The organism is Sporosarcina sp. NCCP-2222 (genome assembly GCF_023168145.1).
GTDB lineage: Bacteria > Bacillota > Bacilli > Bacillales_A > Planococcaceae > Sporosarcina.
This window is the reverse complement of sequence record NZ_BQYK01000004.1, coordinates 92,372-150,042: the sequence shown is the minus strand read 5'-3', so window position 1 is coordinate 150,042 and position 57,671 is coordinate 92,372. Positions and strand designations below refer to the sequence as shown.

Sequence of the window (57,671 nt, the reverse complement as noted above, 5' to 3'; positions counted from 1 at the left end):
ATGTCTTTTCTTTCATAAAGAAGTCCCAATTTGTAACAAGGCTGGCGTGGTTGGCTCACTTGTACGATGGCTTCCCCGATTTGAAAGGAATCTCCAATGCAAACGTCTATCTCCGTTAAACCTTCTAATGTCAGATTCTCACCAAAAGCGCCGTAGGGAAGAGCCCTGCCCAATTGTTCTTCCCAGTAGGAATAATGCTCAGCCGGATAGGCGCAAACTGCTTTGTCAATGCCGCCATGATGAATTAAATCACCTTGCCCATCTCCATTAAAATTTACAGTAGTTAAGTATACAGGTTTGCTAATCGGCTTTTTAAGTATGCCTGTTGTCGCTCGTTTATTTCCGAATGGAAGTTCAATCGGTTTTCCAACGTTTAAAGACCGGATTGCCACTTTCCTCATGGCATTCACCTCGTTTCATTTATCATGTAAAGTTTTCCATTTCGAGTATAATCAAAGGAGGGGGGATGGAAATGGAATTGAGGCAGCTCGAATATTTCATTGCGGTATGTGAAGAGCTCCACTTTACTCGTGCCGCTGAAAAGCTTGGATTGACCCAACCTTCGTTAAGCCAGCAGATCAGCTTGCTGGAACATGAAGTAGGGATAAAATTATTCGACCGGATCGGCAGGCGGATTGCCATCACCGAATCAGGCTCTATCTTGTTGGAACATGCCTACCGTGTTTTCCATGAGTTATCCCAAGCGAAGGCGGCCATCGGAGAATTGCACGGGTTGGAGAGAGGAGCATTGAAGGTCGGTGCTTTACTGACCGTTGTCAATACCCTGTTACCTCAGGTTCTCATCGACTTTCATCAATTGTACCCCAAAATTGAAATAGCCGTCTCCGGAATGCGAGTAGACGAGATCAAGAAATCTATACTTCATAATGCCATAGATATCGGCATTGTTTATTTACCCTTCGAACACCCAGAAATTGAGACTATCTCATTACGGAAAGAGGAACTGGTCCTTGCAATGTCCGTACATCACCCACTGGCCGGGCAGCCTATCGTTCCGTTACATGTGCTTAAAGACACAGCCGCCATCTTATTGCCGGAGACGTATTTTATCCGCCGGTATCTAAATGAACTTTGCCGACAGGAAGGGTTTTTGCCTGTTCCAGCGATAGAGCTGACAACACTCGAGTCGATCCTCTTGATGGTCCAAAGGGAAATGGGTGTGACCGTTTTGGCAAAATCCTATCTACATTCTCTTTGCCACGGAGATCTTTCTATTGCCAAGATTGATCATCCTACAATGGAAATGGAAATTGGCATAGCGTACCGGAGAAACAAACATCTTTGCTCGGCAAGCAGGGAATTCATTAAAATGCTACAAGGAAAATGAGGCGTCACAAGGACGCCTCTTAGTCATCCCTTTACTTCTTCCAAACTTGCACCGTAATTAATGTGATAGACGCTTCCATCAATAATCAGCGCAGGAACTGACTTGACTCCTGCCCTTTCGGCTTCTTCAATCCGTCCCCGCTCGGTACCTAGATGTACAATTTCAGGATCAATTTTAGACGAATCCAGATAAGTGACCAACACTTTCTCCGCATCCACACAAACCGGGCATCCGGCATGATAGAAAACTGCCTTTGACATAATGAACCACTCCTATCCTATTGATGCAGCGCTGCTAGCTTTATTATAGGATCATGAGAGAATAGGGAACAATAGCAAATCCCCTATCCTAATGATAGGAGATTCCTATGATTCAACTGATTGTAGTTTTTTCATTCTCCATCCAGTCGATCATTTGATGTAGAAGCTTTTTTTCCATCTCTCCGCGTAAGTATAAGGGATGCCAGACCCCGAGCAGTTCGATTGCTTTCTTTAACAGCAGAACAGCGTTTTGTATATCTCCTTGTATGTAAGACAAAAACGCATTTCTTTTCGTATCTGTAACAGCATCCAGTTTTCCGATGGATTCTAGAGCGTTTTCAATGCCGGGATAGCTTGCAAGCCGGCCGGTGAAAAAAAGAGCTGTGGCGTACGAGATATCGGCTATATCAGCGTACAGGTCATCCGTCTTTCCTGCACGGGTAAAGGCTGTCTGGAGTCCAACCGATGCAGCTTTTTCAGCATGTTCCGGAAGGTGAAAGTAATTGATTGTATGCAAAAAACTTGTGGCGGACGGATCCTTCCCAGAGGTGATTAATTGTTCAACCGTATCAATCAATGCCGGATTCCACTGTTTTACATCCGTATTTCGCGATTCTTCCAACAAAATTTGATGGCCCAACAAGAGGGCAGATTCATGCAAAGGCTCCGTTTTCAATTTCTTGATGACCAAACCGTCAGTAAACACAGATTTGACTGTCGCCGGTTGTAAATTCGAAGCACCGAGCAGGAAATTTAAGAGACCGAAGATGAGAAGAAAGGGATGGTGCCAGACGCTAAATGCCAGCACGATGGAAAGAATGCTGATTCCTATGTTCATGAGCGGCCCGCCATAAATATAACGAATTAATCGGCGTCGCATATCTTCAAGTTCCAACTTCTCAGAAAACCCCATCATTGCCCGTCCAACGTATCCTAAGGAGGAGGGGATCCAGTGGAAAAGGAATTTGCCTCCATGCTGCTCCAAAACAATGGGACCAACACTAATATTTAATAATTTCATTCCTTGTGAAAGTCCAAACAGCGCATGCCCTGCTTCGTGAATAAGAACAGTCAGGGCGAAACTGACGAGAGCATACAAGACCATGCTGACAATCATGCCTATAGACCATGCTTCTGGATATAAAATAAAATACAGGACCGCCAATAAACCAATGACGGCCCCAAGTAAAGCTGAACCTACCTGTTTCATATTGTCACCTCTAGCTGAAAAATGTCTTATAAATGAAGATGAGCACGACGCCTGCCAAGAATCCGATCAGTATCCGTCCAACTTGTTTCATATCAAATCCCCCCTTAATCAACCATTCGCTTTCTATAAACAACAGCAGTAAGCATAAACATCACAACAACCCATGCTGCAATGACGGCCAGCTGCAGCCATACATCCCCAAACCCGGCTCCGGCTTCGACTTTGATCCCGATTTCAAGGAGCTGGATATTAGGCAAATAAGTCGCCGCTTTTAAAATCGGATACTGTTCTGCAAGTGAAGTAATGAATGTCCCGAATGAGAAGATGACCATAACAGGCAATACAATGACAGATGCCTCCATTACTGACTTAGCAAACAGGCCAAGCAAGGTACCAAGAGCAATATAAAATAGGGCGGACAATAGGATGGCAATCGCCACAACTGCAATATTCGCCGGTTTATATTCCGCCAAAAACATACTCAACAAAATAGTGAAAAGTGTTAACACCAAGGATAATAAGCTTTTGCCCGTCAAAATTTCAGTCGTGCTGGCGGGAGATAACATCAATCCGCGCAAGGTGTTCTTTTCTTTCTCCTCTGCAATAAGACAGCTTTGTACAAAAGCCGCTACCATCGCAAAAGTAAGATTAATCAGCATATAATGGGACTCAATTGCTGTCACGCCAATTCGGCCATAAATGGCTGCCAGAACGGGTGACAAGAAAATCACAATAGACACTGCAAAGTTCCGTGAAAAATCTTTATAATCTTTCATAAATATTGCGTTTACCCGTTTCCAAGAAAATGTCATGCTAGTTTCCTCCCTGTCACTTGTACAAAAATGTCACCGAGTGTTGGCTCGTTTGAGTGGATTGTCTCTACTTCATTGGCTTGCATGTAATCATAAAGCTGCTGTGCTCCTTCAGCACCGGCGGGCAGTATGATTTTTTCCTCGCTTTTCAGCTCGACTGTAATGGTCGAGTCGGAAAACCTTTTCTTTAACTTGCCAGGTGCATCCAGTAATTGAATCCGACCCTTGTTTAAAAAAGCGACTCGATCGCAAAGTGTCTCCGCTTCTTGCATGTCATGAGTCGTCAGGAATATTGTCGTGCCTTTCTTATTCAAGGCACGCAATCCTTCATATATATGGAGTGTGTTCACCGGATCAAGAGCTGATGTCGGCTCATCTAGGAATAACAGCTCCGGTTCATGCAAAAGGGCGCGGGCTAACGTGACTCGCTGCGTCATTCCTTTTGATAAAGTAGAGATCCGTTTCTTCTCATCTTCCTGCAAATTGACAGCCGCGAGAACTTCGCCAATTTTTGCGTATGGAACATCGTACAAATCGCAATAAAGTTTTAAATTATCATAGATGGAAAGTCTTCCATACAGGCCGCTGTTATCCGTTAAAACACCAAACCGTTTACGATAGGCGGGCTGTTTCAACTTCGAGACAGACTCTCCAAAAACAAGCGCTTCACCACCTGTTGGCACCAATTGCCCGGTCAATATTTTAATAGTTGTTGTTTTCCCTGAGCCGCTCGGGCCGAGAAAACCGAAAATCTCGCCTCGTCTCACTTGGAAATCAACACTCTCAATGGCTTTTTGATTAGAGAAGATTTTCTCAAGGTTTTTCACTTCGATAATGTTTTCCATTTTCATCCTCCTGGGAATTGTTCTTCATTTCGTATCTGCAATCTTAGATTACTAGGAAATGAAGAGGCGAGCAGTATATTCCCGATGAAAAGAGTAACCGAGCTGGTCAATGGAGCAATGGAACCGTGAATGGAGTCTCGAAAACTAAAAACTTATTCAGTAAACAGCGCCAATTTACTAGTTTAAATTGCTGCTAGAGACAGGACATGCCAGAAAACGATTGGACAAGCGAAAAAAGCCGAAATATTTCCGGGGAAATAATCGGTTTTTCCACATTATTTGAGTCCGAGCATCTCTTTGAGTTCGACCATTTTCGATTTGGAAAGTGGGATTGTCGATTTGGAGATATCCTCTAGGACAAGACTGTAACTATTTCTTGTCCATGTGACAACTTCCCGTACTTTTTGTAGATTGACGATATAGGAACGGTGACATCGAAAGAAGCCAAACGGCAATAAACGTTCTTCCAGCTCTGTCAGTGTAAAGACACAAGGGAAGGATTCTCCCTTAATATGTAAAAAAGTTTGTCCTTCATTACTTTCTATATAATCAATCTCCGGCGGGTTAAAAAGGACAATTTTTTCATTTACCTTAGTCGGTATTTTTTCAAATCGGACAGGTTGAGTGCTCGCAAGCGTACCCGTGGAATCAGCTGTCTCTTCGTCCTCATCCGCTTTCATTTGAATCGAACGCAATCCGTTATCATCTAATTGAAAGACGGTATCGGCCGACGTCACAGCACTTTCTAAATTTCCTGTTAGGATAAAGACGACTTTGCCAGCTTCCCGAAGGTGTTGGAGGATGGACAAGAAAATCCGTTTTGATTCCAAATCCATATTTTGATCGGGCTCTTCCAACACAAAGATGGCAGGATCTTGAATGAGCAAACAAGCGAGTTGCACACGTTTCTTCTCTGAAAAGGATAGCTGATTAATTTTGACTGAACGCTTCCCATCCAGCTGAACCAACCGCAAGATGTCATCGGCTGAGGTTTTAGAGCTATGAAGTCTTTTCGTGAACTGTAACATCTCTGCAATAGAAAGACGCTCATACAAGCCATGATGTAAAAAGAGAAAGCCAGCGCTGTTTGGCTGTTTTGGATTCTCGTCAAGACGAATTTCTCCGTGGGAAAGCAGTGTTTTTCCTAGCAACAGGTGAATCAGCTGTTCCCTGACATTTACGCTTGAATAGACAGCAACAACTTGCCCTTTGTTAACCGTTAAATTGAATGAAGGGAAAATCAAGGAATCATGAATGCGTTTTTCTGCATTTACAAACTCAAGTGTCATCAAGGTGCCTCATTTCGTTTCAATCTTATATAGAGAGTATAACAGCAATTCTGATAGACTCGAATAGGTAATCAGAAGATTTTGGTTAGGAAGGGCAAGAGTGGATGTTCATACATAACTTCTCTCGGGCGTCAGTTGCGAGAATAATGGAGTGGAACATTTCATAGGACCCAGGCGTTCCTAATGAAGGATCAAAAAATGCCAAATTAGCTTTTGTAGGGAGATTAGGACAACATGGACGAATTAACAAAACAATACATGGTCGGCTTGCGCAATGTGGCGAGCGATTTAAAACGCTTTTCCATGGTTTATAAATTTGCGCTGGATGAAATGAATACGAAAATTAATATATTGAAGGAAGAGTTTCTTCATATTCATGATTATAATCCCATCGAACACTGCAGTTCCCGCTTGAAATCACCGGAAAGCATTTTGAAAAAGGTCCACCGGAAAGGAATCGAGTTTTCGTTAGAGGCGATCAAAGACAATATTAAGGACATTGCCGGCATTCGAATCACCTGTCCTTTCGTATCGGATGTATTTAAAATCAGCGAAATGATTGGGAATCAGAAGGATGTAGAAATGGTTGAGGTAAAAGATTATATTACAAATCCTAAGTCGAACGGGTACCAAAGCCTACATCTTATCGTGAAAATCCCCGTATTCATGTCAGACCGGGTCGAAGACGTGTATGTGGAACTGCAAATCCGGACAATTGCCATGGACTTCTGGGCAAGTTTGGAACACCGGATATTCTATAAATACGATAAGGATATTCCTCAGCGAATCAAAAATGATTTGAAAGAAGCGGCACTGGCCGCCTCAGCATTAGACGCCAAGATGGAGAATATTAATAAAGAAGTCGTGATGATCAAAAAGAAGAACAATGAAGAGGCAATTTTTGAGGATACATTAAATGTGCCTCAGCCGATTATCGAATTGCTGTTCAAGGATGTTTTTGAATCTTCCCTCGGACTGCCGAATCAACTATCGGAACTGCCAGTATCGAGCAAATAAGAAAAGGGTGGAATCCAGTAGATTCCACCCTTTTTCTTAGATGTCTTACACGCCAAAAAGCGAGGATAACCGCCAAATTAACCTTCCTAGACGCCAAATACGAAGATCTTGCGCCATATAAACGGGTTATCCGCCAAAAACCAAAGATTTACGCCAAATTAGAGCACGGGCGCGCCAAATCCGCATGTTTCTGCGCCAAATGACTATCGCACGTTTCTGAATCAGAAGACCGAATAAGCGACCAGTCCCCCCGAAATTTCTCCTAAATTTCTTTCCTCTGAAAATAAAGCAATCCTGCCAAGAAAAATACGGCGAAGCTGCCAATAATAACAATAAATAACGTTTCTGCTGATGCATTCAAAGCACCGAAGCTTTCGCTCGAGTCGGGCATCATCAATAAGAAAGGCTGCGCCCACGGATAGTAAGGGCCGAACCGCTCCGAATTGACGATCAGCATGTTTGGAATCGTAAAGATGACATTAATGGCAAGCGGAGCTGCAAAACTGGACCACGCGACAGAAACAAAAAGTTGCAGCGCGAGCAATGGCATACAGGCCAGCCAGCCGCCGGCGATACTTGAACCGATTACATTCCATGGGATATCCGCTGGAAATCCTTTTATCCAACCAATGACGAGTAATGCCATGACGAACAGCAACTGGGTCAGGCCAATCAATAGGGCGACTAACAGCATTTTCACGACATAGACATTTCCCCGGTGAACAGGCAGGGTAAGGAGTTGCTTCCAGCCGCCGCCCGCATGTTCATACCGGCAGACGAAGCTGGCAAAAACACCAGTCAAAAGGGGAAGGAAAAGAATCGCATGGCCGATAGCCATCATGCCCATTGTCGTAACCCATTGCATTCCTTCAAATTGCGGCACTTCATTGAACTCCAATAGGCCGATGAAAAATGAAAGCAGCGGACTGACAAAAATTAATAGCCAGATCGATGACTTTCGAAGTTTATAAAACTCAGACTTAAATAAAGCTATCACTCATTTCACATCCCTTCGTGAAAAATCGATAAGACTGAGCAAATTAATGCCGAGTCCTGTGACAATTCCCAATAGGACGGAGTAAATCGGTTTCTCCCATTCATTAACGAGCCAAGGCCATTTCAAAGGCATCCAGTCCGGGAAACCTGTCGCATACATCGAGACGATTGTGCCTAAAATGCCTGTCGTTAAAGGAATGGCCTGGTTCTTCATGGAGATAGCGAGCCATGTTTGAAGCGCTAAAAAAGGCATGGCAGCGAGGAACGGAAAGAAGCACATTTTAAGTAAATACAGAATCGGAATATTTGCCCCGAACTTGAGAGAAATGCCTAATATGATGGTTCCGACGACCAGCAATAGACAGGCCATGAACAGAAGAACAAAGGACAGCAGCGCTTTACCGGCAAATACCTTCATTTTAGAAACCGGCAGGGATAGCAGCTGTTTCCATGCGTTTGTCTGGTGCTCTATATTGGCAATCATGGATGTGAGAATGGTTAGCCCAATCAATATGGTCGGTACGGAAAGCATCGTCACTTCTCCGATGAGCCCTCCCCATAAATCTTCTTTATACTGGCTGGTCAGCCAGTCATACCGGAGGCCAAAGTTGACGGCCTGGAGACCCACAACGCCCAGGGGTCCAAGCACCACGAGAAAGAGAATTAGCTTCCGTTTGATTTTAATAAATTCAGAGAGCATAATTCGTGTCATAGAAGCCCGCCCTCCTTGCCTGTCAGCTCAAGGAAGATTTCCTCCAATGATTTCTTCTGTTCTTCCACACGATAAATCGAGAAATCATGCTCTACAAGTGATTTCACAATAGCCGCCACCTGATCATCCGTTCCGCGATCAATATAAATATTGTTTTGAACTAAATCAGTCGTGTACCCGTTCGATAAGAGCGTTTTCCATGCAGCTTCCACGTCATTCACGGTCAATTTGATGCTGCTGGATGCCTGCTCACGCAGTTTTTGGATGGAGTCCTGAAAAATAATACGACCTTTCGTAATGATGCCGACTTGTGTCGCCATTTGATCAACTTCCGACAGCAAGTGACTGGACACAACAATCGTGATACCGTGTTCCTTTGGCATGCTTTTGATCAGCTCACGCATTTCCAAAATACCGGACGGGTCCAGGCCGTTCGTCGGTTCATCGAGAATGAGCAGTTCCGGATTGCCGAGCAGGGCAGTTGCGATGCCGAGGCGCTGCTTCATGCCTAAAGAAAACCCTTTAACCGGGCGCTTTGCATCTTTTGTCAGCCGAACGATCGAAAGGACTTCGTCAATCCGTGATTTCGGTACATCCAGCAACACGCGGACCGCTTCCAAATTTTCACGGGCAGTTAAATGTCCATAATAGGATGGGTACTCGACGAGAGAACCGACTTTCCGAAGAATGGCCAGTTTTTCCTTGCGAATATCTTTTCCGAACATGTGAATGGATCCCTTTGAAGGGCGGGCTAGTCCTAACAGCATGCGGATTGTTGTCGTTTTTCCTGCGCCGTTCGGTCCTAAAAACCCGTAAATTTCTCCTTTTTTCACCTTCAGGTCAACATGATTCACAACGCGCGTTGCCCCAAACTTCTTCGTTAAATTTTTCGTTTCAATAATGAATTCACTCATGTGTATCACCTCACTATCCAGCTTACCGAGGGTAGGTTAAATCGAAGAGGTGAGGAAGTTTAAATTTCGTTTAAAAAATAAAATCGGCTACACTTGTGTAAAGTGTAGCCGGTGTAAGGATTTTTTTAGTCTTCCATGTGACTTCTGATTTTCTTTGGTATCATAACCACTTCGGTAGTTAAATCTTTTGATCCAAAGGAGGCATCAATACATTCATCCCAATAGGCGAGGTGCTGCTTATCAATCCAATGCTCTGATTCTTCCACGTCTTGGCCGCCCTCACCACGTACGGAATACCAATATAAGTATTCTTCTCCGTTCAACGTCTCGCGAAAGATCGTTTCCACGTACATCTTTTCACCTTCCAACGTAACAAGTACCTCATCCATATTGTCATTTAGAAACGCCAGCCATTCATCCACACGATCTGATTTTCCTTCTATTACGCGGTATCTAGTAAGTTCAATGTTCATTAGTATAACTCCTTTGTCTCTGACGGATTGTCATTGTCGTTCCTTGCGTAGTTGTTTGGATGTCCCACGCCAAGTTCATCTCCTTTATCATCAAGGAAACGATGGAAAGCCCGATGCCGACTCCTTGAAAGGACGACTTGGATTTCATCCCGGGACCATGATCTTCAATAACAAGTGTTTCTTCTTGAATCCGTATGGCAATGAAGCGGCCATCTGCTGCATGCCTATGAATATTTTGCAGCAAGTTATCGAGAATTCGGCCGAGCCATTGAGGATCTGCCTGCCAGAAAATTTGCCGGTCGGGTATATCCAATTCCATCGTAAACTGCAAATTCTCAAAAACCGGGTACCATGCGGCGAATGAAGTACGGACGAGCCGAACGATATCAATTTGTTCAGGATGGAACGGGTACTTGCCTGTCGTCAATAGTGTATAGGAAACAAGATTGTCGATGAGTCCGTCCATATACTTGATTTTTTCATCAAGTAATTTAACCGATTCCATTCCTTTTTCGCTCAATTGCTCTTGTTGCAGCCGGTAGGCGTGACCGCGGATGGTTGTCAGCGGTGTCCGCAGGTCGTGCGATAAGTTGGCAATCAATTCTTTGCGCAATTCCTCTTCCTCGATTTGACGAAGCCGGCCTTCCTCTACTTCCTGAACCATCCGGTTGAAGGACAATTCTAGACGACCAATTTCATCCTCGCGTGAGACGGCTACCGGGGAAGGAATACCGCTTTGATCCGATATGGACATCGCTTCTTGCAAATGAAGAAGCCGTTTGCGGATACGGTAGAAGAACAAAGTGGAAATAAGAATGAAGACACCAAAAACAGTTAACAACGCAATCGGAAAGAGAAAATTGTATTGTGCTCTTAATTTATCACTTGGACTTTCCATATCAGAACGGGGCAATTGGAAGACGATAAAACCGTTTATCCCTTGATCTCCAAGGAAAGCGACCGTGGTGAACGGGTCTGTTGTCAGTCCTCTATGATCTTTCATGAACTGAATGGCGTCCGTTGCACTCCATTGTTCTCGTACCGAAAGATTCGCAGGGAACATCACGCGTGTCATCCCTTGTGCATCGACCCAATATAGATTCGCATCTGTATAGACTTCGTTCAATTGGCCGAATTTGTCCCGGATCTCTTTTTCAGTTGCCTGTTCAAGGCCTTTCGCCGTGCGATGCCACATTTCCTCAAGATCTGTTCCGTTATATAAACGATCGACTGACTCTTCCTTGTACAGCGTATTGTAAAAAACAATGGATAATCCGACCATGGAAACAGGTAAAATCATCGTGGCGAATAAAATGATTAAGACATACTGGACCAATAATGATCGTTTCAGCCGTTTCATTGCTTCACCCGATACCCGATGCCCCGAATTGTTTCAATGATTGTGGGCTGGCTCGGGTCTTTTTCAATTTTCTCCCGTAAATAACGGATATGGACCTGGAGTGTTTTATCTCCCTCCTGATAGGACTCCTGCCAAATGCCTTCGTACAATTGCTCTTTCGTCAGTATCTGATTCGGGTGTCGCAGGAGATATGTGAAAATCTGATGCTGCTTGGCAGTCAATAATATTTCTTCACCTGCTATCGTTTCAATCCGGTTTTCTTTCAAATTAATTCGCAAATGACCTAACTCTATTTCTTCAACAGAATCCTTTCCGCTCCTCCGCAACAACACATCAATCCGCGCCGCCAGCTCATCGGGATGAAAAGGCTTCGTCAAATAATCATCTGCAAATTGAAGACCGGCCAATTTATCGTCAACGGCAGTACGCGCAGACAGCATCAAAATCGGTATATCCCCTTGTTTCCGTTTTAATCGCTGGCCAATGGTGAAGCCGTCCAGACCCGGAAGCATTACATCTAAAATGACTAGATCTGCTTTTGCCAGAGATTTATCCGCACCTTCGCCTGACAGTAGCCAATGCACCGAAAACCCACGTGACTCCAAATCATCCTTTACGAATCTTCCAATCTCCCGATCATCTTCGATATATAAAATCGTTCGCATAGCCTTCCCTCGCAATCTGATATAGCTCTATCCTAGCTGATAGATTGGCGAAATGTAAATCATGGAAAAAAGGAGTTGAGCAGTTTAAGACGAAAAGAACGGCAAGGGGTTGATGGAGTTGAAGAAAAATAAGTCGGAGGAAAAAGAGACTCTCGTTCACAAGGAGAGGGCAAGGAATCCTGTCGGAAATGCAAAAGACAGTCTGGATCAAGGTAGCCGGGGGCTTCGGGAAATGAGTTGGAAAGCGACCGGCGTTTTAATTATTGGAGTGATTCTTGTTTACTTAGTAATTATGCTGTTGCGGTGAAGGATGGCGTGGCGCAGCTGTCGTCTAAACGCTTTTGGCAAAAATAGAAAATCGGTTGTACAACAAACATACGAGCGGTTCGGCACAATAATCGAGCGGTCGCCGGAATATACGAGCACTCGCCGATGTGATACGAGCGGTTGCTAAATTATACGAGCAGTTTCTGGAATATACGAGTGGTTCGAACAAGATATGAGAGGTTAGAGCAAGTTTACGCGCGGTTGCGAAATGCAACAGTCGCCGTCAGGCAGCGGTTCGCAGCAATCACAAAGCAATAAACATATTTAACCGTTTCCAACAAGACTAACGCCACAGTCCAACATTTAATGAAAACATATCATCCTGTCATGACGAAAGTACCTTCTGAAATAGGGTGTTCCCTAATAGGTTCAAAGGAATTTCTGCCGTATGATGGGAATAGTAGAAGAATTGTCTTTGTCATTAAGAAGAGAGTATTCCCTTGACTTGCGTTTTGCAGCTCTGTCGTATGATTAATTAAGAATTATGTGATATTTTAGTAAAGAACAGTGCGCGTTACAGGAAATGAGCAAGTTGGTGGAGTGTCTCATTGAATTATGCAGAACGGGATTATATTCTTGAAAGAAAGCATATCTAATTATATGGAAAAGAGGCGGCTTCGCTCATTTTCCGTCAGGAGTCGTAGCCATGAAAGAGGAACTATTTAATGTCCAGCGTGAAATCGAAAAGATTCAGAACGAATTTGATTTCGATTATGTGGGTGTAGCGTTCGTTCAATCGGCGGATCGGCGGTTTGAATTGCGTTGGAAATATGTGACGGGGAATCAAAGTGACCGGCATCAGCGGCTCGCTTTGCAGTCCGGAAAAGGAATTGCCGGGCTCGTTTTTAAAACAGGGAAGCCGATGTTCATTTCGAATGCGGATGAGGAACTTGGCGGGGAAGACCTCTATAATTATCCAATTGTTGTGGCGGAAGGACTCAAAAGTTTTGGTGCCATCCCGCTTTATAAGTATAACCGGGTGAGGGGTGTGCTGTTAGCGGGTTACCGGACAGACGGGAGACTGAAGGCCGAGGTTTTTCGGGAATTCCAGGAATGGATGGGTCCGCAATTTGGTCCTTTTTACAGCAAGGAGATGGTATGTGAATGAATGGGATTAGTGGAATGCAGTTGTCGGAGCTGTTGATGAAGCTGTATGGAAACTCAGCCGAGGCGATCTTTTTTTTCGATCGAGACGGCAATGTGCTGGGGATGAATGATGCAGCAGCAGATATTTTAGAGGAAGATGTTTATCGGCAATTGATGGCTGGCCAGTCGGGGGCAATTTGCCAAACGTGCAAAGGTTATATGAGTGCCGATGAATTGCAGACGTGTGCCTCTTGCTATATGTCAAAGCCGGATGAGGATATCAGCTCGTTCCAAGTGTATTTTGATACGAAAGGGAAGGGGATTATCCCGTATTCGGCGAGCATTCAAACTATAGATCAGGAGAATGGCATCCGGGCCTTTCTGCTTCGGGATATGACGCACCAGTTTCAAACGCAGGAGGAACTGAATCAGAAGCGGATGATGAAACGTGTCATTAAAGCGCAGGAGAATGAACGAAAGCGGCTTTCCCGTGAACTGCACGATAGTGTGGCACAGGAAATGCTCAGTTCACTAGTCGATTTACGTGTTTTGAAATATATGAACATCAGTGAAGAAGCGTTGAAGAAATTGCAACAGACGGAAGGCTCGCTTATGAGGCTGTTGGATGATATCCGGCATTTGTCCGTTGAGCTCCGTCCTGCGACGCTCGATGATCTTGGCTTGAAGGCAGCGTTCCGGACGCATTTCAAATGGATTGAGAAGAATTATGGTTTGGCGATCCACTTCGATACCGACCTGGAATCGGAACGCTACGGTGGAGAAGTGGAAACCGTTTTCTATCGGGTCTGTCAGGAAGCAGTATTCAACGCGCTGAAGTATGCGGATGTGGAGGAAATCACCGTCGAGCTTCACGAACAGGATGACACACTCCAATTGTTTGTGAAGGACGAGGGCAAAGGGTTTGATTTATATGAAATTGAACCGAAAGGAACAGGTCTTGGCCTGTTTGGAATGAAGGAACGCGCGGAACTGGTGGATGGCGATTTTACGGTAGAATCGGTAGTCGGAAAAGGGACGTCAATTCGCTTACGGGTGCCGGTAAAGAGGAGGGATGACGCTTGAAAATTGTCATAGCCGACGATCACGCGGTCGTGCGCAGCGGTTTCATGTATATCTTGAATTTCCAGAAGGATATGGAAGTTGTGGCTACGGCGGCAGATGGTCTGGAAGCGTATGAAATGGTGGCCAAGCATCACCCGGACATCCTGTTGATGGATTTAAGCATGCCGCCTGGAGAAAGCGGGTTGATTGCCACTGGGAAAATCAAAGAAGATTTCCCTGAAACAAAAATTATCATTCTGACAATGTATGATGATGAAGAGTATTTATTTCATGTCTTAAAGAATGGGGCGTCCGGTTATGTATTGAAAAATTCGCCCGATGAAGAGCTGCTCAAGGCGATCCGGACTGTGCATGACGGCGGTACATATATCCATCCATCCATGGCGACTTCGCTCGTGCGGCAGTTTGTTCAAAAGGATTCCCAAGAGGAAGAAACTGATCCTTATAAAATCCTTTCAAGACGGGAAATCGAAATACTGCCTCTCGTCGCCAAAGGATATGGGAATAAAGAAATTGCGGAAAAGCTGTTTATCTCGGTGAAAACAGTAGAAGCGCACAAGTCCAAGATGATGGAAAAGCTGAATTTGAAAAGCCGTCCGGAGCTTGTCGAATATGCGCTGAAAAAGAAATTTCTGAACTTCTGAAAAGGAGGTCCGCACACGTTATGAAATCGACCTATGATGAATTGCCGGCAATCGACGTGCTCAAAAATGAACATAATTTTTTGTCGAAATTAATGGGAAGTTGGCATACCGCTGTTTTGGGCTTCCGGGGGGATAGATATACGCCTGCAGAGGGCAGGGAAGTATTTCAGTCATTGCGCAGACAGTTCATGGAGTTTGTCGGCCCCTTTCGAAACCATACAGAGAAAGAGGAGGAGTTTCTTTACCCATTGCTAGTAAAAAACGCAAAAACCGAGCGGGATTTATTCTCCATCAAGAAGTTGAAGGAAGAGCATACAATGATCTTTACGGCTTTCGAATATTTACTTCGGTATTCCGATGAAGACATTAATAATATGTCTTTGATGGAATTAAAGGCAATTGCCAAGGATGCAGGTGAACTGTTTAATATGATGGCTGCCCATTTTAACAAGGAGGAAACGCTCCTGTTTCCAAAGGTTCTCACTAGCCTGCGTTCTCCCGAACAGCAACAGCTGTTTAATGATGTATATACATCTATTATTTAATATCAATTGGCCTTAATTTGTTAGCTGTTTTCCTTTTGACTTATAATATCCTGTATTTGTAAAAATATATCTGCATGTAACCGAATTTATTGTAGTATAAACTTGTTAATCAAGAAGAACGTGTCGGCTGGCTATATGATATTACTCTTGCTGATGGAGAAAAAGTATTTAAGTTCACTCTAAATCACATTGACAATACCTATTACGATTCAAATCCAGATATTCATCCAATTGTAGATAACTATTATAAACAATTAGATATTGAAGAAGAATAAAGGCGTTAACACTACTTAGACCTCTTCATATTGAGGTCTTTTGTTTTGCCTTTCTTACTATCTCAACTCGCTTATCAAATCCTGAATCCTTACCTACTACAAGCCAATGGAATGAATAGAGGCAATTATCCAGATGAAAAGTACCTACTCCTTGGAACCGTTTCATCCTCTTGTTTCCACCTTTTCACATACTCAAACGCCTCCTTAACCCCAAATGCATCAACTCTTTATCAATGTGGTCAAAAAAGAACCCCTGCATTTCTGCTGCCGGCACGCTATACTGAAAGAGATAGAATCATCAGTTAGTGTATTGATCAATAGATAGAATAAAAGCGGAACGGGGAAGGCAATTTAAGAATGCTGGCAATTCATGCGGTAGAGGGTGTCTAATCCTCGTCCCCATATCCTATTGTCAATATGACTTCCTTCCGTTCCGAGGGCATCCGATCATACGATTGGAAGTTCTCGGTTTATTTGTTGGAAGGGGTGTGTGGTCATGGACAGCAGGTATTCAAGACAGATGCTTTTTAAGCCGATCGGGGAAACGGGGCAAGAACGGATTGGCACAGCACATGTCGTCATCATCGGCTGCGGGGCGCTCGGTTCTCCGATTGCGGAAATGCTAATCCGAGCCGGTATAGGGAAATTGACGATTGCGGATCGTGATTATGTGGAACGATCGAATTTGCAGCGCCAGCAATTGTTCACCGAACAGGATGCGGATGAAGGAATGCCCAAAGTCGTTGCTGCAGAACGCCGACTGAAAGACATACGGCGGGACAGCGATATCCGGGTTGTGCTGGACCATGTGGACGGTCCATTGTTGGAGGAATTGGTTGCTGACGCTGATTTGATCATGGATGCAACGGACAATTTTGAAACTCGCCTGCTAATCAATGACGCGGCTTGGAAGAAAGGCATCCCATGGATTCACGGTGCCTGCGTCGGAAGTTCAGGGACGGTATTTCCGTTCATCCCAGGTAAAACCGCCTGTTTCAGATGCCTGCTACCTGTCCTCCCATCCGTCAATGAAACATGCGATACAGCGGGGATTATCGCACCCGCCGTTCAACTGGTGGCGGCACGGCAGACAGCGGAGGCATTGAAGTGGCTGACGGGAAATGAAGAAGTCATGATGACGAAGCTGCTACACTTTGATACATGGAATAATACGCAGGTAGAAGCAGGTATTTCACGTCTCCGCCGTCCAACTTGTGAAACATGCGGCGAAATGCCGACATACCCATCTTTACATAAGCCAGAAGGGACGAATTATGCCGTTCTTTGCGGCCGTGAAACGGTGCAAATCATCCCGGACACCAGCCGGGCGCTGACAATGGACGATGGAGAAGTCGTCGCGAAGCGAATTGGGAGCGACTATAAGCGGACACCCTTTTTCACTGAATTTCATGTGGAAGGCTATCGCTGCGTCCTCTTTCAAAACGGCCGCCTGCTGATTCATGGGCTGCGGAATTTGAATAAAGGCCGTCAAATCTACCATCAATTGTTTGGATAGGGGGAAGGAAGTTGTCGGAAGTGCTGCCAACAGATAAACGAAAGCCGATAGGCATAGCTATCTTAACTGTCAGTGATACGCGTACCGCAGCAAATGATAAAAGCGGTGATGTAATTGAAGAGTTAGCGAGAGCAGCGGGCCATCTCATTCAGGTGCGCCAAATCTGTTCGGATGAACGGGATTCGATTGAATCGGTCATGGATCGATGGCTTCAGGATGGGAGCATCGAGGCGATAGTGATCACCGGCGGAACGGGGATCGGTTTGCGGGATGTGACAATTGAAACGGTGACACCCTATTTCACGAAGCCGATCGATGGGTTTGGAGAGCTGTTCCGCTTTTTGAGCTATACAGAGGATGTCGGTTCGAAAGCAATGTTAAGCCGCGCCACAGCTGGCGGGATTGGAGAAAAGGCGCTTTTCGCGTTGCCGGGCTCGTCCAAGGCTGTGAAACTTGCGATGGAAAAATTGATTGTGCCGGAGCTTCATCACATCGTTTATGAGTTGACGAAGCACCGGCTTTAATCAGGGGCTCATTTCAATCGGGTTGCCGTGCGTAATCGCCGTTTTTGCCGCCTGTTTTGGATAGCAGCATCGTTGGACCGATAATCATGTCCTTGCCGGCTGCTTTGCACATATCGTAAATGGTGAGTGCAGCAGCCGATGCGGCAGTGAGAGCTTCCATTTCGACGCCAGTCACGCCTTTTGTTTTGACTTCCGCTTCAATACGAACTTCGTAGTGATGGGATGTCTCGTCAATATTCCAGCTAAAACGGACATCCACGCCAGTCAAAGCGATTGGATGGCACATTGGAATGATGGAGGATGTGTTTTTGGCGGCCATGATGGCAGCAACTTGCGCAACGGCGAAGACATCGCCCTTTTTATTCGTTCCCTCGGTAATTTGAGAGTGGATTGTTTCGTTGACGACAATGGACGAAGTTGCAACGGCAATTCGGGTCGTAATGGATTTGTCGGAGACGTCGACCATCTTGGCGCGGCCTTGCTCATTAAAATGCGTCAGTTCTGACAATGGATTCATTCCTTCCGTCATAGTACTGTTAGTATAAGAGAGTTCGAATTTTACGAACTCAAGGATAACTAGTTTATTGTATAAGTATAACAGAAGAGGGGAGCGGGTTTGCATGGTGGAAATGAGAAAGCCGATTCCAGTTTCGGAAGCAGTCCGTCTAGTCATGAAACATGTTGTCTCGCTTGGGACGGAGAAGGTAGTGCTTGATCACGCGTATGGCAGAATACTGGCCGAGCCGATTGTGGCGAAGCACGATGTACCGCCTTTTGACCGATCGCCTTATGACGGTTTTGCCATCCGGTCGATCGATTCTGAAGGAGCATCCGGCGATAACCGGAAATCTTTCCGGGTGATTGGCGAAATTGGCGCGGGTTATGTAGGCGACAAGCCGATTGGTGAAAAGGAAGCATATCGGATCATGACGGGAGCCCAGCTGCCGGAAGGGGCGGACGCGGTCGTCATGCTGGAGCAAACAGTGGAAGGGGAAGCCGGTTTTACGCTGCGCAAACCATTTGAACCCGGCGAGAATATTTCATTTAGAGGGGAAGACGTCAAAGCGGGGGAACGGCTGGTGGAGGCAGGTTCCCTCATTCATCCGGGGACGATTGCTCTGCTCGCGACATTCGGATATGCCCAAGTGGAAGTGGCGAGAAAGCCGGTAGCGGGGGTGCTGTCAACTGGAACGGAGCTGCTCGATGTGGCGGATGAACTCGTGCCCGGGAAAATCCGCAACTCGAACGGACCGATGATTCGCGCCCAGCTGGAGCGGATGGGGATCGCATATCGCTCTTACGGCATGATGGAGGACGATCTTGACGCCTGCACAGAACTTGTCGTAAAGGCGATTGAGGAGACGGATCTTCTATTGACGACAGGCGGCGTGTCGGTAGGCGATTATGATTATTTACCGGCTATTTATGAGCGGCTCGGCGCAAAAGTGTTGTTCAATAAAGTAGCGATGCGACCAGGCAGCGTTACGACGGTAGCCGTTTTAGGAAAGAAGCTGCTGTTTGGGCTGTCTGGCAATCCATCTGCTTGCTTTACGGGATTTGAACTGTTCGCCCGCCCGGCCATTCTCGGCATGATGGGTGGAAACTCACCCTATATGCCAAGGACGCGAGCGCGGCTAGGAGAGGATTTCACGAAGCCAAACCCGTTCACACGATTCATCCGGGCAACTTGGGAATTCACATCTGGTGGAATCGTCGCTTCACCGGCAGGTTTCAATAAATCCAATGCGGTCTCTTCGATCGCCAGAGGGAATTGCCTAATTGTGTTGCCAAATGGGTCACGTGGTTATGAGGCAGGAGACGAAGTCGATATCCTCCTCCTTGGAAGTGAACAAGGCATCAGCGAGTGGACATTATGAAAACATTGCATGTCGTCGGGTATAAAAATAGCGGGAAGACGACACTCCTTTCAAGATGGGTGCGCTTGCTAAAGGAACGGGGGTTCACGGTCGCCGTGCTGAAACATCATGGCCATGGCGGCAAGCCTGTGATGTCTGAAGAAGGAACGGATACCGGTACATTTTTGGCTAACGGCGCAGATGCGACCCTCGTTGCGGGAGGAGGTTCGGTTCAATTCATTTGGAATGAAGAACCTGACTTTAGGCAGCTGAAGACATTCGTTTCCCTAGGACAGCCAGATGTTTTATTAATAGAAGGGTATAAGGGGGAACAAGGAGAAAAAGTGCTTCTCCTCCGAAACGAGGAAGATTGGGATTCCCTGCGAGATATAGAAGGGAAGCAGCTAGTGATTGGCTGTTCTGAAATTGAACCGGAATGCCTCCATATTAATTCACGGGAGAATGAACGGGAAATTGATGAATGGTTTGCCAAATGGATAGCAGGGGGGCGTGCAGATGAAACCGTTTGAAATTGTTGAGGAACCGATTGATGTGAAAAAATATATGGACTACGTCCTGCATCCGTCTGCTGGGGCAGTGACCGTCTTCACAGGCAATGTGCGGGAATGGACATATGGCGTACGGACGCTGTATTTATCGTACGAGGCTTATGTTCCGATGGCCGAGAAGAAGATGGCAGAAATCGGGGCGGAGATGGAGGAAAGATGGCCGGGGGTTCGAGTTGCGATAGCCCACCGAATCGGGGAGCTTCAAATTTCCGATATTGCTGTCGTCATCGCTGTTTCGTCCCCGCATCGGAAAGCTGCGTATGAGGCAAATGAGTACGCCATTGACCGCATTAAGGAAGTGGTTCCGATTTGGAAAAAAGAAATCTGGGAAGATGGCGAAGAGTGGATCGGTGCTCAGAAAAAATATCCGGCGAAAGGGGTGGAGTGAGTTGATTACACTTAAATACTTTGCAAGGCTGCGAGATGTGGCGGGAAAAGGCGAGGAGTTACTCGATCGGGACGAGCTGACCGTTGCGGAGCTGCTCGACTGGGCAGAATCGACATACCCGGGTTTTGGTGCAGACAATGTTCAAGTCGCTGTGAATGAAGAATATGCATTAAAGGAAGATACGATCCGATCCGGAGACGTTTGCGCATTCATCCCTCCTGTGAGCGGAGGCTGATGCAGACGGCAGGAATTGTTTTGGCAGGCGGCTTATCCAGCCGGTTCGGCTCACCTAAAGCATTTGCGGAGTGGGACGGTGTGCCTTATTATAGATTCTCACTTCAGGCAATGGCCCCTTTTTGTGAAGAGTGCCTAATTGTTACGAGACCGGAGTTGGTGCCGCAATTTCCAATAGGAATCAAGACGGTGACGGATCTGGCCAAGATTGCAGGACAAGGTCCGGTTGCCGGGATTCTAACAGGGATGGAGTCAATAAAAGCCGATCGTTATGTCGTACTGCCGTGTGATATGCCCTTCATGGAGCCGGGCGTTATCGGTGAACTGCTAAAGAGGCATCAATCGGGAGTGACGGCAGTTGTTTTAGACGGCAAGAAACATCCGCTCGTTTCGGTGTGGGATGTCTCGGCACAAGCTGAGTTGAGGAAAGCACTGGAGAGCAGGCTGAGACGCGTGATGGAAGTGCAGGAGAAGATTGGCGTCCAGTGGGTGGATGGCTGTTCATTGACATGCAACCCAGGGAAGGTTTTCGAGAATGTGAATACACCCGGCGTGTTGGAAAGGAGAGGATCAGATGGAGGCGATCGTCGATAAGCTTGGACGTCCGATCCGTGATTTGCGGATTTCGGTTACAGACCGATGCAATTTCAGATGTACGTACTGCATGCCAAAAGAGATATTCGGCGATGATTATGCGTTTTTGCCGAAAAGCGAACTGCTGTCATTTGAAGAGATTGAGCGATTATCAAGCATTTTTGCCTCTCTAGGCGTTAAGAAGCTCAGGTTGACGGGCGGCGAGCCATTGATGCGGCGGGATCTTCCCAAATTGATTGCCAGGCTGACAGAAATCGAGGGAATTGAGGATATCGGACTGACGACAAACGGCGTACTGCTCGGCCAGTATGCCAAGCCACTCTATGAAGCGGGTCTCCGCCGATTGAATATGAGCCTGGATGCGCTCGATCCGGAATTGTTCGGAACAATGAACGGCCGGGGCATCAAGCCGGATCTCATTCTTTCCAATATTGATCGGGCAAAGGAAGTCGGCTTTGACATCAAAATGAACATGGTCGTGCAAAAAGGGGTCAACGAAAAGGAAATCCTGCCGATGGCTTCCTATTTCAAAGAACGGGGCATGACGCTTCGGTTCATTGAATTCATGGACGTCGGCAACGACAACGGCTGGAGCTTTGAGAAGGTCGTTACGAAGAAGGAAATCTATGACATGCTGAAAGCGGAGTACGAGATGGAGCCTGCTGAGGAAGCCTATTTTGGAGAAGTCGCGAAACGCTACCGCTACCTGGATAACGGCGCGGAAGTCGGCTTCATCACGTCTGTATCAGAATCATTCTGTTCCTCTTGTACGCGGGCAAGGCTTTCTTCGGAAGGTAAGCTGTACACCTGCCTGTTTGCATCCAGCGGTTTTGATTTGCGCGAACTGATCCGCAGTGGAATGCAGGATGATGAGATTCGTGACAGGATCATTTCCGTATGGGAGCAGCGTGGCGACCGGTATTCCGATGAGCGGACGGAACAGACGGCGAAAAACAGGAAAAAGATTGATATGAGTTATATTGGCGGGTGAGGTAAACGTTCTGCGGCTGGGGGAAACGGCTGTGGAGCGTTTTTTGATTTTGCCTATCTAGCATTAGGTAAAGCATGTGCAGGTTTTATTCGTTAGTTAATCAATGACTGAATTATGCTACGATAGATGAAACGAAACCGGGAGGTAAGGGGAATGAGACCGAGTGTGTTCATAACAAGAAAGTTGCCGGAGGAGATGGTAGCTCCGCTTCGGGAGAAGTTTGAAGTCAGAATGTGGGACTCTGATATATCGGCCGTGCGCCGTTCCGTATTAATGGACGAAATTGCACAAGTCGATGCGCTGTGGACAGTCGTTTCAGATCGTATTGACCGCGAGCTGCTGGAAACGGCGGGACCATTGAAAGTCATCACCAATATGGGGGTAGGATTTAATAATATTGATATAAATGCTGCGAAGGACAAGGGGATTATCGTCACGAATACACCGGATGTGCTCACCGAGACGACGGCTGATTTGGCGTTTGCCTTGCTGCTCGCAACGGCACGCAGGCTGAATCGGGCGGAACGGGAACTGCGGCATGGCGGGTGGATGTCATGGACACCGATGGGCTTCACGGGAATGGATGTCGGTGGGAAGACGCTTGGCATTATCGGAATGGGACGGATCGGGGAAGCGGTTATGCGGCGTGCCAGCGGCTTCAACATGCGTGTTCTATACCATAACCGGAGCCGGAAAGACCAGGTTGAACAAAAATACGGATGTGAGTACGTGGAGCTGGAACAATTATTGGAGAGGGCAGATCATGTCGTTGTTTTAGCGCCTTTGACAGAACAGACAGCCGGAATGATCGGGCAGCGGGAACTGGGTCTTATGAAAAAGACGGCGACCTTGATTAGCATGTCACGTGGTGGAATTATCGATGAAGACGCGTTGTATGAAGCATTGATAAATGAAACAATTTGGGGCGCCGGTCTGGATGTCTGGGAAAAAGAACCGGTTTCCAAGCATCACCCATTGCTAACGCTGCCGAGTGTGACGGCTTTGCCGCATATCGGCAGTGCAACGATCGAGACCAGAAAAGCGATGATGCGAATGAATGCCGATGCAATCCTGGATGTGTTGGAAGGCCGTGAGCCGGATAATCGGGTTGTGTAGGGAGAGAAATGGGAGATCCGTTTCTCCCTTCTTTTTTAGGCATCACTCATATGAAAGAACCGGGAGCACTTTCGAGTTTTTGATTTCTCGTATAGGAAAAATCTAGAAATAACGAGCGAGATCTTTTTGATAAGCTGATTCTCAAAAGGAGAATCTCAAGTGGAATGAGGGTGGAATTATGCATGTTTATATGCTTCTTCATGACCAATTGGAAGCGCAAGGGTTGAAATGGCTGCTCACATCGAGATGGAATGATATGAAAGTGACGATAGCTGAACAGCCAGAAGATACGGGATGGATGCATGAGGCCGATTTCTATATTATTGACATGAAATTCATTACAGAGGGGAAAATGACAATACCTTCTCATATGGAGTGGCTTGGTCTTTCATCGGAACGCACTTTCCAGACAGTGTACGAAGCACTGTCCATGAAGGCGGAGGATATTCTATTCAGGCCATTGCAACCAGAGCGGCTCATATCACATGTACAGCAGCTTCGGTTTCGGCGGCGGAACGAGAAAGCACATTTGAAACGGCAGGAAAGCCCGGAACTTCCCCTAACTTACGAAGACTTCTTATTAGGCAATACATATCCTGACCGCCCGTTGCTCCTCGGTTTAATCGCCCCATCGCATACAGATACATTACATCATCTCGTAAGAGAGTTGGAGAGGTACGATTTTCCAACACGATATGACGTCTTTCCATTTTCAGATTTTGTACTTGTTGTCCATGAAATAAAAGAATCTGCTGTCCTTCAAGAGGCATACCGGACCTTTTTCTCTGAATGGAAATACCAATCGGATACACTATTGACCATCTATTTGTATGAGGGGACACAACGTATCAGCTATCGGGAGCTCTACAAGAAGATGCGACGCTTTCATGAACGAATTTTTTATGATGGCTATGATATTCTCACCTGGGAGAAGGAAGACGTCCATTGGCGGGAGGTGGATCCGTTTTTAACGCCTCTTGAACAGAGAACTTGGATTGAAATGTTGGAAAAACAACAATCTGATGAAATCCGCAAATGGATGGAGCAGGACTTCTTGACGGTGGTTGCGCCGTACCCCGACCCGGAAATGGTGAGGATCAGATTGACGAGCATTCTTGCGCAAGTGCGTCGCTATATGTCTGCGAATGCGCTAGCATCTGAATCCACGGAGGCATCCTATCATTCCCTTTTTGAAACCATCATCCGTGAACCGGTCGTCTATCGGATTATCGAATCATTCCTTGCGTTTGTCGTGGAGCTATTTGGAACCGTCCGTTTTGCATATCAGCATGCTGGCCGTTTCGATGAGAAGGTGAAGGAACGAATTGCATCAAATTACTGGGATGCATCCTTTGGCCTTGCCGCCTGTGCGGAGGACATGAACATCCACAAAAGCACTCTGAGTCGAAAATATTCGAAGGAAGCAGGGGAATCCTTTTCAGATACCTTGCTGAAAAAGAGAATTGAAGAGGCTTCTCGTTTGTTGAAAGAGACCGATCTCTCCATGGCGGACGTCGCACGATCGGCGGGTTTCACTCATGCGACGTATTTTAGCAGGAAGTTCAAAGAAATGACTGGTATGACCCCATATCGATATCGGCAGCTGTGAAAATGTGAAGAGAGTTGATCGGCAATAGAAAGTTTCGGGCAGGTAGGGCAAGGTGTCAATCGCGACCTTGCCCCAGCCTTTCCCTTCATTCTTCTATCTGAATTTCCACCTTTGTCCCTCGTCCAGCTTCGCTTGATAATTTAATCTTTCCCCCGTGCGCTTCGACGATATCTCGAGAAATGGCCAATCCTAGGCCGGTACCGTAGATGTTTTCCGTATTTGCCCCCCTGTAATAGCGGTCGAAAATTTGGTCCATGTCCTGCGGGGCAATGCCTTTCCCATTGTCTTCAATAATGATGTTAGTGTCCGCGACGCTGACGGAAACTTCTATATCGCTGTTGTTATGAATGATGGAGTTGTTAATGAAGTTCATGATTGCCCGCTTCATTAAATGCCGGTCGATATACCAAATTGCTTCAGGAGCACTGCCCTCAAAAGAAATGGAATGATCACTATACTTGGGATCATTCAATACGTCTATGACAATCTCACGGACGAAATTTTCAATGCGGGTCTCTTCACGATGAAGAGGCATTTCCTGATTGCGCAAGCGCATCGTTAAATTGAAATCATCCAATAGTTCTTTCATGTAAACAGACTTGCGCTCAATTATCTCCGCGTAATCGAGCCGTTCCGCTTCCGTTGTGCTGTGCTCACGCAATAACTCGGCGTAGCCTTGAATTGAGGCAAGAGGGGTCTTCAAATCATGCGAAACGTTGCTGATCCATTCTTCTCGCATTTTTTCCAACTTGGTACGTTCTTCTTCATGGGCCAATAATGTCCCGGAAACGTCATTCAAATTAGAGAAAACTGGCTTGAAAATACCTTGGCGCTTCATTTTTTGGACGGAAAAATTACGTTCTTTCAGCTGTGATATCCGATCAATCATATAGGAGACCGGTCTCGTTATGATAATGCTAAATAAGAGGCCGACCAATGCGGCGATGATCAAATCGGCAATCGTCATGGCAAAGAATGCTTTTGACGCATACGACAAGAATGAGGATGCGTTGAACATGAAGACGATCCGTTGTTCTGCAGAGTCCTTGACGCCTAGTAGATAGCTGTAATCTTTAAATTGTCCGATGTAATATGTTGTAAGCTGATCGTCCATGTATTTGTAGATATGTACAAGCTCAATTGGACTATAGTGCGTAGGTGCATCATTCGGTGCAAGGGCATTTGCCACAACATCCCCATTTTGATCCAGCACTTGCAGCCAGCCGCCGAATGCCTCCAAGGATTTTATTCCTTCCTCCGAAACGACGGGTTGTCCATTCTCAGTTATTAGATAACGGGAAAATTCTCGGGCATAAGATTCACCCGATTTGGCGGAGAAGTTTTCATTTCCGTTCATCTGCTGATAATAAAGGACGCCGATTAACACAAACAGATTGACGAATATAACGATAAATACAATACTTAGCACGGAAAATAAATATCTGCCGGTTAACTTCCATTTCATCGGATCACCTATTTCAAGATAAATTTATAGCCTAAGCCTTTCACGGTTGTCAGAAAAGCTGGTTTTGAGGGTTGATCTTCAATTTTTTCCCGGAGGCGTCGGATATGAACCATCAACGTATTATCAGCACCAAAAAAATCCTCTCCCCAAACCCGTTCGAAAAGTGTCTCTTTACTTAAGATTTGGTTTGGATGGTGCATGAAACAAGCCATCAAGCCGATTTCTTTGGCAGTCAACTCTAAAGGCACTCCGAGTTTTGTTACCTCTGTTTCCGCTTCGTCCATGGAAAAAGGCCCGACAGTAATCCTTTTGGATTGTGAGGCCATTTCTGATTGATAATAGCCGGCCCTCCTCAATTGAGCTTTCACCCGAAAGGCGACTTCCTTCGGGCTGAATGGTTTTGTAATATAATCATCTCCCCCTATGGCAAGCCCTAAAATCTTGTCTGTTTCATCAGATTTTGCAGAGAGGAATAAAATCGGGATTCGAGAGACCTCTCGGATTTTTCTGCACAACTCATACCCATCACCATCAGGAAGCATGATATCCAATATTGCAATATTTGGTGAGAAAGTATTGAACTGTTCCCATCCCTCTTGAACGGAATTCGCCGTTTTAATCTCTGAAAATCCTTCCTTCATAAGTGCTGTTTTCATCAAATGCCGCAAATCGCCCTCATCGTCTACAACTAGAATCCTTGGTTTTTCCACATTGTCACTTCCTTTCATGCGGTCCCATAATTGCTGTTTCATTAGCTCATAGTATAGAGCATTTCTCCGGTATACGCCTTGATTTAAGGATTTTGTAAGGTCCAAGTTAATTTGATGTAAGGTTATCCCGGTATAGTGAAAACATACGAAAGAGGTGCGAATATGGAACCATTATTAGTTGTAAAAAATGTTGAAAAAACATACGGAAAAGGCGCAAATATATTCAATGCGCTTCAACATATATCATTTGAAATCGATCACGGGGAGTTTGTTGGTGTCATGGGTCCTTCGGGAGCGGGGAAATCGACGCTGCTCAATGTCCTTGCAACAATTGATTCACCTACAAGCGGGGACATATTCATTGGAACGGATAATATCGCGAAGATGGATGAGGAAAAACTAGCGGACTTCCGGCGGGATCATCTTGGATTCATCTTTCAAGACTATAACTTATTGGATTCACTGACTGTCCGAGAAAATATCTTATTGCCACTGGCAATTGCGAAAAAGAAACCGGCAGAAATTAAAAAAAGGGTGGAAGCAATGGCAGCGGCATTCGGCATATCAAATTTGCTTGAAAAGTATCCGTACCAAATTTCTGGCGGACAGAAGCAGCGTACTGCCGCAAGTCGTGCGTTAATTTCCAATCCGAAAATCATTTTTGCGGATGAACCGACCGGCGCGTTGGATTCAAAGTCAGCAACAGATTTGCTGGAAAGCATGAGTTCATTGAATGAAAAGCATGAAGCGACCATCCTGATGGTGACACATGATGCATATGCTGCAAGCTTTTGTCGACGGATTTTATTTATAAAAGATGGTCGGTTGTCAAAAGAAATTTTTCGCGGCACGAAGACGCGCCAAGAGTTTTTTCAAGTGATTTTGGACGAGCTTTCACAAATAGGCGGTGAAACGAATGACGCTATTTGATTTGGCGCTGAAGAATATCCGCCGCAATATGAAAAGTTACTCGCTTTACATTGGATCAACTGTATTTTCTATTTTAATTTACTTTACATTTGCCACTTTGAAATATAGTGAAAATATTAGCGGGATGGCTGAAACATCGAAGCAGATCCAGGGGGTCATGGGTGCCTCTGCATTTGTTCTCGTAATTTTTGTAGCAATTTTTATCCTGTATTCAAATTCTTTTTTTATGAAGAGAAGAAAGAAGGAAGTTGCGCTCTATTCCTTGTTAGGGGTGCGTAAAAAATCAATCGGCTTCCTTTTGTTTTTTGAAAACATGGTAATCGGCCTGTTTTCTCTAATCGTTGGTGTTTTGTTGGGATTTTTACTGTCCCGAATGTTGCTCACGATCCTGTTAAAGCTGATGGATCTCAACATCGTAGCCGGTTTTGCTTTCTCGCTTGATGCGCTTTTGAATACTTGTATCGTGTTCTTTATCATTTTTTTGTTCACATCATTGATGGGATATCGAATCATATACCGCTTTAAGTTGATTGATCTGTTTCATGCAGAGAAAAAGGGCGAGGATGTGCCGAAAGTTAGAGTGATCACAGCAATTATAGGTGTAGCGGCGTTGGCAGCTGCATATTATCTGGCTTTGCAGGATTTATTCGAATCGGAGGCATGGCGCTTGTTAGGTCTGGCCTTGCCGATTGTAATTATTGCATTGACAGTCATCGGTTCTTATTTGCTGTTCCATAGCGTGCTGATCTATGTGTTGTCTGTGTTGAAAGGGAATCCTAACTGGGCTTGGAAAGGCCTTCATATGATGACGGCCTCACAGTTGCTTTATCGGATTAGAGGAAACGCGAAAACACTGACCGTTATCACGGTATTGAGCGCAACAACGATCACTTCAGGCGGTGCGGTATTCGGGGTTTATTACAACTCGGATAAAAATGTGCAGACCTATACCCCTTACTCCTTTATGTGGGAAGGGAAGAAGCAGGTGATTGACCCTGCCATCGTGGAATCGGAAGTGTCATTCCATAGCAAGACGCTGCGGGTAACTCAAGATATGAATGAAATGGAATATGTCGTCATCAATGAGACGGCTTTCAAATCATTGGCGAAGAACTTAAATTGGTCAGAAATTCAAAAGCTTGAGGAGGATGAAGTCTTCGCAATAGATGCTTATTACGACGAACGCTGGTCCGATAAGTTGGAATCGGTCACAATCAATGATTCCAATTACACCGTTGCGGCATTTTACGAGAAGGCGGTGTTTAATACCGGGACATTAGGTGGGAACGCTCTCGTCGTGCCAGACTCGTTGTATGACAAAATTCAGTCCGATGAAAAACTGATACAAGCTGTCCAAGTGCGTGATTATAAAAATCAGATGGCAACATCAGACAGATTGGCAGCATATACCGAGAACTTTTCAAGCGCGACGGCGGACTATAAAAGTGCTATCGGATCATTAGGCGCACTGCTTTTCGTCGGAAGCTTTTTAGGGCTTGTTTTTCTTGTTGCAACAGGTAGTATCATCTTCTTTAAAATGATGACGGAAGCTGAGGAGGACAAGGCAAAATACGCCATCCTCCATAAGATCGGTGTTTCGAAGAAGGATATGAAACAAACAATTCGGGGACAGATCGGCATCATTTTCGCTGTTCCGCTCCTGCTGGGCATCATTCATGGGAGCGTGGCACTCGCAGCGGTTTCCAACCTGTTAATGATGGATTTCGTTGTACCCGTTATGATATGGATGATCGCTTATACGGCAATTTATGCAGTTTACTATGTTGCGACTGTCCGCAGCTTTACCAAAATCATCAAAAAAGGATATTTGGAGTGATATAGATGAAAAAAGGAATGATCATTACAGTCATTAGTGTAGTTCTGCTAATCGGAATTGGTTTTGTCTTCGCAAGAATAGATTTCAATCGAATGGGAAAAGACAATGCATACTATCAAGTCCCGGCACCGGAGTCAGTGGAAGAAACAAAATTGGATTCGGGAGAAATTATGAAAACGTACTGGTATACTGGTGCTGCCTATAAGGAAAATGGCGAGGAGATCAATGTAGAATTTTTTGCATCAAAAGAGTTGAGACAAGGTGCGTACTTAAAGTTATATCTGAAAAAAGGGGCAGTCGTCACATCGTATGATGAAGTGAAACCGTCCGAAATTCCAGATAAAGTAAAATTTTAAACATGAACAGTCCGTCTGTATGAATGCAGACGGACTGTTTTATAATTTATCGGTTTAAATAGATAAAGAAGTAAATAATTCATAAAAATATATCCTTCAATGAGCAATAAATTATAAGAATGTAATTAAAATATAACAATATAACAGAACATTATCTATAAAATGAAAGTAACGAAAAAAGGGGGCGTCAAAATGAAAGCGGATACAATGGATAAAGTTGTTCAATACAGGGGATCGGAATTGAATACAAAAGGTTGGCAACAGGAAGCGGCGCTGCGAATGCTGATGAATAATTTGCATCCTGACGTGGCGGAACATCCAGAGAATCTCGTTGTCTATGGCGGCATCGGCAAGGCGGCACGGAATTGGGAGAGTTTCGACGCGATTGTCCGGTCGCTGAAAGAGCTGGAAAATGATGAAACGTTGCTCATCCAATCAGGGAAACCAGTCGTCATTTTCAAAACGCACACAAACGCACCGCGCGTTTTGATTGCGAATTCAAATATTGTTCCGGCATATGCGAATTGGGATACGTTCCATGAGCTTGATAAGAAAGGCCTGATGATGTACGGCCAAATGACGGCAGGCAGCTGGATTTACATCGGATCGCAAGGAATTGTGCAAGGAACCTATGAGACGTTTGCGGAACTTGGAAAACAGCATTTTGGGGGCTCCCTGAAAGGAACAATCACCCTAACGGCTGGCCTTGGCGGTATGGGCGGGGCGCAGCCACTTGCCGTGACGATGGCAGGCGGTGTCTGCATCGGGGTGGAAGTGGATGAGACGCGGATCGACCGCCGCCTTGAAACAAGATACACGGATGTTAAAACGGATTCCTTGGATGAAGCGATCCGTTTAGCAGAGGAAGCCAAGAATGAAGGAAAGGCACTGTCGATTGGACTGCTTGGCAATGCGGCAGACCTCCTGCCTGAGATGCTCGCGCGAGGGTTCAATCCAGATGTGCTGACAGATCAGACATCGGCACACGATCCGCTCAATGGCTATATTCCTTCCGGCATGACACTTGCAGAAGCCGCTGAACTCCGCGCATCCAATCCGGAGGAGTATGTGAAGCGTTCCAAAGCATCGATGGCAAAGCATGTATTGGCCATGATCGACATGATGGATAAAGGCGCGATTACATTTGACTATGGGAACAACATCCGCCAAGTGGCGAAGGATGAAGGAGTCGAGCGCGCGTTTGATTTCCCTGGGTTCGTTCCGGCTTACATTCGCCCGCAGTTCTGCGAAGGGAAAGGGCCTTTCCGCTGGGTGGCATTATCCGGTGATCCGGAAGATATCCGCAAGACGGATGAAGTGATTTTACGCGAATTCAGTTATAACACGCACCTGTGCAATTGGATCAAAATGGCACAGGAGAAAATCCAATTCCAAGGTCTGCCGTCCCGAATCTGCTGGCTCGGCTATGGTGAGCGTGCGCGTTTTGGAAAGATTATCAATGACATGGTCGCAAGCGGTGAAATAAGCGCACCAATCGTCATTGGACGCGACCATCTCGACTCCGGTTCTGTCGCATCGCCAAACCGGGAGACCGAGGCGATGAAAGATGGATCGGATGTCGTATCCGACTGGCCAATTTTGAACGCGATGATCAATGCGGTTGGCGGTGCCACATGGGTTTCTGTTCATCACGGTGGCGGCGTGGGCATGGGATATTCGCAGCACGCTGGAATGGTCATTGTGGCAGATGGAACGAAGGAAGCGGAAGAGCGACTGGAACGTGTCTTGACGACAGACCCTGGAATGGGCATTGCGCGGCATGTCGATGCAGGATACGACCTCGCCATTAAGACGGCGAAAGAAAAAGGGGTTCACATCCCAATGCTGGAAGGTGAGAATTCTTGAAACCGGTTTGGATCAAACATGCAGCACAGCTAGCGACAATTCGTGGAGAGAACGGTCCGAGAAAACGCAAGGATATGTCGGAGCTCGGCATTATTGAGGATGGCAGTGTATGGATAGAAGGCGGTGTCATTCAAGCAGTTGGCACGACGGAAGAGCTGGAACGTAAATTTGGGGAGCATGCCAAGGAAGCGGAAGTGGTCGATGCGGCAGGACGACTTGTCACGCCAGGTCTTGTTGATCCACATACTCATGTCGTCTTCGGCGGCAGTAGAGAACGGGAATTTGAAATGCGTCTGGAAGGCGCCACGTATATGGATATCATGAATGCGGGTGGCGGTATCCACGCGACCACCCGCATGACGCGGGAAGCGACAGAGGATGACTTAATCGAGCAAGCTTCCAGGCGGCTGGATTCATTCCTCGCGCATGGCGTTACGACAGTAGAAGGGAAAAGCGGCTATGGGCTTGACCTCGAAACAGAGCTGAAGCAGCTACGGGCGATGAAACGGCTGAAGGAACTTCATCCGATCGACCTCGTGCCGACTTTCATGGCGGCGCATGCCGTTCCCCAAGAATATAAAGGGAATGAAGAAGAATATATTACTAGCATTATCAATGATATGCTTCCAGTCGTAGCGGAGGAGAAGTTAGCCGTATTCAACGATGTATTTTGCGAAGTCGGCGTGTTCACACCGGAACAATCAGAGCGGATTCTGGAAGCGGGGAAGAAGTACGGCTTGATTCCAAAAATCCATGCGGATGAAATTGAATCGTATGGCGGGGCGGAGCTTGCTGCGAAAGTTGGTGCGATTTCGGCGGAGCATTTATTGAAAGCGTCCGATGAAGGGATTCGGAATATGGCGGAAGCCGGTGTTATTGCATGTCTATTGCCTGCAACGGCGCTGTTCCTAAGGGAGGAAGCAGCAAAAGGGCGCCAGATGGTTGACGAAGGAGTGGCGGTCGCCATTTCGACCGATTGCAATCCGGGTTCTTCGCCGACTACTTCAATGCCGCTCGTCATGAATTTGGCTTGCATTTCAATGCGGCTCACCCCGGCGGAAGCGCTTGTTGCTGCAACAATGAATGCGGCATGCGCCATTCGCATGGAGGAGAAGGTTGGATCGTTGGAAGTTGGGAAGCAAGGCGATGTGGTCCTGTGGAATGTCTCCAACTATCAAGAATTGCAGTACTTATTCGGCGTGAACCATGTCGGGCAAGTGTGGAAAAAAGGGAAGCGGGTTGTAGGATAAGAAATAGCCGTGAATGGCGGGAGAATCATTCACGGCTTTCTTGTAACAAGAGAAGATTGAATATTCAAATGAGGGGTGAGGAAGATGGCTCAATTGCAAGAAAGTGTGAAAACCCGTTCAACTCCGGGAATGTGGAAGTTTTTTGTGTTCAGTGCAATCGGGGCATTCATGTTTTTTGTGCCGGTTACGATCGGTGAGAAGAATTCGATCATGCTCGACCATATCGTGACATGGATTCAGACAAACGCCGCTGGTGCGCTGCCGTATTATGCGTTGTTAGTCATTTTGGCTGGTGCAGTCTATCCGTTTGCTTCCGGAACATGGAAAAAAACGAAGGTTAATATGATTTTCTCATTTTTCAAAGTCATCGGCTTGATTGTCGGCATCATGCTTATTTTCGATATCGGGCCGGCTTGGCTGTTTGAACCCGGGATGGGACCGTTTTTGTTGAATAAGCTTGTGATTCCTGTCGGCTTGCTCGTTCCGATTGGCGCTGTGTTCTTGGCGCTGTTGGTCGGGTACGGATTGCTGGAATTTGTCGGAGTTCTCGTGCAGCCTGTCATGCGGCCGATCTGGCGGACGCCGGGCCGTTCTGCAATCGATGCCGTCGCCTCATTCGTGGGATCGTATTCATTAGGGCTTCTCATTACCAATCGAGTTTATAAAGAGGGGAAATATACCGCAAAAGAAGCGGCCATCATTGCAACGGGTTTCTCGACCGTTTCAGCGACCTTCATGGTGGTCGTAGCAAAAACACTCGATTTGATGAGCATGTGGAACCTCTATTTCTGGGTAACGCTTATTGTCACATTCATCGTGACGGCCATCACGGTTCACCTTTGGCCGCTGCGTTCCATCAAGGATGAATATTACGAAGGATCAACGCCGCAGCCAGAAGTGAAGCCGGAAGGGAACCGGTTTGCGGCAGCATGGGGGGAGGCGATGGAGACTGTATCCAAGGCGCCGACGTTCGGCCAGAACATCGTAATGAATGTCCGTGACGGCTTGCTCATGGCGATGGCCATCTTGCCGTCCATACTTTCCATCGGCCTGCTCGGTCTGGTGCTGGCGGAATTTACGCCTGTGTTCGATTGGATCGGCTATATTTTCTATCCGTTCACTTGGGCGCTGCAGCTGCCTGAACCGATGCTTGTAGCAAAAGCGAGTGCGCTCGGCATTGCAGAAATGTTCCTGCCTGCGATGCTCGTCGTAGAATTGGCGCTCGTCGTCAAATTTGTCATCGCGGTTGTATCTGTCTCATCGATCATCTTCTTCTCGGCGGTCGTGCCATGCATCGTGTCGACGGAGATCCCGATTTCAATCCCGCAATTACTTGCCATTTGGGTACAGCGGGTTATTCTAACAATTATTATCGTGACACCAATTGCCTTTTTATTGCTATAAATAAAGAGACATCCGGCCGCTCCAAGCGTACCGGATGTCTCTCTTTTACTTACCGCCCAACATATTGAACAAACCGCCTGCGATACTGCCTTCATCCTTAGAACCGCCTGGTGTCCCAGGTGCTGCAGCGAAGACGCGGCTGGCAAGACGGGAGAATGGCAACGATTGAATCCAGACTTTTCCGGGACCGCGCAGTGTAGCGAAGAACAATCCTTCCCCTCCGAATAAAGCCGTTTTCACACCTTTCACCATTTCGATGTTATAGTCGACGTCCCGTGTCATAGCAACCAGGCAGCCTGTATCGACACGCAGCATTTCTCCCGGAGCGAGCGTCTTTTCAACAATCGTTCCTCCGGCATGGATAAAGGCCATTCCGTCCCCTTCAAGCTTTTGCATAATAAAACCTTCTCCGCCGAAGAAGCCGGCACCCAGCCTTCGCTGGAACTCAACGCCGACTGACACGCCTTTAGCCGCGGCAAGGAAAGCATCTTTTTGACAGATAATTTTTCCGTTATATTGGCTTAAATCAACAGGAATGATTTTACCCGGATAAGGGGCGGCGAAGGAAACATGCTTTTTGCCAGACCCCGTATTCGTGAAGGTTGTCATGAATAAGCTTTCACCTGTAATCAGCCGCTTTCCGGCTCCCATTAATTTCCCCATCAAACCGCCGCCTGAACCGGATCCATCGCCAAAGATGGTCTCCATTTCAATGCCTTCCTGCATCATCATAAGGGAACCTGCTTCTGCAACGACCGTTTCATGAGGATCTAATTCGACCTCTACAAATTGCATGTCATCCCCGTAAAGCTTGTAGTCGATTTCGTGATTGTTCATAGTGAACCTCCCAGTTCATATTTGGTAGTCAATCTACGCTGGGAAACGGGAAAGGTTTCATTTGATTAATTATTTTATTGCTTCCAAATCTATATATTGCCATAGTAAATTAGCAATTTCATTTGCATGCAGCGTGTGCGGTCCTTCCTTGCTGAACAACTCCCGGAAAGAACGGGAGACGGCTTCCATAATATGTTGCTTCTTGTTGGGCTGCTCGAGTTCACTCAATAAATAATCCACGTACTCCAGACCCTCCAAATGCTTCTCTTTTGCTAGCGTTTTCCGGAAGCATTGCAATTTTTCATGGAGTTGTTCTTTTATATCACCAGGGGTTTTAACAGCGGAACTGACAGCAGCTTGCACATCAGAACCAAGCAACGTATCGTTGTGCTCCATCATGTCAAAGATAATAGCATCCACACGTCTAATCGCAAAATGGACGAGTTTATTGATGTCCAGCGACTCTTTTGAATAAGCATTCCAAAAGTGGATCAGCTGCTTGATCATCCCTAAAACCATAATGGCGCATTCCATCGTATAGGGACGGGCCAGTTCGCCATATACATCAATCAAACGAGAAGAAATCCAATTCAATTCTTCTAAATGATAGGAAATGACGAACTGTCTCAGTTCCTTATCTCCTGAATAAAACACGGCTTCAAAAATCGGCAATAAATTCCGTTCCCGGTTAATATGCATCCGAATCAAAACTTGTTCAGCTAAAATCATCTTGTCATCTTTCCGCTGGCCAATAAGCAGTTCCCGTCTGCGGATGGTGGACTCTTCGTGGGCAAATTCCAAAATCGCCATCAAGCATTCATTTTTGGAAGTGAAATAATTATAGAATGTGCCTTTTGAAATATGGGCTTCCTCGATGATGTCCTGAACGGAAGTCGTATTAAAGCCTTTTTCGACAAATAGGCGTTGTGCGGTTAGAAGTACATGAAGTTTGCGTTCGTTCATTTATATAGTCCCCCATGTTCCATAAGGTAGGAATCTGTAATTTTGTACTGTGAGTCTAACTATATTCTAGTGTGAAAAGCTTGTAATATCAATTATTAAAAGTTTTTTTGGATGAAAGCGATTTCTATAATTGATTATTTTGGACTGGCGGTATAAAATGTAGAAATGTTGTACGCAAGGTACAATCATGTTAAATAGATATGGGGGAATAAAACTTGGAAATGGATATTAAAAAAATGCATGAAAAGCCGCCGTATGGAATGATTGCCATTCTGTTCTTCGGTGCCTTCGTTGCCATTTTGAACAATACATTATTAAATATTGCACTGCCATCCATCATGAATGAGTTTCAGGTCAAGCCATCTGCAGTACAGTGGCTGACAACGGGCTTCATGCTCGTGAACGGAATCATGATTCCGGCAAGTGCCTTCTTCGTTCAGAAGTTTACAAATAGAAAGCTGTTCATCACGGCGATGCTTTTGTTCTCGCTTGGTACGGGACTTGCGATCATTGCCCAGACATTCGGACTGCTCGTATTATCGCGAATGATCCAGGCGTCAGGCTCAGCATTGATGATGCCGCTACTTATGAACGTTATGCTCGTTGCCTTTCCAATTGAAAAAAGGGGTTCTGCAATGGGGCTTTTCAGCCTTGTTATGTTTACAGCGCCGGCAATTGGACCGACATTATCAGGATGGATTGTAGAACATTACTCGTGGCGCACACTGTTTGAAATTGTCTTGCCGTTTGGGATTCTCTCCATCCTGCTTGCGATTTTCAAACTCAAAAACATTACACCGAACCGTGAAGTGCGCCTTGATGTTGTTTCACTTATCTTCTCCAGCATCGGCTTCGGCGGATTGCTTTATGGTTTCAGCTCGGCAGGAGATAAAGGCTGGGGTTCGCCAATCGTTTATGGAACGATCGCGATCGGCACAGTATCGCTCCTCATCTTCATATTCCGCCAGCTTCGCATGAAGGAGCCGTTGCTTGATTTTAAGATTTACAAGCATTCCATGTTCGCACTCGCATCGGTTATTTCGATGATCATGTCTGTTGCGATGTTCTCTGGTATGATTTTGACACCGCTGTATGTGCAAAATGTTCGGGGCATCTCGCCGTTTGAAGCAGGACTCCTGATGTTGCCGGGTGCTATCGTCATGGGTGGCATGGCGCCGATTACCGGGCGGATCTTTGATAAGTATGGCCCGAAATTCATTGCCATAACGGGACTTGTCATTACAATTGCCAGCACATTCTACTTGAGCCGTCTCCAGTTGGATTCTGGATACTACTATTTGATGGGCCTTTATACCATTCGGATGTTCGGAATGTCGATGGTGATGATGCCTATCATGACAAATGGCTTGAACCAGTTGCCGATGAAATCAAATCCTCACGGTACAGCCATCAATAATACGATCCAGCAAGTATCAGGTGCGATTGGTTCAGCCCTCTTGCTTACTATCATGACGAAGCGCATGGAGAAATCAGGAGAAGAGCTGGCCCAACAAGCCATGGCAAGCGGCCAAATGCCGACTGACAAAGTGGCAGCACTTCAAATGCAAAAGGAAATCGGCTTGCAGGCGATGCTTGATGGAATTAACCACTCCTTCTTCATTTCCACACTAATTGCGGTTGTGGGACTGATTTTGACACTTTTCATTAAGCGGGTGAAACCACCTACATTCAATGCAGCAAAATCACCGGCTGAAAAAGAAAAATTTGATTCTAAAACCCAACCCGTGCAGGAGTAACCTTCCTGCGCGGTTTTTTTTGTAGGAAGGGAAATCAATTCATTTTGTAGAATGAGTAATAGAGCATCCAGAAGAAGGAAGTGGTAGTGTGATTGGACGTAACGAACCATGCCCTTGCGGCAGTGGTAAGAAATATAAAAAATGCTGTGCGAAGAAAGAATCAGTCACAAACGAACAGCTCGTGCAAGAAGAAACGGAACGGGTACTTAGAAGTTATTTTGAGAGCGGACTTCAGAATAACGTGGATTTTAACAAGTTAGATCAATATGGCCGTGAGTGGAAACGCAAAATCGGCCAGATAGATGATAAAGAGGATTCGGAAAATACCATGTTAGATGCCTATATGTTCATTGAACGGGAAGATCTTTGGAATCGGCATTTGATGAAATGGCTGAATACACCGCTTCGCCCTGTGACGAGAAAAATACTGGAAAGCTGGCGGCAGCCGATCGTTCTGCTTGCTAAAGTGACGAGTGTCAAGGCTGGGCGAATTATATGCGAACAGTTGCTTGAAGACAGCATGTATGAGTTTGATCAGATGGCATATATGGAGGTGCCGCCGAAAGAAGGATATTATTTATTCAGCATAGCTTTGCGGGACAAAGAACTTTCGGAAAACGGCATTCGCATCATTGATAGTTTAAACCAATTTCTATCTCCAAATAATTTGATAGAGTCAAAGCTAAGTAAGATGGCGGAGGAAAGCGGCTTGTTGAACAGCCGTGAGTTCTACCGTACGCATTTCGCTGATATTTACAAAATGATTAATGGTGTAGTGGAAATGACGCTAGAGGAATTAGTTGAACCGGACCAGCTACAGGCCTTTGTTTTGCTGGAAGAACAGCTGAAAGCCCACGGCGGTGGCGAAGTGGTGCTGGAATTCGGACCAGCATTGCTCATGGCATATTACAAGGAATGCAATCCAGTCGTCAGAAAACATGAGGGAGTGGCCGCTGCTGCATTCAAAGTGCTTTATGACCAAGGCTTGCTGGGGGCAAAGCATTTCACACAAAAAGACATCGCAGCATTGTTTGGAATATCCGTATCTTCCATGACAAAGCATATCGATCCGATGTACGAGATCCTCAACAAGGCCGAAGATGAGATGGTGACTAAGGAGCAGCCGCAAATCAATTATCAGATTGGGCTCCACCCATATGCTACCGAACGAATGAACTGGGAAATGTACCGTAAATCGGTGGATCACGAATTTGAATCAATGGAGGCATTGAATCAGTATTTTATGGAGGAGGGAAACCGGTCATATATTCCTAAATCGGATGCCGACCGGGCCCAGATGCTTTGCTATGAAGCGTACGCTGCATTCCCTGATGTTGAGAAAGGGGAGGTATTGATTCGAGAAGCTGCGAAACTGGATCCTGAGTCTGTGGACGTGCATTTGTTCTTAGCGGAACTTTCCACGGATGTGAAAGATGCAGAAAGCCTTATTAAAAAGGCTGTGCAGCTCGGTGAAAAAACATTTGAACCAGTTGAAATTTCGTGGGCATTAGTGACGAACCGACCGTATATGCGTGCGCTCTTTATGCTTGGTGTACTCCAATATGAAGAAGATCGCTTTGGCGAGGCGGCTGCTTGCTTTGAAAAGCTGGTTGAAATAAATCCGAATGATCAGCAAGGCGCTCACTATTTGGCCATTTCTGCGCGTCTGAGAGATGGAAATTGGAAGAGGGCGGACGAACTCATTCAAATGTATGAATCCGAATTACCAGATCCTACGCTTTCTTTTTTGAATTGGAAGCTGGAACTCAGCCGGAATGAAGGGTGGAATAGTAAAGTGGAATCCCTTTTTGAAAAAGCGAAGTTGGAGAATCCATACGTCAACCATATAATTGAAAATGACATGCCTAAATTTCCCTACCCGGATCATCTTGCGATCGAGCCTGGAAGTTTTGATGAGGCAATGTATATTTGGAGTTTACTATGAAATAAGCCGGGGAGCCAAGCGCTTCCCGGTTTTTTGGTTTGAATAAAAATAATCATCTGATTTTAATGTTTATTTCAGAAATAAAGAAGGATTTCGCTACTTCGTGTCGAAATAGAGTAATTGAAAGCGGTTCCAAAAAGTTCGAGAGGGAAAGGGGAATGTTGTAATGCAATTGAACAATTACATCGGAGGTTCATGGCAAGACGGTGGGGGAGCGGAATATACAGCGGTCACGAACCCGGCGACTGGAGAAGAACTGGCGCAAGTGCGCCTGTCCACAAAGGAAGATGTCGCTCTGGCCGTTCAGGCGGCGAAGGAGGCCCAGAAGAAATGGGCGCTCGTGCCGGCTCCGAAACGGGCGGATTACTTATATGCAATCGGCAATATCATGAAAGAAAAGAAGGAACATCTTGCACAAGTGCTGACTAAGGAAATGGGGAAAGTTATCGAGGAAGCACGCGGGGAAGTGCAGGAAGGCATCGATATGGCCTACTATATGGCGGGTGAAGGCCGACGGTTATTCGGTGAAACAGTTCCTTCCGAATTGATGGATAAATTTGCAATGAGCGTTCGGGCACCAATCGGTGTTGTCGGGCTGATCACACCGTGGAATTTCCCGGTAGCCATCGCTACGTGGAAGTCGTTTCCTGCGATGGTCGCGGGGAATACTTTCATTTGGAAGCCAGCCACAGAAACGCCAATGATGGCCTATGAAATGGCGCTTATTTTCGAGGAAGTCGGTTTGCCTGCTGGCGTTGCCAATATCGTCTTTGGCTCTGGTTCGGAAGTCGGTACGGCGATGATCGAACATCCGGATGTCCGCGTCATCTCCTTTACCGGCTCCACAGAAACAGGCCGCCATGTTGCTGAAACAGGAGGGCGCCATCTGAAGAAAGTATCCCTTGAAATGGGTGGAAAAAATGCGGTCATCGTCATGGATGATGCCGATTTGGATTTAGCTGTGGAAGGGATCCTTTGGAGTGCATTTGGTACAGCGGGTCAGCGTTGTACGGCATGCAGCCGGGTCATCGTGCATAAAGATGTAAAGGAAGAGCTGGAGCAGAAGCTTCAAGAGGCGATGAAAACCTTATCCATTGGGAATGGTTTGGACGAGTCCGTCAAGGTGGGTCCTGTCATCAACGGCAAAGCGATCGAAAAGATTCAAAAGTACGTCGAAATCGGAAAAGAAGAAGGGGCTAAGCTTATCGCGGGCGGCAATATATTGAATGAAGGGGAAATGGCGAACGGCCATTACTTTGAACCGACATTATTCACTGACGTCAAGTGGGACAGCCGCCTGGCACAGGAGGAAATCTTCGGGCCGGTCGTTTCCTTGATTGAAGTCGGCAGCCTCGATGAAGCAATTGAAGTGAACAACAGTGTCCTGTACGGCTTGTCCAGTTCTATCTTTTCTAAAGATGTGAATACGATCTTCAAGGCGCAGCGAGATCTGGATACCGGCATCGTGTACGTCAATGCCGGAACGACAGGCGCGGAAATCCATTTGCCATTCGGGGGGACGAAGGGCACAGGAAATGGACACCGTGATTCGGGCGTTGCGGCATTGGATGTGTTCACGGAGTGGAAGAGCATTTACGTGGACTTCAGCGGCAAACTGCAGCGCGCCCAAATTGATACGGAGTAATGTTCCGTTCATCATCGATTTAATGAGCACCTTAGGACACGGAAATCTTAAAGGGAAGTAGGGGTTGTATGATGAAAGTAGTAGTACTCGGAGCTGGATTAATGGGAAAAGAGGCAGTGCGCGATCTTGTAAAAAGTGATGATGTTCAAAAGGTGTACTTGGCGGACTTGAATGTGCAGCAGGCGGAAGAGTTTGCGGCAAAGCTTTCGTCTGATAAGTTGGATATTTTATCACTCGATGCGACAAACAATGAGCAATTGAAGGAAGTGATGGGACTTGGGGATGTCGTCATCAATGCATTATTTTATTCCTTCAATGAAAAAGTGGCCCGGACGGCTGTTGAAATTGGCGTTCATTCCATCGACCTCGGCGGCCATATCGGCGGGGCGACCGATGCTGTTCTTGGACTGGCGCAAGATGCCGAAGCGAAAGGGGTAACGATTATTCCGGATCTAGGGGTAGCTCCGGGAATGATTAACATCCTGAGCGGCTACGGGGCAAGTAAGCTCGACAAGGTCGAGAGCATTAAATTATATGTCGGAGGGATTCCGGTGAAGCCGGAGCCGCCGCTCAATTATAATATCGTCTTCTCGCTCGAAGGGGTGTTCGATCATTATACCGATCCGTCTCATGTCATCCGCGACGGTCAATTGCTCGAAATTCCGTCCCTATCCGAAGTGGAGTCCATCCATTTCAAGGATTATGGGGAGCTGGAAGCATTCCATACATCCGGTGGAACATCGACATTGACGAAGACGTTCTCAGATGTGCAGACCTTGGAATATAAAACAATCCGGTATAAAGGACATGCGGAAAAATTCCAGTTGCTCGTTGATCTTGGCTTGCTCTCAAAGAACAGCGAAGTCGAAGTAGGCGGCTCAACAGTGAAAGTTCGGGACGTCATGAGGGAACAGCTGTCACCGCAGCTTAAATTAGGCGACAAGGTGGATGCAGTCTTGCTGCGGGTCATTGTCAGCGGCGAGAAAAACGGTGAAACGGCAACTTATGAATACAATCTCGTTACAGAAAAAGATATGACAGTGAATGAAACAGCGATGGCTCGAGCGACTGCCAACACCATATCGGTTGTTGCGCAGATGATCGGGAATGGAACGATCACTAAGCGCGGAGTACATCCGCCGGAGAGCATCGTCCCAGGCGAACTATATATTGAAGAAATGAAAAAACGCGGTGTCGATATTGAAGAATCTGTAGGAAAAACAGAAGCACACGTGTAAGTTTCAGGGGAGGTGGGAGCCTTCCTTTTCGAATGAAAGAAAGGGGATCGTGACATGAATTTCGAGTTTACAGAAGAACAAAAGATGTTGCGCAAAACAGCCCGTCAGTTTGTTGATGAGGAAATCATACCGCATATCCAAAAATGGGATGCGGAAGGCGGCTTTGACCCTGCCATTTGGAAGAAACTCGCCGACCTGGGATTCATGGGCGTTTGCATACCTGAGAAATATGGCGGAAGCGGCATGGATTACAATTCGCTAGCCATCCTTTGCGAAGAGTTGGAGCGGGGCGACACAGCATTCCGGACGGCTGTTTCTGTACACATCGGACTCAATTCCATGACGTTGATGCAATGGGCGACAGAGGAACAGAAGCAGAAATATCTCGTACCGCAAGCCGAAGGAGATAAAATCGGAGCGTTTGGTCTGACAGAACCAGGTGCAGGCTCTGACGTCGCGGCAATGTCGACAACGGCCGTCCGCGATGGCGATCATTATGTCCTAAATGGACAAAAGACGTGGATCTCTCTTTGCGACGTCGCAGATCATTTTCTCGTATTCGCTTATACGGATAAATCCCAGAAACATAATGGCATCAGTGCGTTCATCGTCGAGCGGACTTTCCCTGGGTTCTCTTCCAAAGCGATTAAAGGGAAATACGGGATCCGTGCGGGAAATACAGGTGAACTGTTCTTCGAGGATATGCGTGTCCCTGCAGAAAACCTTCTCGGCAAGGAAGGGGAAGGCTTCAAGATTGCCATGGCCGCATTGGATAACGGCCGATTCACGGTCGCGGCTGGTGCTGTCGGCCTGATCATGGCATGTCTCGAAGAAAGCGTGAAGTATTGCCACGAACGCGAAACGTTCGGCAAAGCAATCGGCAAACATCAGCTAGTTCAGCGGATGATTGCCAATATGGAAGCGGGCTATCAAATGAGCCGTCTTCTTGTCTACCGTGCAGGCGAATTGAAAAACAAAGGCGTCCGCAATACACGCGAAACGTCACTAGCAAAGTGGCAAGCATGCGATTTTGCGAACAAAGCTGCTGATGATGCGTTCCAAATTCATGGTGCTTACGGATATTCTGATGAATACCCAGTGGCCCGCTTCTTACGAAACTCGAAAGCGCCAGTTATCTACGAGGGCACTCGCGAAATCCATACGATCATGCAGGCCGAGTATGTATTAGGCTACCGGGAAGATAAGCGGCTCAGCCATATGCTACCGGAATGGCCGTTTGAATAAATAAGCTATGGTCTATTGCTTGTTTAGTTGATTAATGATAAAATATTTTTACTATTTATTGATCGGAGGTGAGGAATGATGTTGGACACTGTGAATGCGCGTGAAGTACTATTGGAATATTTAGCCACTTCATGTGCGATTACTCATGAAATTGCGCTCAACGGGATACGTATGCCCATTTTTAGACAATTTCAGTAATCACACAGCGGTTCGGCACATCATTCCTTACGAATTAGGAAAGATTGCATAAGGTAGTAATAGATTGAAGACTAAACGGTTCTTTGCTGTTTGAATTCTTCCCCGTTTGCATGCGCAAGCCTTATTTGGCTCTGCCTGTAGCGTTAGGGTGAATGAATGGCGATCAAACCGGAGCACGAACGATGGAAGTGCTTGTCGACCAGTCTGCTACTGCCCGAACGCAGTCTTTTTTTGTGCGCTTTCTGCTGTGAAAACAGGATGAGAGGAAGCGGAAACTATGATTTGTACAATACAGAAGGTTAGCAAGATGTTAGGTGGCACTATCATTTTTGAAGATTTGTCTTTGGATATTAAAACAGGTGATCGGTTAGGAATTGTCGGTCGAAATGGAAGCGGCAAAACGACATTATTTAAATTGATTGCCGGAGTGGAAGCTGTCGATTCAGGCGCAATCCACTTTAAAAAAGGAACGAAAGTCGGCTACTTGTCTCAAATTCCTTTACTCGAAGAGCCGATGACTGGATACGAAGTACTGAGAAGTGCATTTGGCGAACTGTTAGAAATTGAAGAAAGCTTGAAAGCGCTCGAGGCGAAAATGTCATGCGAAGGCGCGGATCTGGAGCGGCTCCTTTTGCAATATGGCCAGCTGCAAGAAGAATTTCTGAGCCGGAATGGCTATGCGATGGAATCGGAAATCGAAAAAGTGATCAATGGACTTCAGTTGCGAAGTTTCATTCATCAAGATTTTGCGGTGATGAGCGGCGGGGAGCAGACGAAAATGATGCTGGGCAAACTGTTGTTAAGCCAGCCGGATTTATTGCTGCTCGATGAACCGACGAATCATTTGGATTTATTCGCAGTGGAATGGCTGGAGCGCTATTTGTCCGAATATGACGGAACAGTTGTCATCGTGTCGCATGATCGGGCTTTCTTGGATGCAACAGTCAATAAGATAGCTGATTTGGAAGACGGAGAGCTGCAACTTTACCATGGCGACTACAGTTCGTTCGTCCAGCAGAAGGAGGAGCTGCTGCTGCGCCAATTCCAAGAATACGAAGAACAGCAAAAGAAAATTAAGAAAATGAAAGAAGCGATCAAGCGGTTGAAACAATGGGCAAACGAAGCAAACCCGCCGAATGCCGGATTGCACCGGCAAGCAAGAAATATGGAACGGGCACTAGAACGGATGGCCAAAATCAAAAAGCCACTGGTCGACCCGAAAAAGATGGCGTTGTCGTTTGAACCGACAGAGCGAAGCGGGAAAGAAGTCGTAGTCATGGAAGACGCCAGTAAATCATTTGGTCCTAAACAGATCTTGTCCGAGGCGAATCTCCGAATTTATTGGAAAGACCGAGCGGCAATCGTCGGGCAAAACGGCAGCGGCAAATCGACAATATTAAAATTGCTGATTGGCCAGCTGGCGGTGGATGAAGGGATTTGTAAAGTAGGCAGCAACGTGAAAATAGGTTTCTTATCCCAACATGTCGAAGCGGCAAATCCGAAAGCAAGATTGATCGATGTTTTCAGGGAAGAGGTCAGTGTGGCGGAAGGGGAAGCAAGACATATACTTGCGAAGTTCATGTTTTACGGGCCAGATGTCTTTAAACGTTTATCCGATATGAGTGGTGGGGAAAGAATGAGGCTCCGGCTGGCACAGCTCATGCATCAGGATATTAATCTTCTTATGCTCGATGAACCGACCAATCATCTTGATATCGAATCCCGAGAAGTGTTGGAGGAAGCACTAGAAGAGTTTCCGGGCACCATTTTAGCGGTATCGCATGATCGTTACTTCCTGAATAAAATCTTCGACAGGACAGCCTGGCTAGAAGCTGGAGAGCTGACCCTATTTGAAGGTCCGTTCGACTGGGCGCGAAGAAAATGGGCGGAGCTGTATGAGCTGAATCATTGAGTAGGAAAGGCCTTCCGATTGGGAGGCCTTTTGTTGTGCATTAAAAAGTTTCATGAAATACTTGAAATTGATTGCGACAGGGCGTATGATAATGACTGGATGACCGAAATGGTATTTTAGTCAGTTGCAGGAGGTGAAGAAGTGGATCGAAGACAGGAAATTCTGGAGGCAGCTGCTAAATCGTTTTCCTTGTTCGGATACAAAGCAACGACAATGGATCAAGTAGCAAAAATCGCCAATGTCGGAAAAGGAACGATTTATACATTCTTTACGAATAAAGAAGAATTGTTCAATGCCATTGTACTAAAAATGATCGAGGAAATGCGAGCCGCGTCGGATTCAGTTGCGGTAGAGGGAGGTTCATTCGAACAGAATGTCCATGCCCGACTTATGCAATTGCTCAAATTCCGAAAAACGCACCAGCTGTACGCCAAACTGATCGACGAGGAAAAAGAACTTCGAACGCCTGCTGTTACAGAAGTGCTGGCTGGAATTGAAAGGGAAATTGTTTCTTATGTGAAGCTGAAAATTGAGCGGGCGGTCAGCAGAGGTGAGTTAAAGCCGTGCAACTCCGAATTAATAGCATATCTTCTTTTCAAATCGTACTTGGCACTTATTGTTGATTGGGAGAAAACGCATGACACGGAATTGACGGAAGAACAAATCACTACGCTGCTGAGCGACACGATTTTCAAGAGTCTCCTGCGCTGAGACTTCTTTTTTGATTTAAAATGACCAAATGAGGTTTATGGTCAAATGGTTTTAAGGAGGAGAAAAAATGAAAAAAACGATGACATTTGCGGAATGGAAACAAATCTTCCGCTCGAGGAAACTGCTCGTCCCGATGTTGGCGATCCTCTTCATCCCCGTCCTGTATGCGGGCATGTTCTTATGGGCTTTCTGGGATCCATATGCCCAATTGAATTCATTGCCAGTCGCGGTTGTGAACATGGACGAAGGGGCCGAATTGGAAGGGGAGCAATTAGCTCTCGGTAATGAATTGGTCGATAAGTTAGTGGAAAACAAAGACTTTGATTTTCAAAAAGTAAGCAAAGAGCAGGCGGAAAAAGGACTGAAAAACCAAGATTATTATATTGCAATTGAAATACCGGAAAACTTCTCCGCTCATGCGACGTCCTTGCTCGACGAAAATCCCGAGAAATTAACGATCGTATACAAACCAAATGAAGGGTACAACTTCCTGTCCGCACAAATCGGGGAAACCGCAATGGAAAGAATCCGGGCGGAAGTGAATAAAAACGTCACGGCTACTTACGCAGAGCAACTTTTTGATTCCATCACCAAAATGGGCGATGGTTTCGGGGATGCGGCAGATGGCGCCGGCAAATTATATGATGGCACGAATGAATTAGCAAACGGAGCCGATGACCTGAAGGGCTACCTGGAAACATTGGCATCCAGCACAGTTACATTGAAAGAAGGTACGGACAGCCTGGCGAAAGGTGCCGACAAGGCTGCAAAAGGTGCGAATGACCTTAACAAAGGGATCGGAACACTAGCATCTGGCGCTGCGGAACTCCATCAAGGAGCCCAAAAAGCGACGGCGGGTGCTGCGGATTTGCAAAAGGGCATCGCGAATTACACCGCCGCTGTTGATCAATTAAAAAGCAGCTACGCCCAAATCGGGCAGAAAGAAGCTGAATTTGGAAGCGCAGTCGGTACGTTGAATGAAAAATCAGGTGCCTTGCAAGGCGCTGCTTCTAAACTCGCAGATGGCGCACAAAACGTCAATGCCGGCATTTCCAATCTTTCCGACCAATTGGCACCAATCTTGGCCTCGCTTCCGGAAGAACAACAGTCCGGTTTAAAAGCGGCCCTCAGCCAATTGCAACAGGGCAGTGCAGAAGTGGCAGGCGGAATGAAGGAATTGTCATCCGGCACTTCAGCGCTACATGAAGGAACAACACAATTGAATGGTGCAGCAGGCCAATTACGTGACGGCCATGCGCAAGCGCTCGCCGGTTTGAATAAATTGAGCGAATCCTCGCCTCAGTTGGCAGGAGGAGCGAATGCGCTGGCAGACGGCAATGCCGCCTTATCGTCAGGTCTTGCCCAGCTCTCACAAGGAGCTAATGCAGCGAAAGCTGGAGCAGGCAGTTTAGCTTCAGGCTTGAACGAACTTTCCACAGGTTCCGGCACGTTAAAGGAAGGAACTGGCACGCTGGCATCAAAATCAAAAGAGCTTGCCGACGGTTCTTCCAAATTGACGGACGGTGTGCATGAATTGAAAGACGGCACGCTTACGTTGAAAGACAAACTTGCCGAAGCAAACGAAACTGCAAGCGAAGTTCATGCAAATGATAAGACCTATGACATGGCAGCGGCACCGGTTGATGTCGATAAGGAAGGCATCAACCACGTACCGAACTACGGAACAGGATTTGCACCATACTTCCTATCACTCGGTCTGTTCGTCGGAGCTTTGCTCGTTTCCATCGTCTTCCCGCTAGTCGAACCTGCGATCCGTCCGACAGGGGCATTCAGATGGCTGGCAAGTAAAGTATCCGTCTTGGCTGTAGTCGGTTTAGTTCAAGCCTTGGTAGCCGTAGCCGTCATCAAATGGGGGCTTGGCTTGGAAACGGAAAACTTCGGATTGTTCGTGTTAACGGCAATCATTACGAGCTACACCTTTATCGCCATCGTCCAAATGCTCGTCTCCATTTTCAGCGACGCAGGACGATTCATTGCGATTCTCGTCTTGATCTTGCAATTGACTACAAGCGCTGGAACATTCCCGTTGGAATTAATTCCAGAACCGCTTCAAGTGTTCAACACCCTATTGCCAATGACGTACTCCGTCCAGGCATTCAAAGCAGCAATATCAACTGGTGACATGGCTCATCTTTGGGCAAGCAACGGCGTATTGCTCGGCTTTACCGCCGCTTGTCTCCTTGTCACATTCGGCTACTTTGCACTCGTATTCAACAAACGGTATTCCAAAGAAGTCACAGCGGAAGCTTGATGAAAAACGATCCACGGACAGTACCTGTCCTGGATCGTTTTTTTTATGTAAGGGGATGTGTGGGAACGGGGGATTTGGGGTGACTGGGGTGAACTCGGTTGAACGCCAATAGCACCGTTTGAACGCCAATATAACGGGATGAATGGCAATCAGACATGGCTAATGCCAAAAAACTCAGCCGCGCCAAATCCGGTCCCGTTCGCGCCAAATCCGATTGCATCAGTGCCAAATCCAACTGTCCCCGCGCCAAATTCAACAGTCCCCGTGCCAAATCCTGCACCATCCACGCCAAATCCACCTGCATACCCGCCAAAAAAACGACCTGCGCGCCAAAATCCAACCCCATCCCCATCAAAAAACGACCGCTCACGGCGGTCGTCGATCTTCACAAATTAAATTTAAGAACCTACAAAATCTCCTCCGTCGACATGGATCGTCTGGCCGGTCATGTAGCTGGAGTCGTTGGAAGCCAGGAATACATAGGCGGGCGCATTTTCAGAAGGCTGGCCACGGCGTTTTACCGGTGTATCGGCACCGTGTTGTTCCACTTTTTTTGCGTCGAAGGTCGCCGGGATGAGTGGCGTCCAGATTGGACCGGGAGCTACGGCATTGACGCGAATTCCTTTTTCCGCCAAGTTCAATGCGAGAGAGCGGGTAAAAGTTGTAATTGCCCCTTTGGTAGCTGAGTAATCCAGTAATCCAGGGGATCCATTGTATGCCGTTACGGAAGAAGTGTTGACGATGCAATCGCCTTCTTTCATGTGGGCTAACGCGGCTTTGGACATGAAAAAGAGGCCGAAGAAATTCGTCTCGAAAGTTTCGCGCAATTGATCGCCGGAAATGCTGGCAATGTGATCTTGCGGGAATTGTTTCCCTGCGTTATTCACTAGGACATTCAAGCTGCCGAATTCTGAAATGACATCCTCGACAAGGCGTTCGCAATTCTCCTCTTCACTAATGTCGATTCGGTATTTTTGTGCTTTGCCGCCATACTTCTCAATGAGTTCAATTGTTTTATTCGCATCGACGTCTTCTGCTTCGTCCAAGTAGGCGATGGCGACATTCGCCCCTTCTTTGGCAAATGCGACGGCCACAGCGCGTCCGATTCCGCTGTCGCCCCCTGTAATCAACGCATTTTTCCCTTTCAGCTTGCCGGAACCTTTGTAGTTTTCATCATCATAAATTGGAGCAGGCTCCATCTCGGCCTCCACGCCCGGTTGTTGGCTCTGTGTTTGCGGAACGACCTGTTCATCAATTTTTTCATATTTGTCCATAAGGGCATTCTCCTCTCCTTTGATACATATTTCTATATCAATGATTCCCTGTGTGGCGGCCATTAAACGTTCGAAAGGCAGTAGAGATCTAGAGAGTATCACTCCAATGAAAACGTGGATTAAAAGAAAAACTGCCTTTTACGCTATAATAAATGCTAAAAGGGGATGAGATATTGAAGACATTATTAGTGACTGGATTCGAGCCGTTTTTGAAATACCCGGTGAACCCGACACAAAAAATTGCGGACGAGCTGGATGGCATGAGAATCGGAGAGTATAAGATTCACAGTGAAATTTTGCCGGTCGATTTCAGCCAGTCTGGGGACCTTATCGTAAAACATATTCAAGAAATCAAACCGGATGCCGTTCTTTCGCTGGGACTATCCGGCGGACGTTATAAAATTACTCCTGAGCGCATCGCCATTAATGTCAGTGATGGACCGAAGGATAATAGCGGCTATGCTCCTGTCGATGAACCTATCGTGGAAGACGGAGCCGACGGATATTTCACAAATATGCCGATCCGCAAGATGGTCAATGCATTAAAGGAAGCAGGTTTTCCGGCAGAAATCTCTAATACGGCGGGTGCCTATTTATGCAACAACGTCATGTACCGGGCGCTCCATTTGGCAAATACCGAACTGCCAGATATGCTCGCAGGTTTTATTCACATCCCAGCCTCTCATGAACTGGCAGTCGAACATGGACGGGTGCCGAGCTGGTCGCATGAGGATTTGAAGCGAGCCATTCAGGTTTGCATCGAAGAGTTAAGTGAATCGTAATAAAAAAGGCGCGAGAGAGGGAAGCTTCCTCTTCCGCGCATTTTTTATTTTACAAAAGGCCGACCCATTTCCAATACGTCGCGCTGAACAGCAAGATAAGCAAATAGCCGATGATGGTAAGCGGAATCCCGGATTTCAGGAAGTCGCCTACCGAGAATGCACCTGTTCCATATGCGAGCATGTTTTGCGGTGCGCTTACCGGCAACAGGAAGCCGAAACTGATGACGAACTGTTGGATGAGCACGAAGCCGATGTCGTTTGCATTAATTGCGATAGTCGAGGTCAGTGCAATGAAAATCGGAATAAGCGCAGAGGATAAGCTTGTCGCACTCGCGAAACCGAGGTGAATCAAAATGTTAAACAGCGACAGCAATGCGATGGTTGCGAGAAGCGGCATTGTATCCAGCCCCATTGCGCCGAATACTTTATCCGAAAGCCATTGGGCCCCGTTCGTATCGAGCAGGATCGTCCCGAGTGCAATTCCGACCGCAAACACAATTATTGTGCCCCATGGAATAAGGCGTTCTACCGTCTTCCAATCAAACACGCCAATTTTAGGGGACAGCAACACGGCGATGGCAATGACAGTCACTGTGGTTGTATCAAGCGGGTGCAGCTTCTCTTCGGTAGCCCATAGCAAGAGCAGAATAAGGGAAACGACAATGAGCCTAATCTCCGCCGGTTTCATCGGCCCAAGTTCCTTTAACTGTCCTTGAATCAACTCTTTTCCGCCTTCTACAACTTTTGTTTCCGGTTTAATCAATTTGATCATGACAAAATAAAGGACGAACGACATGAGGATCGACCAGGGAGCTGCGTATAAAAACCATGTACTCCAGGCAATTGATTCGCCGAACTCCTTCTCAATAAAACCGAGTGCCACCATATTTTGCGCGGCTGCGGTTTTAATTCCGATATTCCATACGGATACGGCTTGAACAGCGGTAATGACTAGCAATGCAGCAAGCCGGCTGTTTGTCGGCAGGCCAAAAGCTGCTACCATTCCAAGCAGGATCGGAACGACTGCTCCCGCACGGGCGGTCGCACTTGGTACGAAGAAAGCAAGGATAATGGATACTAGAATTGCTCCAAATACGATAGCGCCGGTTTTCACGCCGACTTTAGATAAAATGTACAAAGCGAGCCGCTTATGCAAATTGGTGGCCTGCATCGCGGAGGCGAGGAAGAGAGCGGCAGCAACAAGGGCGACTGCTGAATTCGAAAATCCTCCTAGTGCCATCGTAAGAGCTTTCTTCGTTCCGATATTCACCTCTGGGTTTGCCATGTCTGGTGAAAAGCCAATCAACAAGGCGACGAGGCCAATAATCATAGCCGCGCTGACGGGATACGTCACGGCTTCTGTCACCCAGAGGATGACTGCGAAAGCTAAGATGGCGAGTGCCCGCTGGCCCATCACAGGCAGATCGTCGGGAGTTGGCAAGAGAACAATTAGAATCATGACTGCAAAAGCGAGAGCAATCCAAATCGGTTTTAAATTATGCTTCGGTTTTTCAGCCTTCATCTGCGCTTCCACCGAGTATCAATCCCTTCTAAATGCTTGTTATGTGAATAGAGTACCCTGGAATTGGATTTGCAAACAGTTAAGAGAGGGAGAGGTTTTACTTGCCAACTTGGTTGCAAGCCTGTATGTTTAAATAGTAATGATTACTATTTAAGGGGCGAAAACATGCAACAACAAATTCCAGTTACCGTACTAAGCGGCTATTTAGGAGCAGGCAAAACGACATTGTTAAATCATCTATTAGCGAATCGGGAAGATAAGCGGATTGCAGTCATTGTGAATGATATGAGTGAAATCAACATTGATTCAACGCTTATACAGGACAGCGGTTTTTCACGCACGGAGGAGAAGCTCGTGGAACTGACAAACGGATGCATTTGCTGCACGCTGCGTGAAGATTTGATTATTGAAGTAGAAAAGTTGGCCGCAGCAGGAAATATCGATTACATCGTCATCGAATCGACTGGTATTTCAGAACCGATTCCGGTTGCCCAAACGTTCACGTACATAGATGATGCCGTTGGAGTAGATTTATCTAAGGTATGCCGATTGGATAGCATGGTCACGGTCGTCGATGCGTTCCGTTTTTGGAAAGACTACGAAAGCGGGGAGACGTTGCTGGAGCGTAAGGATACGGATGATCCTTATGACCAACGGGATGTCTCTGATTTACTGGTTGATCAATTGGAGTTTGCTAATATTCTGGTCGTTAACAAATTAGATTTAGTTGAAGAAAACTATCGTGAACCGTTTACCGCGTTTTTACGGAAAATGAATCCGGATGCCGAAATCATTTTAACGGAGTTTGGAAAAGTGAAGCCATCGCAACTGCTGAACCGGAATCTATTCGATTTTGAAAAATCCAGTCAAGGAGCAGGATGGATTAAAGAATTGAATGAAGAACATGTGCCGGAAACAGAGGAGTATGGCATCACCTCTTTTGTTTACCGAAGAAAACGTCCCTTCCACCCGGCAAGATGGCAGGAGTGGCTGTCCCATTTGCCGAGTGAAATCGTCCGATCCAAAGGCTTTTTCTGGCTCGCCACGCGCCCAGACATGGCGGGTTTGCTGTCGCAAGCAGGCGCATCCATTACATTCCAAGGCGCAGGACAATGGATCGCCTCGTTGCCAAAACGCCAGCAGCAACAAATTCTCGAGGAGGACCCTGAGCTATTGTACCGTTGGGATGATCAGCACGGCGACAGGCAGACGGAGCTCGTATTTATTGGCCTGGACATGAGCCGGGAAGAAATTGAAGCGCAATTGGACCAATGTCTGCTGACGGAGCAGGAGATGACGATGGACTGGTCGGCTTTAGAGGATAACCTTCCGAAATTTGTACCGGCGGGTTGATGTTTGAGGTTCATAGCTAATTACTGGCGTTCAAATTGATATATTCATTCAACCCGCTATAATGGCGTTCAGCTCGAGATCTTGGCGTCAATTCGGTATTCTGGCGTCAATTCGATAATCTGGCGTTCGCTCCGGTTATCTGGCGTTCAATCTAATATTCTGGCGTTCGCTCGAGTTATCTGGCGTTCAGTCAGCTTACTAACATCCACCCGTGTTCTACACAATAAAAAAGCCGGAGCACGCAATACAGGGTTAGGGATTACCGGCAGCCTATACGTGGAGAAGGTGTAGATGAATCCTGTTATCGGCCAAGCTTCGCTTGTTATACGAGATCTAGGCTCCAACGAGCCTCAATCATGTTTCCGCAAGTATGGGGCGGACGATTTAGTTGACGGGTTCTATCACCCACGGGTGCTTACGTCCTACCCCGGTTACAGTAATAATAAAACCATATAAAACATGGTCAACCAGAAATATCTGGCTGATCTTATGATACGAACGGGTTCTTCACTTGAAGTTCGGAGCTGCTTAGATGGCCCTTTTTTCTTCTTCATCTAAAGAAGCAGGTTGAAGAAGGATTAGTAAAAAATGAAGGTGAATAGCACTGCCAACAACAAAAGATCCTCAGATGGGTTTGCTTTTTTATCAACATATATTATAATAATTAAATCTATTTACTTGTATTAAGAAAGGAGGCAAAAAGCCATGGGAACTGTTTTCAGAAGAATTGCAACAGAAGTAAAGTCATATTTACATTTAGGAGATTTAATTTCAGTGGGACAAGTCTGTCCTTTTTTAAGCCAAACTCCATATAGAGACCAGCTACCGGAAGCTTTTTGTCTATTTAATTTAGAAGGTGTAGAAAACCCTTGAATTGGTTTTGCATTTTGATTAAATACTAAGCAAAAACTAGACGCAGATATTATATGGCGTCTTTTTGCATTTTAAAGGTGAAGAATTGAGATGAATATGTATATACAGCATCTTGTTGGATAAATTCATTAAAAAGTGAGGTTTACGTAAGGGACCACCAAATACAATACTCCCAGTAGTAATAATTCGTGTGATCCCACTAAAAAGTTTAAGAAAGGGTGAGACATTTTGTTCAAAAAAATAAGGCAATATAGGAACGTTGCAGTGTTCCAACCGCTTCTAATTTAGAAAAATAATTAGAAGCGAGGAATAATAATATGAAAAACCAAAAAATCTTTAATAAATCATTTCTATTTTTATTTATAAGTAACTTATTAGTTTTTATAGGGTTTGAAATGTTGATCCCTATTTTACCTGCTTATTTGTTAAGCATGAATGCATCTTCCATTCAGGTTGGTCTTATGACAACATTATTTACACTAGGTGCTGTTCTAATTAGACCTTTTATAGGGTACTATTTAATTGATAATCAACGGAAAAGCCTTGCCATTATTGCAAGTGCAGCTTTAATATTTATTACATTGCTGTATCCTTTTCTAAATATTATTTGGCTTTTACTATTGTTACGACTTTTCCATGGCGCAGCGTGGGGAGTATCAACCACAGCGAATAGTACAATTGTAGTGGATTTAATTCCTAAGACACGGTTAGGGGAAGGTATAGGGTATTTTTCTATTTCAACAACGGTCGGAGCTATCATTGCGCCGAGTATAGGTATCCTTATATATGACGCTTTTTCCTTCAATATTTTAATCTGGTCATCAGTAACACTCAGTCTATTGGCAGTAATTACGCTTCAATTTGTATCTTCGCCTGCTCTTGTTAAACAGGAGAAGCAACAATTTCAATTTTTCAAAGCGATTTTTGAAAAAGACGCATGGTTCCCGGCATTATTGACGGTTATCACAACAATTGGTTTTGGAGCGATTATCACATTTTTAGTCCTTTTTGGAAAACAAAAGGGATTGGATCATATTTTTCTATTCTTCCTTATAAATGCGACTATCTCAACTTTATTACGTCCGTTTACAGGAAAATGGTATGATAAAAAAGGACCTTGGTCTATCATCGTTGTATCAGCATTGCTAGGATTTTTGTCATTTGTAGTGCTCTCTTATACGACAAATAATATATATCTTATTATTGCAGCGATTTTATTTGGTGCAGGATATGGAACTGTTATGCCATGTTTACAAACATGGACGGTTCAAAAGGTAAGTCAAGAAAAAAGTGGCGCAGCCAACGCGACCTTTCTTTCCAGTTTTGACGTTGGTATTGGAGTTAGCGCATTTGTATTAGGGATTCTAGCTCAATGGATTAGTTTAGAGATAATCTTCCGGGTTGTTAGTCTAAGTTTTATTTTTGTTGCTGTTTTAGTCTATAAGGACTTTTTGAATGAAAAAAAACGGTCTTCAAATATATAAAATCAATATAAATACAAATCCACTTCTATGTGAATAGAGGTGGACTTTTTTGTTGATACAACATTTTTCGAAATGTTGGCGGTATCCATTATACAAATAATAATTCTTAATAGTGGTATGTGAACTATCGTACTTAAAGTCTCGGGTGCTTTAGTGAACAATCGGCTGCCTATAGAGGGCGGCTTTTTTTATTGAGTATTCTAGCTCCTTCAACGATTGTATCGATGTTTTGCGAAATGATTAACTATGAATATGCATGAATAAGGATTATTACAGTGGGAACCTAAGTGAATTTTAAAAAACACTTGACTAAATATAATGTTTGATTCAGAAAAGTGAAACGTAACTGGAGAAAAGGAGTCTAATGGTATAAGAAAAGTTAGAAAGGGTTGGATGGCATGAGGAAACCGTTCAGGTGGTTAAGTATTGCGTGTGTGGTGGCTATCGGTGTGATGATTTTCGCTTTCATGATTGAAAAGGTGGGGATGGCTGCATCGGGAGGTGCGTTCGTCGAGCATGGATGGAATGTACAATTTACGGCTCCGCTGAGCAAGAAGGCCATTGAGAAAGAGGCTGTATATGTA

At 46.0% G+C, this 57,671-nt stretch carries 57 protein-coding genes (1 of these 57 cut by a window edge); 37 read left to right on the top strand and 20 right to left on the bottom strand.

Going from position 1 to position 57,671, the window contains the following annotated elements; genetic code table 11:
- Positions 1-401, bottom strand: partial view of an MOSC domain-containing protein gene (locus NCCP2222_RS10420; RefSeq protein ID WP_248512130.1) — the 5' portion only. 283 nt of this gene lie to the left of the window's left edge; the window shows 401 of its 684 coding nt (coding positions 1-401); it begins with the start codon at positions 399-401; its stop codon lies off the left edge, out of view.
- Positions 402-472: 71 nt separating this feature from the next.
- Here NCCP2222_RS10420 and NCCP2222_RS10415 point away from each other — a divergent pair, with 71 nt between their 5' ends.
- Positions 473-1,348, top strand: a complete 876-nt coding sequence (locus NCCP2222_RS10415) for a LysR family transcriptional regulator (RefSeq protein ID WP_248512127.1) — start codon at positions 473-475, stop codon at positions 1,346-1,348.
- Positions 1,349-1,371: 23 nt separating this feature from the next.
- On the opposite strand, the gene NCCP2222_RS10410 is transcribed toward NCCP2222_RS10415, so the two are convergent.
- The 5 genes from NCCP2222_RS10410 to NCCP2222_RS10390 all read right to left on the bottom strand — a co-directional run bounded on the left by NCCP2222_RS10410 (position 1,372) and on the right by NCCP2222_RS10390 (position 5,764).
- A complete protein-coding gene (locus NCCP2222_RS10410; protein WP_248512124.1) occupies positions 1,372-1,608 on the bottom strand; it encodes a thioredoxin family protein in 237 nt (78 codons plus the stop codon).
- Positions 1,609-1,720: 112 nt separating this feature from the next.
- Positions 1,721-2,818 (bottom strand): M50 family metallopeptidase, encoded by a 1,098-nt coding sequence (locus NCCP2222_RS10405; protein ID WP_248512122.1) that lies wholly within the window; start codon positions 2,816-2,818, stop codon positions 1,721-1,723.
- Between the two features lie 104 nt (positions 2,819-2,922).
- Positions 2,923-3,630: an ABC transporter permease gene (locus NCCP2222_RS10400; protein WP_248512120.1), complete on the bottom strand. Its 708-nt coding sequence runs from the start codon at positions 3,628-3,630 to the stop codon at positions 2,923-2,925.
- Positions 3,627-4,475, bottom strand: a complete 849-nt coding sequence (locus NCCP2222_RS10395) for an ABC transporter ATP-binding protein (RefSeq protein ID WP_248512119.1) — start codon at positions 4,473-4,475, stop codon at positions 3,627-3,629. Before NCCP2222_RS10395 ends, NCCP2222_RS10400 begins: the two co-directional genes overlap by 4 nt.
- Positions 4,476-4,750: 275 nt before the next feature.
- Positions 4,751-5,764 (bottom strand): LytTR family transcriptional regulator DNA-binding domain-containing protein, encoded by a 1,014-nt coding sequence (locus tag NCCP2222_RS10390; protein ID WP_248512118.1) that lies wholly within the window; start codon positions 5,762-5,764, stop codon positions 4,751-4,753.
- Positions 5,765-5,998: 234 nt separating this feature from the next.
- Here NCCP2222_RS10390 and NCCP2222_RS10385 point away from each other — a divergent pair, with 234 nt between their 5' ends.
- Positions 5,999-6,781, top strand: coding sequence for a GTP pyrophosphokinase (locus NCCP2222_RS10385; protein WP_248512117.1), 783 nt, complete (start codon positions 5,999-6,001; stop codon positions 6,779-6,781).
- A 262-nt stretch (positions 6,782-7,043) separates the two neighbouring features.
- On the opposite strand, the gene NCCP2222_RS10380 is transcribed toward NCCP2222_RS10385, so the two are convergent.
- From NCCP2222_RS10380 to NCCP2222_RS10355, 6 genes are all read right to left on the bottom strand, one after another.
- Entirely contained in the window at positions 7,044-7,778 is a 735-nt protein-coding gene (locus NCCP2222_RS10380) for an ABC transporter permease (protein ID WP_248512116.1), read from the bottom strand.
- Positions 7,779-8,489 (bottom strand): ABC transporter permease, encoded by a 711-nt coding sequence (locus tag NCCP2222_RS10375; protein WP_248512115.1) that lies wholly within the window; start codon positions 8,487-8,489, stop codon positions 7,779-7,781.
- Entirely contained in the window at positions 8,486-9,403 is a 918-nt protein-coding gene (locus NCCP2222_RS10370) for an ABC transporter ATP-binding protein (protein WP_248512114.1), read from the bottom strand. The genes NCCP2222_RS10375 and NCCP2222_RS10370 overlap by 4 nt, the downstream gene beginning before the upstream one ends.
- Positions 9,404-9,528: 125 nt before the next feature.
- The gene (locus NCCP2222_RS10365; RefSeq protein WP_248512113.1) at positions 9,529-9,876 is read right to left on the bottom strand and encodes a DUF6176 family protein; all 348 of its coding nucleotides are present in this window, start codon (positions 9,874-9,876) and stop codon (positions 9,529-9,531) included.
- Positions 9,866-11,236 (bottom strand): sensor histidine kinase, encoded by a 1,371-nt coding sequence (locus tag NCCP2222_RS10360; protein ID WP_248512112.1) that lies wholly within the window; start codon positions 11,234-11,236, stop codon positions 9,866-9,868. The genes NCCP2222_RS10365 and NCCP2222_RS10360 overlap by 11 nt, the downstream gene beginning before the upstream one ends.
- The gene (locus NCCP2222_RS10355) at positions 11,233-11,901 is read right to left on the bottom strand and encodes a response regulator transcription factor (protein WP_248512111.1); all 669 of its coding nucleotides are present in this window, start codon (positions 11,899-11,901) and stop codon (positions 11,233-11,235) included. Before NCCP2222_RS10355 ends, NCCP2222_RS10360 begins: the two co-directional genes overlap by 4 nt.
- A 118-nt stretch (positions 11,902-12,019) precedes the next feature.
- On the opposite strand from NCCP2222_RS10355, the gene NCCP2222_RS10350 reads away from it, so the two are divergent.
- From NCCP2222_RS10350 to NCCP2222_RS10315, 7 genes are all read left to right on the top strand, one after another.
- Entirely contained in the window at positions 12,020-12,208 is a 189-nt protein-coding gene (locus tag NCCP2222_RS10350) for a DUF6366 family protein (RefSeq protein WP_248512110.1), read from the top strand.
- 666 nt (positions 12,209-12,874) lie between these two features.
- Positions 12,875-13,336 (top strand): GAF domain-containing protein, encoded by a 462-nt coding sequence (locus NCCP2222_RS10345; RefSeq protein ID WP_248512109.1) that lies wholly within the window; start codon positions 12,875-12,877, stop codon positions 13,334-13,336.
- Positions 13,333-14,397 (top strand): PAS domain-containing sensor histidine kinase, encoded by a 1,065-nt coding sequence (locus NCCP2222_RS10340; protein ID WP_248512108.1) that lies wholly within the window; start codon positions 13,333-13,335, stop codon positions 14,395-14,397. Before NCCP2222_RS10345 ends, NCCP2222_RS10340 begins: the two co-directional genes overlap by 4 nt.
- Positions 14,394-15,041 carry a response regulator gene (locus NCCP2222_RS10335; protein WP_248512105.1) on the top strand — a complete coding sequence of 216 codons (648 nt, stop codon included), beginning with the start codon at positions 14,394-14,396 and terminating at the stop codon, positions 15,039-15,041. Before NCCP2222_RS10340 ends, NCCP2222_RS10335 begins: the two co-directional genes overlap by 4 nt.
- A gap of 20 nt (positions 15,042-15,061) precedes the next feature.
- Positions 15,062-15,586 (top strand): hemerythrin domain-containing protein, encoded by a 525-nt coding sequence (locus NCCP2222_RS10330; protein ID WP_248512100.1) that lies wholly within the window; start codon positions 15,062-15,064, stop codon positions 15,584-15,586.
- Positions 15,587-16,357: 771 nt separating this feature from the next.
- The gene (locus NCCP2222_RS10320) at positions 16,358-17,377 is read left to right on the top strand and encodes a ThiF family adenylyltransferase (protein WP_248512097.1); all 1,020 of its coding nucleotides are present in this window, start codon (positions 16,358-16,360) and stop codon (positions 17,375-17,377) included.
- An 11-nt stretch (positions 17,378-17,388) separates the two neighbouring features.
- Positions 17,389-17,901 carry a MogA/MoaB family molybdenum cofactor biosynthesis protein gene (locus NCCP2222_RS10315; protein WP_248512095.1) on the top strand — a complete coding sequence of 171 codons (513 nt, stop codon included), beginning with the start codon at positions 17,389-17,391 and terminating at the stop codon, positions 17,899-17,901.
- A 13-nt stretch (positions 17,902-17,914) separates the two neighbouring features.
- On the opposite strand, the gene moaC is transcribed toward NCCP2222_RS10315, so the two are convergent.
- Entirely contained in the window at positions 17,915-18,409 is a 495-nt protein-coding gene (gene moaC / locus NCCP2222_RS10310) for a cyclic pyranopterin monophosphate synthase MoaC (RefSeq protein ID WP_248512093.1), read from the bottom strand.
- Positions 18,410-18,521: 112 nt separating this feature from the next.
- Between moaC and NCCP2222_RS10305 the strand changes: the two genes are divergently transcribed.
- The 8 genes from NCCP2222_RS10305 to NCCP2222_RS10270 all read left to right on the top strand — a co-directional run bounded on the left by NCCP2222_RS10305 (position 18,522) and on the right by NCCP2222_RS10270 (position 25,258).
- A complete protein-coding gene (locus NCCP2222_RS10305; RefSeq protein WP_248512091.1) occupies positions 18,522-19,778 on the top strand; it encodes a molybdopterin molybdotransferase MoeA in 1,257 nt (418 codons plus the stop codon).
- Positions 19,775-20,287, top strand: coding sequence for a molybdopterin-guanine dinucleotide biosynthesis protein B (gene mobB, locus NCCP2222_RS10300; protein WP_248512088.1), 513 nt, complete (start codon positions 19,775-19,777; stop codon positions 20,285-20,287). Before NCCP2222_RS10305 ends, mobB begins: the two co-directional genes overlap by 4 nt.
- The gene (locus tag NCCP2222_RS10295) at positions 20,274-20,714 is read left to right on the top strand and encodes a molybdenum cofactor biosynthesis protein MoaE (RefSeq protein WP_248512087.1); all 441 of its coding nucleotides are present in this window, start codon (positions 20,274-20,276) and stop codon (positions 20,712-20,714) included. The genes mobB and NCCP2222_RS10295 overlap by 14 nt, the downstream gene beginning before the upstream one ends.
- A 1-nt stretch (position 20,715) precedes the next feature.
- Positions 20,716-20,949, top strand: coding sequence for a MoaD/ThiS family protein (locus NCCP2222_RS10290; RefSeq protein ID WP_248512085.1), 234 nt, complete (start codon positions 20,716-20,718; stop codon positions 20,947-20,949).
- Positions 20,949-21,542 (top strand): molybdenum cofactor guanylyltransferase, encoded by a 594-nt coding sequence (gene mobA, locus NCCP2222_RS10285; protein WP_248512083.1) that lies wholly within the window; start codon positions 20,949-20,951, stop codon positions 21,540-21,542. Before NCCP2222_RS10290 ends, mobA begins: the two co-directional genes overlap by 1 nt.
- Entirely contained in the window at positions 21,523-22,533 is a 1,011-nt protein-coding gene (gene moaA / locus NCCP2222_RS10280; protein ID WP_248512081.1) for a GTP 3',8-cyclase MoaA, read from the top strand. Before mobA ends, moaA begins: the two co-directional genes overlap by 20 nt.
- Before the next feature lie 153 nt (positions 22,534-22,686).
- Positions 22,687-23,649, top strand: coding sequence for a 2-hydroxyacid dehydrogenase (locus tag NCCP2222_RS10275; protein ID WP_248512078.1), 963 nt, complete (start codon positions 22,687-22,689; stop codon positions 23,647-23,649).
- A 178-nt stretch (positions 23,650-23,827) separates the two neighbouring features.
- The gene (locus NCCP2222_RS10270; protein WP_248512074.1) at positions 23,828-25,258 is read left to right on the top strand and encodes a helix-turn-helix transcriptional regulator; all 1,431 of its coding nucleotides are present in this window, start codon (positions 23,828-23,830) and stop codon (positions 25,256-25,258) included.
- Positions 25,259-25,343: 85 nt separating this feature from the next.
- On the opposite strand, the gene NCCP2222_RS10265 is transcribed toward NCCP2222_RS10270, so the two are convergent.
- Positions 25,344-26,723, bottom strand: a complete 1,380-nt coding sequence (locus tag NCCP2222_RS10265; protein WP_248512072.1) for a sensor histidine kinase — start codon at positions 26,721-26,723, stop codon at positions 25,344-25,346.
- A gap of 8 nt (positions 26,724-26,731) precedes the next feature.
- Positions 26,732-27,433 (bottom strand): response regulator transcription factor, encoded by a 702-nt coding sequence (locus NCCP2222_RS10260; RefSeq protein WP_248512069.1) that lies wholly within the window; start codon positions 27,431-27,433, stop codon positions 26,732-26,734.
- Between the two features lie 162 nt (positions 27,434-27,595).
- On the opposite strand from NCCP2222_RS10260, the gene NCCP2222_RS10255 reads away from it, so the two are divergent.
- The 6 genes from NCCP2222_RS10255 (at position 27,596) to NCCP2222_RS10230 (ending at position 35,076) form a co-directional block, all read left to right on the top strand.
- Positions 27,596-28,363, top strand: a complete 768-nt coding sequence (locus tag NCCP2222_RS10255; protein WP_248512067.1) for an ABC transporter ATP-binding protein — start codon at positions 27,596-27,598, stop codon at positions 28,361-28,363.
- Positions 28,350-30,200, top strand: a complete 1,851-nt coding sequence (locus NCCP2222_RS10250) for an ABC transporter permease (protein WP_248512065.1) — start codon at positions 28,350-28,352, stop codon at positions 30,198-30,200. The genes NCCP2222_RS10255 and NCCP2222_RS10250 overlap by 14 nt, the downstream gene beginning before the upstream one ends.
- A 5-nt stretch (positions 30,201-30,205) precedes the next feature.
- Positions 30,206-30,556, top strand: a complete 351-nt coding sequence (locus NCCP2222_RS10245; RefSeq protein ID WP_248512062.1) for a YxeA family protein — start codon at positions 30,206-30,208, stop codon at positions 30,554-30,556.
- A gap of 192 nt (positions 30,557-30,748) precedes the next feature.
- Positions 30,749-32,422 carry a urocanate hydratase gene (gene hutU, locus NCCP2222_RS10240; protein ID WP_248512060.1) on the top strand — a complete coding sequence of 558 codons (1,674 nt, stop codon included), beginning with the start codon at positions 30,749-30,751 and terminating at the stop codon, positions 32,420-32,422.
- Positions 32,419-33,672 (top strand): imidazolonepropionase, encoded by a 1,254-nt coding sequence (gene hutI / locus NCCP2222_RS10235; protein WP_248512058.1) that lies wholly within the window; start codon positions 32,419-32,421, stop codon positions 33,670-33,672. Before hutU ends, hutI begins: the two co-directional genes overlap by 4 nt.
- An 84-nt stretch (positions 33,673-33,756) precedes the next feature.
- Positions 33,757-35,076 (top strand): YjiH family protein, encoded by a 1,320-nt coding sequence (locus NCCP2222_RS10230; RefSeq protein WP_248512056.1) that lies wholly within the window; start codon positions 33,757-33,759, stop codon positions 35,074-35,076.
- A gap of 45 nt (positions 35,077-35,121) precedes the next feature.
- Here the strand turns inward: NCCP2222_RS10230 and NCCP2222_RS10225 are convergent, their stop codons facing one another.
- Positions 35,122-35,913: a TIGR00266 family protein gene (locus tag NCCP2222_RS10225; RefSeq protein ID WP_248512054.1), complete on the bottom strand. Its 792-nt coding sequence runs from the start codon at positions 35,911-35,913 to the stop codon at positions 35,122-35,124.
- A gap of 69 nt (positions 35,914-35,982) precedes the next feature.
- Positions 35,983-36,876: a TetR/AcrR family transcriptional regulator gene (locus NCCP2222_RS10220; protein ID WP_248512052.1), complete on the bottom strand. Its 894-nt coding sequence runs from the start codon at positions 36,874-36,876 to the stop codon at positions 35,983-35,985.
- A 221-nt stretch (positions 36,877-37,097) separates the two neighbouring features.
- On the opposite strand from NCCP2222_RS10220, the gene NCCP2222_RS10215 reads away from it, so the two are divergent.
- From NCCP2222_RS10215 to NCCP2222_RS10180, 9 genes are all read left to right on the top strand, one after another.
- Positions 37,098-38,633: a DHA2 family efflux MFS transporter permease subunit gene (locus NCCP2222_RS10215; protein ID WP_248512543.1), complete on the top strand. Its 1,536-nt coding sequence runs from the start codon at positions 37,098-37,100 to the stop codon at positions 38,631-38,633.
- A gap of 88 nt (positions 38,634-38,721) precedes the next feature.
- Positions 38,722-40,578 (top strand): SEC-C metal-binding domain-containing protein, encoded by a 1,857-nt coding sequence (locus NCCP2222_RS10210; protein WP_248512050.1) that lies wholly within the window; start codon positions 38,722-38,724, stop codon positions 40,576-40,578.
- Positions 40,579-40,744: 166 nt separating this feature from the next.
- Positions 40,745-42,223, top strand: coding sequence for an aldehyde dehydrogenase family protein (locus NCCP2222_RS10205; protein ID WP_248512044.1), 1,479 nt, complete (start codon positions 40,745-40,747; stop codon positions 42,221-42,223).
- 71 nt (positions 42,224-42,294) lie between these two features.
- Positions 42,295-43,461 carry a saccharopine dehydrogenase family protein gene (locus NCCP2222_RS10200; protein WP_248512041.1) on the top strand — a complete coding sequence of 389 codons (1,167 nt, stop codon included), beginning with the start codon at positions 42,295-42,297 and terminating at the stop codon, positions 43,459-43,461.
- A 54-nt stretch (positions 43,462-43,515) separates the two neighbouring features.
- On the top strand, positions 43,516-44,706 hold the full coding sequence (locus tag NCCP2222_RS10195; protein WP_248512039.1) for an acyl-CoA dehydrogenase family protein: 1,191 nt from the start codon (positions 43,516-43,518) through the stop codon (positions 44,704-44,706).
- A 75-nt stretch (positions 44,707-44,781) separates the two neighbouring features.
- Positions 44,782-44,904, top strand: a complete 123-nt coding sequence (locus NCCP2222_RS20880) for an RAxF-45 family protein (RefSeq protein ID WP_375709180.1) — start codon at positions 44,782-44,784, stop codon at positions 44,902-44,904.
- Between the two features lie 277 nt (positions 44,905-45,181).
- Positions 45,182-46,816: a ribosomal protection-like ABC-F family protein gene (gene abc-f / locus NCCP2222_RS10190; RefSeq protein ID WP_248512037.1), complete on the top strand. Its 1,635-nt coding sequence runs from the start codon at positions 45,182-45,184 to the stop codon at positions 46,814-46,816.
- Positions 46,817-46,957: 141 nt separating this feature from the next.
- Positions 46,958-47,527, top strand: a complete 570-nt coding sequence (locus NCCP2222_RS10185) for a TetR/AcrR family transcriptional regulator (RefSeq protein WP_238079563.1) — start codon at positions 46,958-46,960, stop codon at positions 47,525-47,527.
- Positions 47,528-47,594: 67 nt separating this feature from the next.
- Complete coding sequence (locus NCCP2222_RS10180; protein ID WP_248512036.1) at positions 47,595-49,799, top strand: YhgE/Pip family protein; 2,205 nt, start codon at positions 47,595-47,597, stop codon at positions 49,797-49,799.
- Positions 49,800-49,948: 149 nt separating this feature from the next.
- On the opposite strand, the gene NCCP2222_RS10175 is transcribed toward NCCP2222_RS10180, so the two are convergent.
- Together NCCP2222_RS10175 and NCCP2222_RS10170 are read right to left on the bottom strand one after the other, a co-directional pair.
- Complete coding sequence (locus NCCP2222_RS10175; protein WP_248512034.1) at positions 49,949-50,188, bottom strand: hypothetical protein; 240 nt, start codon at positions 50,186-50,188, stop codon at positions 49,949-49,951.
- Positions 50,189-50,197: 9 nt separating this feature from the next.
- Entirely contained in the window at positions 50,198-51,073 is an 876-nt protein-coding gene (locus NCCP2222_RS10170; protein WP_248512032.1) for an SDR family oxidoreductase, read from the bottom strand.
- A gap of 173 nt (positions 51,074-51,246) precedes the next feature.
- On the opposite strand from NCCP2222_RS10170, the gene pcp reads away from it, so the two are divergent.
- Positions 51,247-51,855 carry a pyroglutamyl-peptidase I gene (gene pcp / locus NCCP2222_RS10165; protein ID WP_248512029.1) on the top strand — a complete coding sequence of 203 codons (609 nt, stop codon included), beginning with the start codon at positions 51,247-51,249 and terminating at the stop codon, positions 51,853-51,855.
- A 49-nt stretch (positions 51,856-51,904) separates the two neighbouring features.
- Here the strand turns inward: pcp and NCCP2222_RS10160 are convergent, their stop codons facing one another.
- A complete protein-coding gene (locus NCCP2222_RS10160; protein WP_248512027.1) occupies positions 51,905-53,377 on the bottom strand; it encodes a DASS family sodium-coupled anion symporter in 1,473 nt (490 codons plus the stop codon).
- A gap of 165 nt (positions 53,378-53,542) precedes the next feature.
- Here NCCP2222_RS10160 and NCCP2222_RS10155 point away from each other — a divergent pair, with 165 nt between their 5' ends.
- The 4 genes from NCCP2222_RS10155 to NCCP2222_RS10140 form a co-directional block, all read left to right on the top strand.
- A complete protein-coding gene (locus NCCP2222_RS10155; RefSeq protein ID WP_248512025.1) occupies positions 53,543-54,730 on the top strand; it encodes a GTP-binding protein in 1,188 nt (395 codons plus the stop codon).
- A 705-nt stretch (positions 54,731-55,435) separates the two neighbouring features.
- Positions 55,436-55,603: a hypothetical protein gene (locus tag NCCP2222_RS10150; RefSeq protein ID WP_248512023.1), complete on the top strand. Its 168-nt coding sequence runs from the start codon at positions 55,436-55,438 to the stop codon at positions 55,601-55,603.
- Positions 55,604-55,920: 317 nt separating this feature from the next.
- The gene (locus NCCP2222_RS10145) at positions 55,921-57,087 is read left to right on the top strand and encodes an MFS transporter (RefSeq protein WP_248512021.1); all 1,167 of its coding nucleotides are present in this window, start codon (positions 55,921-55,923) and stop codon (positions 57,085-57,087) included.
- A 398-nt stretch (positions 57,088-57,485) separates the two neighbouring features.
- Positions 57,486-57,671: hypothetical protein (locus NCCP2222_RS10140; protein ID WP_248512019.1), on the top strand; the 186-nt coding region annotated here is incomplete at its 3' end.

What these genes read in the sequence shown, in the direction of transcription:
- NCCP2222_RS10415 (WP_248512127.1), top strand. Translation starts at nt 473, where the DNA reads ATGGAATTGAGGCAGCTCGAATATTTCATTGCGGTATGTGAAGAGCTC.
- NCCP2222_RS10410 (WP_248512124.1), bottom strand. Translation starts at nt 1,608, where the DNA reads ATGTCAAAGGCAGTTTTCTATCATGCCGGATGCCCGGTTTGTGTGGAT.
- NCCP2222_RS10405 (WP_248512122.1), bottom strand. Translation starts at nt 2,818, where the DNA reads ATGAAACAGGTAGGTTCAGCTTTACTTGGGGCCGTCATTGGTTTATTG.
- NCCP2222_RS10400 (WP_248512120.1), bottom strand. Translation starts at nt 3,630, where the DNA reads ATGACATTTTCTTGGAAACGGGTAAACGCAATATTTATGAAAGATTAT.
- NCCP2222_RS10395 (WP_248512119.1), bottom strand. Translation starts at nt 4,475, where the DNA reads ATGGAAAACATTATCGAAGTGAAAAACCTTGAGAAAATCTTCTCTAAT.
- NCCP2222_RS10390 (WP_248512118.1), bottom strand. Translation starts at nt 5,764, where the DNA reads ATGACACTTGAGTTTGTAAATGCAGAAAAACGCATTCATGATTCCTTG.
- NCCP2222_RS10385 (WP_248512117.1), top strand. Translation starts at nt 5,999, where the DNA reads ATGGACGAATTAACAAAACAATACATGGTCGGCTTGCGCAATGTGGCG.
- NCCP2222_RS10375 (WP_248512115.1), bottom strand. Translation starts at nt 8,489, where the DNA reads ATGACACGAATTATGCTCTCTGAATTTATTAAAATCAAACGGAAGCTA.
- NCCP2222_RS10370 (WP_248512114.1), bottom strand. Translation starts at nt 9,403, where the DNA reads ATGAGTGAATTCATTATTGAAACGAAAAATTTAACGAAGAAGTTTGGG.
- NCCP2222_RS10365 (WP_248512113.1), bottom strand. Translation starts at nt 9,876, where the DNA reads ATGAACATTGAACTTACTAGATACCGCGTAATAGAAGGAAAATCAGAT.
- NCCP2222_RS10360 (WP_248512112.1), bottom strand. Translation starts at nt 11,236, where the DNA reads ATGAAACGGCTGAAACGATCATTATTGGTCCAGTATGTCTTAATCATT.
- NCCP2222_RS10355 (WP_248512111.1), bottom strand. Translation starts at nt 11,901, where the DNA reads ATGCGAACGATTTTATATATCGAAGATGATCGGGAGATTGGAAGATTC.
- NCCP2222_RS10345 (WP_248512109.1), top strand. Translation starts at nt 12,875, where the DNA reads ATGAAAGAGGAACTATTTAATGTCCAGCGTGAAATCGAAAAGATTCAG.
- NCCP2222_RS10340 (WP_248512108.1), top strand. Translation starts at nt 13,333, where the DNA reads ATGAATGGGATTAGTGGAATGCAGTTGTCGGAGCTGTTGATGAAGCTG.
- NCCP2222_RS10330 (WP_248512100.1), top strand. Translation starts at nt 15,062, where the DNA reads ATGAAATCGACCTATGATGAATTGCCGGCAATCGACGTGCTCAAAAAT.
- NCCP2222_RS10320 (WP_248512097.1), top strand. Translation starts at nt 16,358, where the DNA reads ATGGACAGCAGGTATTCAAGACAGATGCTTTTTAAGCCGATCGGGGAA.
- NCCP2222_RS10305 (WP_248512091.1), top strand. Translation starts at nt 18,522, where the DNA reads ATGGTGGAAATGAGAAAGCCGATTCCAGTTTCGGAAGCAGTCCGTCTA.
- mobB (WP_248512088.1), top strand. Translation starts at nt 19,775, where the DNA reads ATGAAAACATTGCATGTCGTCGGGTATAAAAATAGCGGGAAGACGACA.
- NCCP2222_RS10295 (WP_248512087.1), top strand. Translation starts at nt 20,274, where the DNA reads ATGAAACCGTTTGAAATTGTTGAGGAACCGATTGATGTGAAAAAATAT.
- mobA (WP_248512083.1), top strand. Translation starts at nt 20,949, where the DNA reads ATGCAGACGGCAGGAATTGTTTTGGCAGGCGGCTTATCCAGCCGGTTC.
- moaA (WP_248512081.1), top strand. Translation starts at nt 21,523, where the DNA reads ATGGAGGCGATCGTCGATAAGCTTGGACGTCCGATCCGTGATTTGCGG.
- NCCP2222_RS10275 (WP_248512078.1), top strand. Translation starts at nt 22,687, where the DNA reads ATGAGACCGAGTGTGTTCATAACAAGAAAGTTGCCGGAGGAGATGGTA.
- NCCP2222_RS10270 (WP_248512074.1), top strand. Translation starts at nt 23,828, where the DNA reads ATGCATGTTTATATGCTTCTTCATGACCAATTGGAAGCGCAAGGGTTG.
- NCCP2222_RS10265 (WP_248512072.1), bottom strand. Translation starts at nt 26,723, where the DNA reads ATGAAATGGAAGTTAACCGGCAGATATTTATTTTCCGTGCTAAGTATT.
- NCCP2222_RS10255 (WP_248512067.1), top strand. Translation starts at nt 27,596, where the DNA reads ATGGAACCATTATTAGTTGTAAAAAATGTTGAAAAAACATACGGAAAA.
- NCCP2222_RS10250 (WP_248512065.1), top strand. Translation starts at nt 28,350, where the DNA reads ATGACGCTATTTGATTTGGCGCTGAAGAATATCCGCCGCAATATGAAA.
- NCCP2222_RS10245 (WP_248512062.1), top strand. Translation starts at nt 30,206, where the DNA reads ATGAAAAAAGGAATGATCATTACAGTCATTAGTGTAGTTCTGCTAATC.
- hutU (WP_248512060.1), top strand. Translation starts at nt 30,749, where the DNA reads ATGAAAGCGGATACAATGGATAAAGTTGTTCAATACAGGGGATCGGAA.
- NCCP2222_RS10230 (WP_248512056.1), top strand. Translation starts at nt 33,757, where the DNA reads ATGGCTCAATTGCAAGAAAGTGTGAAAACCCGTTCAACTCCGGGAATG.
- NCCP2222_RS10225 (WP_248512054.1), bottom strand. Translation starts at nt 35,913, where the DNA reads ATGAACAATCACGAAATCGACTACAAGCTTTACGGGGATGACATGCAA.
- NCCP2222_RS10220 (WP_248512052.1), bottom strand. Translation starts at nt 36,876, where the DNA reads ATGAACGAACGCAAACTTCATGTACTTCTAACCGCACAACGCCTATTT.
- NCCP2222_RS10215 (WP_248512543.1), top strand. Translation starts at nt 37,098, where the DNA reads ATGGATATTAAAAAAATGCATGAAAAGCCGCCGTATGGAATGATTGCC.
- NCCP2222_RS10205 (WP_248512044.1), top strand. Translation starts at nt 40,745, where the DNA reads ATGCAATTGAACAATTACATCGGAGGTTCATGGCAAGACGGTGGGGGA.
- NCCP2222_RS10200 (WP_248512041.1), top strand. Translation starts at nt 42,295, where the DNA reads ATGAAAGTAGTAGTACTCGGAGCTGGATTAATGGGAAAAGAGGCAGTG.
- NCCP2222_RS10195 (WP_248512039.1), top strand. Translation starts at nt 43,516, where the DNA reads ATGAATTTCGAGTTTACAGAAGAACAAAAGATGTTGCGCAAAACAGCC.
- NCCP2222_RS20880 (WP_375709180.1), top strand. Translation starts at nt 44,782, where the DNA reads ATGATGTTGGACACTGTGAATGCGCGTGAAGTACTATTGGAATATTTA.
- abc-f (WP_248512037.1), top strand. Translation starts at nt 45,182, where the DNA reads ATGATTTGTACAATACAGAAGGTTAGCAAGATGTTAGGTGGCACTATC.
- NCCP2222_RS10180 (WP_248512036.1), top strand. Translation starts at nt 47,595, where the DNA reads ATGAAAAAAACGATGACATTTGCGGAATGGAAACAAATCTTCCGCTCG.
- NCCP2222_RS10170 (WP_248512032.1), bottom strand. Translation starts at nt 51,073, where the DNA reads ATGGACAAATATGAAAAAATTGATGAACAGGTCGTTCCGCAAACACAG.
- NCCP2222_RS10160 (WP_248512027.1), bottom strand. Translation starts at nt 53,377, where the DNA reads ATGAAGGCTGAAAAACCGAAGCATAATTTAAAACCGATTTGGATTGCT.
- NCCP2222_RS10155 (WP_248512025.1), top strand. Translation starts at nt 53,543, where the DNA reads ATGCAACAACAAATTCCAGTTACCGTACTAAGCGGCTATTTAGGAGCA.
- NCCP2222_RS10150 (WP_248512023.1), top strand. Translation starts at nt 55,436, where the DNA reads ATGGGAACTGTTTTCAGAAGAATTGCAACAGAAGTAAAGTCATATTTA.
- NCCP2222_RS10145 (WP_248512021.1), top strand. Translation starts at nt 55,921, where the DNA reads ATGAAAAACCAAAAAATCTTTAATAAATCATTTCTATTTTTATTTATA.